The organism is Candidatus Cardinium hertigii, from assembly GCF_003788695.1.
Map to the genome: position 1 here is coordinate 101,271 of NZ_RARA01000025.1, position 57,671 is coordinate 158,941.

Genomic DNA, 57,671 nt, shown 5'->3' on the forward strand with positions numbered 1-57,671 from the left:
GAGAAAATAAATGAGTATCGTTTGAATTTTTCAGTTTTGTTTGGTGTGATGTGTCAAAAAATGCATCAAGTGCTGATTGGGAAGTGCTCAACTAAAAGCTTTCAGAAACTCTTTGATAGAGTGTGCATACGAGCTAAAGTGAAAATCCGACCCGGGCGATTATATAGTCGTGACAAGGTGGATAAGCCTAAACGGCATCATGTCTTTAGGAGGGTGTGCTAATCATGAATTCCCTTAAGTTGACGCCATTGACTGAACGGATACCGGGGAAATAGATTTTTGGAAAGGATAATTTCTCTCTATCTATCCTGGAAGCAACAAAAGCTAAATCCTTTCCATAATCTTTCCCAGATTATAGAGGCTTAGGCCACTCCACTGAACGGATACAAGTAAGTTTCCTTCTGCGCGTGAACATATGGCCGCCTTTGGAATGGATAGTCTGAAATATTGCTGAATACAATTTATCTTTAATTTCCGAAATAAAATTTTCCCCTAAAAACTCTTGCATAAAAAAATGTATCATACACTTTTTTATGAAATAATAAAAAAAGAATTTATTCGCTAAATAAGAAGCAATGTAGAAAATGTAAAAAAAATATCCTATTCTACTTGGTTATCAATAATACTTAAACCTTAAGTTGACGCCATTGACTGAACGGATACATATAAAAACTGTATCAAATGTTTCTGTCTTGATTATGCTCATTATCCATTTCTTCATCTATTTCTTGAATAATAGGTGTGGATATATTTTGTTGTATGTTAGTAGTAGCTCGATAGTATAATGCTCGATCCATATCGTGATGATACATAGCTTTATGGTACCATGCAGCTTGTGCTATTAGCGTAACTTCATCTCTTTTTTCCGGTCGCATTTCCATTAATATAGGGAATAAATCTTGGCTACCCTGAAAAGTATTTGAATTTGAATAAGAAACCGAAGGTAATGCAGTGGTTGCATCCATAGCAGATTGTATGGACACTAACTCCACTTGAGCTGAATCTGGCGTAAGTGAACTATTTGTAGCACGATCTACAGGTAACGCCGAAGATAAAGGAATTGAAATGGAATCAACTACTGGACAAGATGATGTTGACGGAAGGGAAACAGTAGGCAATGTCTGAGCACTACTTTTCTTATTATGGTATTGGCTCCCCTTAGCAACTTGTTGTGCCAACTGCTTTAATACGGCATATGCTTCTTGCTGCTGAGCTAATTGGTCGTTCAAATTTAGTACAGGTTGCTGGCTTAATGCCTTATTCATAGCCCTCAACAAAGGACGTAATTGTGTGCTTATGATTACGCTAAGTTGATTTACAAATGGTTGAAAATCTGTATATAACTTATTGTATTTATTTTTTTCCTTTTTATTACTCTGCTCGCTTTTTCGCTTTCTCATACGATCGGACTGAAGCTTAACAAGGTAATGTACTTCTTCCTGTTGTTTCTCTAACAGAGCTAATTGTTCTTTACTTAAGGAACATTTTTTGCTAATTATTTGATATAATCCTTTCTGAAGTAACACTATTTTATCGATAAGCTCCAATTCTGCTGCAAATCGACTGATACACTGGTTACTTTTGGGATCAATCTTTAGTGTGTTTGTCAACTGTAAGTGTTTATTTTGCTCTACTTTCCATTGCTCCTTTAACGTATGGATGCTAGCTAAGGTAGTGGTAATGTTATCCATCATATCAGAAGTTACAGTTTCTCTAGAAGGCACTTGTACAACGGTAGCACTGTTAGAAAGCGTATTTACGATCGGGGTACCACTATTCATATTTAACTTGACATTATTACATCCAGCTAATGTTAAAGTAGAAAGGTACAAGCAAGGAATTATCAATTTATTTTGTATATGATATTTCATGTTACATTACGTTTAAAATACTTGTACATATATGTTCTTTTACTTGTAAACAGATATTCTTTATAATTAAGCATAAAAAAAGCTGTTTAGCCTCTGTGGAGGCTAAAAGCTATATAACCTTCTCCTTTCAAAAATTTCTAGTTAGGAAATTTTTATTTGTTGCTATTCTTTATGCGTGTTCTCTTGGAAAAAATGAGGTGGGTAAAAAGTTTGGAACCCTCTGTCCATTTACAACTACCCACTGTGGTGCTGATCCATTAGAAGTTGAACCATTCCTACTTGCTATGGGAGTTGAAGTCTCCAACGGCTTTGTTAAATGACGCATTAGTTCAGGCTGATTTTGTGAACTTTGATTATATCCAAAGGGCCTTGCTACTTGAAGAGGTAAAACTGGTCCATTCTGCAACATTGAATGGTCCTTCGCAGGAAGTTGTGCTGGTACAAACGCATTTCCCAACGTATTTGTCACAAACAAACGCGCTACTGGATCATTTAATATTTTTTTTTGTTTTGTAGGCGTACCTGCTTGAAGTGCCACAGACATTGCTTTTGTTTTTAAAGCCTCCGATTTCATAAAGTGAGCAGCTCCCTGTTGAAAGTGAGCAGCTCCCTGTTGAATATGGCCTAGTGATTTTTGCATTTTACTTTCTGATACCAAACTAAGAACCTCTGCTATAGCATTTGGGTTGTCTGGATCCATATTTTGCAATAGACAGCTTCCGAATTGGTTTACTTCGTTTGGTCCAGCATGATTAGTTGAATGACTGGAAAATAAAGATACACCAGAGGGTGGGCTTTTAACATGTGGAATAGCTGTAGCTGTATTGGATATATTTGACGAATATGCCTCTGTGAGAGGAGCTTTTTCTGTTAACAGTTTCAAAATTAACTTAGCGTTACTCAATACGGATTCCTTGCACTCATTAACGTTTAATATATGCCCATTTATCTTATTTTTAACATCTTTTACTTTACTACGGCTTTCAGATTGAATCTGAAAATCTTCTACTGCTTTAATATTATTATTAATATTATTATTAATATTATTAAGATAATCTTTATCTAGGTCATTTAACTGAGATAACCTAAATCTTATTTGATTCAACATAATATTAAGATTGGAAACTGCATTATTAAATTTTTTTAGATGAGATACCCATCTATTCCATGTATTCAAAGTATTCAAAAGCTGTTTTTTATTCTGGTCAGTATTCTGGTCAGTATTCTGGTCAGTATTCTGGTCAGTATTCTGGTCAGTATTCTGGTCAGTATTTTTTTTCTCCTTAGTAGCATCTTCTATTAGCTGTTCTATTCGTATCCTAATATTATCTATAATTTTTAGGCATAACTCAATTCTTTTCTTATAATCCCTTTCTTCTAAAGCANAATATGTTATTCATTTTTCTGCTATTCTACTATAAATACTACTTTTAATTTTTAATTGATGTACTTTAGTTTATTCCTGTAAACCTGATAAAAATAAATTTACCCCTCTTCCATTAATTTACTCATAACCAGTTATAAACTAGGATGTACAAGGGCTTATCGCCTATTGTACTTTACTTAAAAGCACAAAAGATAAGATCAAGTATGTAGTACCTAAAGTACCTAACCTTACATTTCATTCCCAAATATAACCTATTAAAAAGAACTTTGCAAGTTTATGTGTATCCGTTCAGTGATATGGCCTATGCGTATCCGTTCACTCAATGGCGTCAACTTAAGGGAATTCATGATTAGCACACCCTCCTAAAGACATGATGCCGTTTAGGTTTATCCACCTTGTCACGACTATATAATCGCCCGGGTCGGATTTTCACTTTAGCTCGTATGCACACTCTATCAAAGAGAGGCCGTTGCAACAGACCGACAGTGTAATTTTTTCTATTTTTCCAGTATTATTTTTTGTTATTTTTTGCCATTTTTGACGTTATGGCAGTAAGAATATCATTATTTATTGATTTTTAGATGCTTTTAGTTCATTTTGGATAGACCATTTCCCTAGCAACCTCTTAAAATGATATTTGGGGACCTATATAAGTTATAAGCTATTGCTTCCATAAGATGTTGTGTATGCATTTTATCAATACCTATATAGCGGGCTCCCGAACTGCGGAACCAATTTTTTATACTACCAAATACACGTTCTACCTTATAACGAGTCTTAGCTATTAATTTATTAAACCGCTTAGCGGTAACTGATAAGGGATTATTCTTAGTAGCCTTCTTCTGAATAGCTGATTTTAACTTTTTTTTCTTTAATAATATTTCATTAGGTGAGCCGCTATAGCCCTTATCTGCATATACCCTACTACCTGGTGGTAAGTTTACTTTATCTAATAAGCCCTCTAAATGACCACTATCATGACTAGATGCCTTTGTAGTACTGACGGCTAGCACTAATCCTTCTTTACTTTCTACAAGTATATGCCGTTTATAGCCATAATATAGCTTAGGACCTTTTTTAGACCAACTTGCTTCTGGATCTACTCCTTTTTGATAACTTTCAGATACGGTTATACTGCCATCTGCATGTAGATCATAGCTTTTTTTCCCTTTAGGACATCTAGGAGTAGGTGTAATAGAGGCATCGATAATTGCACCATGTTGCACTAATACACCATGATTAGATAGTTGATTATTAATGTTTTTCAATAACCTCTCTAGTGCCTTCTTCTTTGTAAGGACAGTCCTAAATCTGCTTAATACACTATGGTCGGGAACCGAACTGTCCATCGAAATACCACAAAATCTGCTAAAAGTTATACGGTCGTTTACTTCTTCTTCTACTTGATAGTCACTCAGTCCATACCATGTCTGAAGTAAGAGCATTTTAAATAAAAGTAAGGGACTATAGGCGGGTTTGCCAGATAAACGTAAACCTTTAGGATAATAAAGGCGAAGTTCTTTTTCAACCGATAACCAATCAATTATATTGGTGATTTGATCAAAAAAGGTATGTTTACATTTACGTTTACTTGCTGAAATATCTGCTAAACCTAATTGACCACTTGATTGGATTGCCATAATTATACACTAATAATAATGCTAAAAAAATAAACACTTAAAAGCTTAAGTTAACGATTTTCTGAATAAGGGGAAAATGGACTATTCATGAATAAGTTTAATTGTCTATTGCAACGGCCTCGATATGATTTCGGGTGAAGCAGGTAAACGAAGGGAAGAACCATCTGCTGCAATAAGTCTGTACCCCTTCCATGTGCCATAGGTAGGATCATTTTGGTAAGCTATGCGGATGCTGTCTTCCAATAATTCTTTAAATCCAGTNNCTATGCCTAAACTTCGCTTAACTAGCTTTAAAATAGTGGAAAATACTATTGAAAAAGTAAGTTTCCTTCTGGGTGTGAACATATGGCCGCCTTTGGAATGGATAGTCTGAAATATGGCTCAATACAATTTATCTTTAATTTCCGAAATAAAATTTTCCCCTAAAAACTCTTGCATAAAAAAATGTATCATACACTTTTTTATGAAATAATAAAAAAAGAATTTACTCGCTAAATAAGAAGCCATGTAGCAAATGTAAAAAAAAATATCCTATTCTACTTGGTTATCAATAATAGTTAAACCTTAAGTTGACGCCATTGAGTGAACGGATACATATAGGGTCTACATCAAATTGTTATATAGGGTCTACATCAAATAAAATTTGAATTTTCTTGTAAAGACTTTTACCTAATACCTCTTTACAAACTGCCCTTAACTGCTCTTTTCTTATTTGCAAGGTATGGAGGTTGCTGCTTGGTATTTTTAAAAATATATCTAATAAAAAGTAATGCCTAATTTTCCCAATCAATGGTTCTTGTGGACCTATGACCATTCCTTTAAAATTTTTTTCTAATGTTTTTTTAAGTTCAATGGCTCCTGATTTTAATGTAGTTTCTGTTATACAGCTTAAGGTTAGTTTAATAAGTTTAACATAGGGAGGATATGAAAATTTTCTTCTTTCTTCCAATTCAGATTTGTACATAGCTTGATAGTCATTATTAGATATATGCTGAAATAAGGGATAATGAGGCTGTGCCGTTTGAATAAATACGCTTCCTTGGTGATTGCGTCTGCCTGCCCTGCCTGCCAATTGCGTAATGAGTTGAAAGCATTTCTCGTTTGATCTAAAATCGGGAAAGTAAAGTAATCCATCTATATCTAATACGCCTACCAGATGGATATTAGCAAAATCTAGTCCTTTTGCAATCATCTGGGTACCAACTAAAATATCTATTGATCCAAAGTTGACCTCGTTTAAAATAGATCGATAAGCATCTTTTTTTTGTGTGCTATCGAAATCCATTCGGCCAATTTTTTGTTCTGGAAAAATAAATTTTAGTGTTTCTTCTAATTTTTCTGTACCAAAACCTATATTATGCAGCTGGGTAGATCCACAACTATTACATGCTCTAAAAGGAAGCGCTACATAGCCACAATAATGGCAAAGCAGATGATTTGCCTTTTGGTGATAGGTTAGCCTCACAGCACAAGAGCGGCAACAGGGTACCCATCCACAAGATTCACATAAAAGATATCGAGCATATCCTCTTCTGTTTTGAAAAATCATGGCTTGACCACCTTCTTTAATATTTTTTTGGAGGGCAGATAGTAGGGTAAAAGAGAAATTTTCCCGCATGGCCTTTCGTTTTTTCTCTATTTTGAGATCAATAAAAAATAATTTTGGACTGCTATTTTCTCCAAATCTTTTCATTAAGGTTACGAGTCCATATTTTCCAGATTGGGCATTATAATAGCTTTCTATAGAAGGCGTACCGGAACCTAGTAAAACTTTTGCTTGATATTGTTTAGCCAATAAGATACTGCTATCTCGTGCATGATAGGCGGGTCTAACATCTGTCTGTTTATAAGCATTATCGTGTTCTTCGTCTATAATAATGAGTTGCAGCTGCTTAAAAGGGAGGAAGAGGGCGGAACGTGTGCCTACTACAACCAACGTGGGTTGATTAAGCACAGAAGTCCATGTTTTTAAACGATCTGTAGGAGATTGCTTAGAGTGGTAAACCACCAACCATTCCTTCCAGAAAGGTTTTATACGTTCTACCATATGGGTCAATAAACTTATTTCTGGTATTAAGAGCAATACTTGTTTTTGTTCCAGTAATGCCATATGTATCAGATGCATATACAATTCTGTTTTGCCACTTCCTATGGCTCCATGCAGTAGGACTACCGCTTTTTCTGTAAATTGTGTTTGAATTTCAATAAGTGCTTTTTGTTGTACTGCTGTTAAAATGGCTAAAGGATGTCTAGGGGTAGTAAAAAAAGACAAAGGTGTATACTCAATTAAAATCCCTTTCTTTAATAGCGAGTATAAAGCCAATTTGGAGTACCCTAAGGCTATAAGCTCTTTTTTAGAAGCATATACCTTTGCTGTAGCAGTAACTTCAGTTGGTACAAAATAGGATACAAGCGTTTGTTGTTTTAATGATCGGGAACAAAGCTTGGCTATTTGATCTGGATGGATGGTAGGAGAGAGGGTAAGGTACGTTATGCTATGATCAATTTGATGTATGTTTATGGCTGGCATTGCTTTTACCAGCCCTTTTTTTAGGAGTTCCATCAATATTTTATTGGCTTCCTTTTGACCTACTACATGCATAATGGATCGATACGATAGAGGCCTAGCTTGTAGAGAAGTGAGGATAAATTGTTCAGTTTCTGTTTCTGCGTTTGTATCACTAGAAGGGCTTATTTGAAAAACTATATTATTAGGCGAGTCTAATGCCTTAGGTAATCCAACTGACAAGGCCTCACCAAGATGGGATAAGTAATAATTAGCTATCCACGTTAGAAAGGTTAATTGTTGAGGGGGATATAGTGGCTCTTGGTAAATTACGGCTAGTAGATCTTTTGTAGGGTAAGCAGGGACTTCACTATGCAATTTAATCACAATAGCAAGGAAGAGTTTTCCTGTGCGTAATGGTACTAAAACACCACTGCCTACATCTATCCTATTTTGATATAGATAGGGGACACAATAGGTTAATGTTTTAAGGGGAAGTGGTAAGAGGACATCTGCAAATTTTTTCAAAGGCAATATAAAATTTTATTAGGTCATTACACCTATTTTAATTTGTGTCAGTTTACGTTTGGTATCTAGAGGAAAGTCTCCTTGGAGGATCCAATTATAATACGTAGGCTCTAGCTTTAGCACTTCTGCTACTGCTTTGCCTTTATGTTTGCCAAAATTAAAGACGGGTAAACGTTGCTCGTTATACACTATTCTACCTGCAAAATCGATCATATTGGTAGTCGTTAAGTTGTGTAATGTTTTTATATCATCTTTTACTACGCCTAATACATTGCCTAAAGGATCCACTACAGATTGATTTTTATATTTTTTTATTTGTTCTATCAATATTTCTAAAGTAGCTTCTGTATCTATCATGGCACTATGGGCATTTGTTAGGTCCTTCTGACAATAAAATAGATAGGCTGCTTTTAAAGTTCTTTTTTCCATCAAATGGAAAAGTTTTTGCACATCTACAATTTTGCGATGTTCTACCTTAAAATCTAATTCTGCCCGCAGAAAGCTTTCCACCAGTACGGGCACATCAAAACGAAGTAGATTAAAACCAGCTAAGTCTGCTCCTTTTAAAAATGTAATCAGTTCCTTTGCTATTTGTTTAAAGGTCGGCTTATTTTTTACATCTTCAGTCTTAATTCCATGAATTAAGCTAGCCTCTATAGGAATATCTCTTTCTGGATTAATTCTTTTGTTAAGCGTTAAACGATCACCATTGGGCATAAGTTTGATAATCGCGATTTCTACTATACGATCATTCACCACATCCGTACCGGTAGTCTCTAAATCTAAAAAAGCAAGTGGATTGGTTAATTTTAAATTCATGGTATACTATATGTTTTTCAATTTTGTACCTGTTAGCTGTATTTTTTTTCTATACCAACAAAATGTTCAGTAACTATCTACAACTAACTTCTTTTTGTATTTTCGATTATTTAACTGCATTTGATGCATCAAACACACGATCTTACGCTTTCCCACACTTTTTATAAGGTCAGATGGTGGGTGCATGTAAGCATTATGCCTTCAAATATTCAAATATATTAAAATAAATTACGTTTTCAGCTTTTTATTCATTATGCTACCTACTACTATAGACCACACGCTTTTTCGTAAAGTATTATGCGCTTGGTACAAAGTACATCAACGTTATTTACCTTGGCGTACTACTAAAGATCCCTATAAAATATGGTTATCAGAAATTATACTACAGCAGACAAGAGTTGTGCAGGGATTGCCCTATTATGAACGTTTCATAGCGCACTATCCTTCTATTGTAGCATTAGCTAATGCTACAGAACAAGAAATTCTACGTTTATGGCAAGGTTTGGGCTACTATAGTAGAGCACGTAATTTACACCATTGTGCGCAAACCATTGTGGAAAAATACAAAGGCGTTTTTCCTGCCAGTTATCGAGATTTACTTGCCCTTAAAGGGATTGGACCCTATACAGCTGCAGTAATAGCTGCGGTTTCTTTTAAAGAAGTAGTGGCTGCAGTAGATGGAAATGTCTACCGGGTATTAGCCCGTTTGTTTGGCTTAACAAACGACATAGGCACTGCGCAGGGAAGAAAATACATTCATCAGTTGGCATCGATATTAGTGGATCGGCTACAACCCGATACCTATAGCCAAGCGATTATGGATTTTGGAGCCTTGCAATGCAGGCCCGTATTTCCTTTGTGCTCTACTTGCGTTTTTAAGGATTATTGTATTGCTTTTCAGACAAATAAGCAAAAAATATTGCCTATTAAAACCAATACATTAAATAAAAGAAAACGTTATTTTGATTATGTAATTGTGCAGCACAAAGATGGGTTATATATGAAAAAACGTACAAAAAGTGATATTTGGCANTTTGCCTAGATCAAATGGATGATCCTTTGCTTGTTTTAGCTAAAAATCATCATATAGCTATTGTCACTTTTGAAAAAGAAGAAAGGCATTTACTAACCCACCAGGAGCTATTTGTAAAATTTCATAAAATACAAGCGACTTTAGATTTCCTAAAAGAAGGCCAAGCCCTATTCAATATATTTAATTTAGCCTTATTTAATAGTACAGCAATTGAAAAACTGCCGAAACCTATATTGATTCAGAATTTTTACAATAAATATTTTTAGTTGCCTCCCATCAAGTATCCGTTCAGTAAGGCGCATTTTTTACGATCTAGTATTATTGCGCTATTTCTAATTGGTGTGAACACAGATACGTATAGGCCACATAACTGAACGGAAACTAACTTATTAACTAGAATATTCCTTCTTCTTCTTCTTCTAAGTTTGTCAAATCTAAGCATTCCTTGGTGGTCCAATAATCTTTACCATAATCTAGTAAGAATTCATCTCCAGCTTGGATATCTTTATTGGTATATAACAATACAAACGGCAAATAACCATCATGAATTTGATTAGAACGTACACAGTGTGATTCTACATTTATCTTCTTTTTGAGCTCTTCCTCGAGTTGAGGATCACCCCTATAATCATAATATGCGTTGATTTTTATCAAAGGATTTCCCCGTCCATAGCCACTTACCATCATAGATGATGTTCCCGGCATGGGAACATTAAATCCATAATTGTTTAGCTTCCCAGAAAGGTTACTACACTTCTTAAATGATACACCACGCTCTCGCATATAATCCATTTCCTTCTCTATATCTTTAGAAAGCGTAATGCTATTAGTCTCGTCATCTGTGAACAAATATTTTCCTACGTAAATACCCAATACAGTATATGCTGGAATGGATTTTGTTGCTACCAGCTTATCTTGATTACGTAATGACACACGTGAATCTTCACGGTCTATTTTTTGAATTTCTACCAAATCATCTTTATAGGTTTTCTCTTTTGAGAAAAACTCATTATAAAAATCATCAAATTTTTCATCTAACCAAGCGCTCTCCTTTTTTAATTTTTGATAACTACCCTTAGACGTATCATTTGGACAGTAATAATAACGCAGCTTATTATCCTCAAAAGCATTTTTTCTCATTTTTCTTTTTCTTTTTAGAGCAGCTAGTTTTTCTTGTGCGTTATCCCCTAACTCAATACGGGCTTCTGGATCTACTATATTCGGTGATTTTGGTTCCGGTTTTATTTCACTTATTGTTTCATCCACATCCATTGCTTCATCCGCATTGCTATTTCTTTCTGCTATAGCGGCATCATTTAACAGCTCTATGCACTCTTTTTCCCCACTAATGATAGCATAATCTAGAGCAGTTTTACCATTATGATCTTTTGCGTTTATTATAAGAAGTTTTGGATTCAACCTCAACAAAGTCCACAAAGCATCAATATGACCATCTTGAGCAGCCAAATGCAAAGCCGTTCGACCCATACGATCTTTTACATTTATACAAGATGGATTAGCCTTTAATAAAATTCTCAAATAATCAAATTGATGCCCTGAGCGTTTTTTATAAACATCTTCATAGGATCCATAACAATAACTGTTATTATTATCACCCTTAGCAGCGAAATACAAAGCAAAAGGTGTTATATTGGCCCTTTTACTTAGTAATAGTTCCACGTACACTTTTTTCCCAAAACTGATAACATAATCCAGAGCAGTTTTACCCTGATCATCTGTTTCATTTATCCATATGCAGGCTTGAGGATGCTCTAGCAAAACTCTTACAAAATCCATAGAATCACCCCTGACAGCATAACGCAAAGCAGTGTAACCATATTTATTTTTTTTATTTATAAGTGCTGGTGGTGTCTTGTTAACTAAGATCTCCAGGCATTTTAAACGGTTTAAACCGCTAAATTGATTAGCGAAAGGAAATATAGGTTCTGCTCGCCTCTTAATTAAGATTTCCTGGAAATCGACAATGACATCCCCCCTAATAGCACAACACAAAGCAGTGTCATCTGAACGATCTCTTTCATTTATAAGTGCTGGTGCCCTGTCAACTAAAATCTCCAAGGATTTTAAACGACCAAACTGAGCAGCCAAATGCAAAGCAGTTTCATCACATCTATTTTTTTCATTTATCAGTGCTGGTGCTCTTTCTAGTAAGATCTTCAGACACTCCAAACCGCCATACGCTAACGCCTCAATCATTCGATCCCTAGTTGTTTCTCTGTTACGATCTGTGTGTTCGTTTAAACACTGGTATTTTTCAAAATTACTATAGCGCATAGCAGCATGCAAAGCGGTCTCATGATGATGATTTTTTTCATTTATAAGATCTGGCTTTAGATTCAAAAAAAATTTTAAACAATCAATACGATCATTACGGGCAGCCAAATGCAAAACAGTATACCCCTCCACGTCTTTTTCATTTATAAGTGCTGGGTTTTGTTTCAACAAACACTTAGCGCATGATACATGGCCTTTTTCTGCTGCTGTAAATAAAGCGTAACAACAGCTAGCAACCTCCGTACCTGCTACTGGTTGCTGAACAGCTTGATATGTCTGCTGGAAAGGAAACATCATTTGATATTGATTGGCACAACTGCATATACAATGCGCCATATAACACAAAAAAATAAATTTATAAGCTTTGACTATTTTTGTTACATATTGATTAAGCATGGTTATACAACATTTAATGAATGGGAAATTTTCTTTACGTTCTTTTAATATAATAGGGTGAATAATATTTTACAAGTAAGTCATATGCATTTTTATGCAGCTAAAGTTATAAAAAATAATGCATCATTTGCAACCAATACTGCATGGTAAGCTTTAAGGTGCATTTTTTTTCTCTACGCCAAAGATGGGTTTGCAAACTGAGACATGCGTACCATTATGCAAACCATACCAGAACTATAGCGTATAGAGGAATTGGGCCTTCTTACTGCAAAAAAAGAGGTTAATCAAACATATAAAGATGTTATGCCTGTTTTACGTTGGTAATTCCCTAATTAAAAAATAAAAACTAACTTAAACAATGCTGTAACTATTTTGTATTTAACATCTAATGCATAAATTATGCATGTTTAATATCGCATATCCCCATTTATAGCCAAAATCATGCACGAGCAAACCAATAAAAACATCAACCACATCTTACGTATATTGCTTTTGCTCTATAGCTGGATGGTTGGGGTCGGTAATTTTCAGCTATTAGCTATTGATAATAGCTTATTTCAAGCTATTTCACAGGGTAATCTAAAAGAGGTAGCAGCAGCTGTTGCTACAGGGGTTTCTCTAAATCAATTGGATGCATATGGAGGTACCCCTTTGCATTGGGCAGTCTACAAAGGAGAGCTAGCAATGGCTAAATGGCTCCTTGAAGGGGGGGGCGATATGAATGCCATGGTCAATCCCCATTTCCCTCTTGAAAACAAAGAAGCGTTAGAAAGCCTAAAACAACATTACATTAAAATAGGCGCCGATATAAGTGATTTGGCGCATTGCCAATTCCTTCCAAGGAAGGAAAAACTTCTTTTATATAACTATTACGGAACTCCCTTACATATTGCTGTCGCTAAGGGAAATAGGCAAATGGCTACCTTATTGCTAGCGCATGGAGCTGTATTGAATAGCCATTTATGGGATGGTCCTCTCTTGCAAAGTTATGCAACCCCTTTGGAAATTGCCGTAAGACATGGAGATATAGCATTGGTAAAGTGGCTTTTAAAACAAGGCGCTCCTGTTAATGATAGCGATCCTATAGAAGGCTTAACGATACTGGATGCTGCACTTTCATCTGATTATAATATGTTTAAACTTTTAATAGACCATGGAGCGCGTGTCAATGCTAAAACAGCATATGGTTATCTGATGGATTTTGCTAGGCATAATATGCTTCAAGAAATAAGGGAGCTGCTGATTGAGCAGGGAGCCCATTTCGATCTTTTTCCCTTAGATCATGCTAAAAATACCGACACCTGCCAAAATACCGTAACTTGTTTGCTTGAAAATGGAGCTTCGCTGCACACTAAGGACAAAGAAAACCATACACTCTTGCATGCTGCTGTACGAAAGAAGCCCAGGTGTGGATGTGAACATAATCTAGATGATGATTTATGGGAAAATAATTATACGAAAAACAATGCTTGCGTTCCTGTAGACCATACGGTACAGCGCAATAGGGCATGGTTACATGCTATTTGTAAGGGGGATCTTAAGAAAGTAGAGGAAGGTATTGCTGCAGGCATTTCTGTTAATCAACTCACCCAAAAGGGTACTGTTCCTTTGCATATAGAGGTTTACATGGGATATATCAAGAATCCTTATGCAAAACTCCGTATTACATATGGCTATACACCTTTACATTTAGCAGCTTATCAAGGGAATACAGCTTTAGTCAAGTTACTGCTTCAAAAAGGGGCCAATAGCAATGCCAAAGACACACAACATGGTTATACACCATTGCATCTGGCTGCCTGTCAAGGGCATGCGCAAGCTGTAGAACGGTTGCTAGCACATAATGCCCTGATTAACGTAAAGGAAAAACGACTTGAACGAACACCTTTACATTTAGCCGCTGCTACAGGCAACAGCGCTACTGTACGCCATTTAATCAATCATGGGGCATTGCATAGTATAGATAAACATAACTGGACTCCTTTGCATGTAGCTATAGCTTCCCGTAATGCAACGGCGGTAATTAAGCTGCTTATTGACAAAGGAGACGTGTTAGATAAAACAGAATTAGATAAAACAGAAGATACCCTCTTACACTTTGCAACTAAAGAGAAGGCCATAGCTGCTATGCGCTACCTTATTCAAAAAGGTGCTAACGTCAATGCTACCAATGCAGCAGGCAACACAGCATTACATTTCGCAGCTAAAAGTCATATGCTAGAAGGATGTAAGCTGTTGATAGCAGCCGGTGCCGAGGTAGATCATGCCAATAAAAAAGGTAAAACGCCATTGTATATGGCTTGCGGTGATAATTATAATGGCGTATTAGTTGAATTTTTAATTCAAAAAGGCATAAATGTAAACCACAAAAATAAAAATGGAAAAACAGCTTTGCAGCTGGCTATACAAAATAATTTACATAGTGACATTATTACACTATTAGGCAGTAAAGCAGACAGGGGCAGACAGCCGTTAGAGGTCCAGCCATTTACATTTTTTAATACTTCTTTTTTTAAAGCGCTTGTGAAAAAAAATACTGAAAAGGAAGACAAAAAAACAAAAAAATCAAATATCGCTCCTACGGTTACTCAATAGATTTGGGAAGCTGGCAAGGCGCGCGATCCCGAAACGGAACAGGGATCCCCGCCAGATACATCTGGTGGGGTAAAGCACAGCCAGCTTTTCAAAGACGAAGAGACGGTTATGAAAAAAGCTGCTTAGGCTATTTACAAACCGTTATATTGCATTTTGAAACCAGTAATGGCTGTTTACCAGGTCTTTGTATTTTTATAATCAATAAAAATATGCCTGCTGTCTTGATTTTAGGACATAAATGTATACATTTTGAAAATGTTGTTTCTTTAAGATGATCTAAGCCAAATGCTTGTTTATAAGAAGATTTTTGATTGCCTTGTTTAATGATTTGTACACTTTTTATTTTGTAATCCATTTGATTATCTTCTATATAGTAAGGAATAGTAATACTTTCTCCTATTTTAATACATACCGCATTTATATTTATATTTGGTTCATCTTCTTTGAAAAAGTGGCAGAGAGGTGCATGACATTTGTCAGTAGGTTGGGTTAATGCCATGGTAGATTCAATTGGATTTGAATTTTGGGTAGGTATTGCGGGATCTATTATGGGCTCTTTTTCTTCTTTGTGATCTTTTATTACCTCATTATTAATTGATATTTCTGGTTCTATTGTTTGCGTTGAACAGTGCTGAAGGGTGGGAGGGGAGGATTTGGGTTGTGGTACAGTAGCATCTGTTTTGCAGTCATGGTTATTAGGGATAGTAATGGTGCAGCTTACCAATTGTACGGTTGCTTTACTACCCACTCCTACCTTCCCTAGGGTAAGGGTTAATAAGTACGCACCAGGTTTTAGATTTTGATTTGCTATTAAGGTAAATGTCAATCCAGAAGAGGGTACTGGTTGATTTTTAATATTATTCAATCCGAATTGCTTTACATAAGAGGTAGTTGCATTTTTTGTTATAGAAACAGATTTGACGATATAGTCTTCTGCCATGCCTGCTACCGATAAGGTCATGGATTGTACAGTTCCACTTTCTATCGTAAGATCTTTTAGCGTAAAACTTGGTTTAACATGTGGTTTATGCTTTTTTTCTAGGTTATCTTTTAAAATCTCATACGTATGGTTTTCGGATAATAGTTCATTTGTTACGTCTTCTTGATCTTCCTTTTGGTCGTTAGGGTGCTGGCTATCTCCTTTTTTATTTTTAAACGTAGTGCCAATTTCCCTAGAAGCTGCTGCATTTTTACAAGATCCAGCATAGATAGCGGTGTACAAAAGTAGTATGAACGCAGCATAACAATGTAACCCCAAAAGACCATTCAAAACAATACGCATAGCAAAACCTATTTATAACCATGTCCGTAAGCTTAAAATAAAAGCTTATAGGAAGAAACTGATTCTATCGGAACGGATGCGAAAGTATGCTAGGTAATAGTGGCACTTGTTTTAGTTATGATTGCATCGTTCTCTGACGTACTAAAAAGATAAAAAATAAAACACTAATCCAAATAGTCCTATAGACTATAGGTCTGCCCTAATCTAACGCGTTTCTGGATGAACATTATATTAAATATAAATGATTTACTGGTTTCTATATACTAAAATGACTACATGTAAAAAATAATTTTAAGTTAAGTAATAGTTGACTTTCAGTTTTTTTATAAAATACATTATAAAAATGCGTATCACAGTTTTTCAAGGTCGCTGCTATTTAAGTATATGGCTATTTAAACGACTTAGTACATTACCAGGTCCTAATTCAATAAATGTATCTACGGCAAGTGTCTGAAGATATAGAATAGACTGAACCCATTTTACTGACTTTACTAATTGAAAACCGAGCGTTTCTAGTATATATTTTTCTTCTAAAAGTGAAACAGTAGTGGTAGAAATAACAGGGATTTTAGGAGCATTAAATTTAAAATGCATTAAAAAACGCATAAATTCGACACGGGCTGGCTCCATTTGCTTAGAATGAAAAGCGCCACTTACTTTAAGTGTTATACATCTATAATTATGGCGTTCTAAAATGGTTTTAGCCTGTATGATATCGTGATTATTCCCACTTAGTACAATTTGTTCAAAACTATTAAAATTAGCTATCCCTATATTAGGCAAATCATTGTCTTCTAATAATTGATGTATGGTCAAAACATTTGGTCCTATTATAGCCATCATGGACCCATTATTTATCTTGGACATTAATGCCCCTCTTTTTTGTAGAAGATTAAGACCGGTATACAGATCAAATACTCCAGACGCAAATAAAGCGGCGTATTCTCCTAAACTATGGCCAAGCACAAAATCAGGATAATTTTTAGTTTGCTGTTCAGTTTTCTTGAGATAAGATAGGCAACTTATAAAGTAAATAGCTGGTTGCGTATATGCTGTATTATGCAAATGATCATTTGGGTTATGTACACATACCTCTACAAGGTCATACCCTAACAACTGGCTGGCCTTTTGTGTTTCATTAGGGAAAAGTGCAAATAATTCTTTTCCCATTCCTTTATATTGTGATCCCTGGCCTGGGAACATATAAGCAGTATTACCCATGTATCCACTTTTTTATAAAAAATAACCCTTGATTTTTAAATGTATATATTTTGATACGCATAGTATTACAAAAGTATTATCAGAATGATTACCAGTACTATTAGTAAATATTCAGCTATATATCAGAAATTATTTTTAATAGGCCTATTTTTATATTATTCGTATGAGGCCGCTGCAATAGGAAATTGCTGGCAAGGCGCGCGAGGGTGAAGCGCACGCAGCATAGTACTTACTATGCGAGTTCGCCCCATGATGTATGTACATACATCATGGGGACCCCAAGTACGCTGAATCCCGAAGCGGAACATAGCCAGTTTTCAAAGACGAAGAGTAGGCTCAAACAGGCTGATTTTCTATTACCTCTCAGACTGAATTTTTCTAATCACAGCTTTGTTCAAGGCGCATTTTTATGATATGGAGTTTGCTTATCATCCATCACGCTATTCCGTCCTACATTAGTTTCCTGAAGCTGCCTATCTGTCCTTTTATTTAGAGCAGCATCAAGATTAGCTAACTTGACTTGAATTGCTTAATTATACTTTCAAATTGATCTTGCGTAATTTTATCAGCTTTAATTTTATTAAGTTCATCATGAATAAAACGCATACTCCTTCTATAAACAAGAAACTTGGACTTAAATTGACAAGAAAAAAGCATATCCACATTAACCTGAGCCAGTAGCCCAGCCTCTTGCAATATTTTCAATATACTCCGTGCAGCTGACCATTGAGTTGCATTCTTTAAATCTAAAAATGCCTTAAGGTTACCCTCGGACAATAAGCCAGTATCTGAAAATAAGTTCACAACCCGAGTAACAACATTTTTATGATATTGATCAAGGTGCAGCATAACCTTAAGCATATCTGGCGTACATATATCTATGAGGCCTTTCATCCATTCCAATTCAGATAATCTTCCCCCACTAGCTAGGTTTATAACCTTTCGAAAATTAGCTTCCTCCTGTAATAACTGCTTATTAGTAGTAAATAGCTTTCTTATAATAGATGGCAGCTCTATAAAACTATCTCGCATATCAAAACTGCTTGGATCGTTCCGGGGATCATAAAGCACCATGCTCCTTTTACTTGAACCACAAGTTACTGTTACTTTTTCTTGAGGAATAGCTCTTCCTCCTATAACAGGACGACCTAGTTTAACGCTCTTTAAAACGTCCGAAAATGCATTTATTAAAGTAGTAAAAGTACTTTCTGTTAACAAATATTGAAAATCAGATAATACCTCATTTAAAGCCTCATAAACACCATCCTTATGATAAGGATAACCATTCCACACCTGCCATGCTGCAAAAAGTGCTTTAAAAGCCCTTTCTGTAAAAATTTTTCTTTCATGCAATATGCCAAGTACAGACAATAATGCACTGAACATGACCCTTCTTTCCCCATACAGATTCTTCATTTTATACACATCATCTATTTTATGCAAATAAGTTTCTACTCCGCTTGGCCAATTAACCGCATTAAAACAAGCAGAAGAAGGTATCACTTGATCAAAAACTGCTTGATTCAGAGATTCATGAATAAACATAATGCACTCACATAATGCAATCAAGTCGCCCTTATACGCTAGGATTTTATGAAGATTATTTTGATTCAGTATATTGTTTTGGACCATCTTATCAAGGGTCAATTGAAACATTGCTAAATCACATTTAGCAGGCATAAACTCCATCAGCATGGTAAAATTATCCTGTGTTAGGAGTGGCACATTATCCAATGTCTCAAAAATAAAATCGAAAATCATAAAATCGCCATTGCTATTGCTATTGCTAAAGCTTTCCAGCTGCTCAAAATTTTTCGGATTTAAAAGCTGTGCCTTATGGAGCCGCTGCAGCATATTGCCGATAGATGTCGAACCCCACTGCTTACACATTTCCTCTAAATCATTATAATGCTGTGGTGTAAAACCGCCTATCTGCTCAAAAAGATGCTTCATATCGCCTAAACTTAAAGAAGAAAGCTGAGTTGTAACCTGCTCCACTAACGCAATTGCAGCCGATGTGCTGGGCTGTTGCGCCTGATCTATTTGTAGAGTATGCTTTTGGCATCCCCCTATCATTAAGCATGATGCAAATAGCATAATAATTATTAAAACCATATAATCAATATTTAAAGTTTATGTTATTTTTAATGTTACTTTTCCTGATGAACCAATAGTTTCATGTTCATGTATTACATCATTTAGAAGTACAATCTTCTAATTTTTTCTATAAAAAGCAAATCTTTTGTATCTATTCGACATTCCGCACAAAAAAATAAATTTTTTATTGTTGATTAATAGCTTATTATGTAATTTGGAATTATTATAAACATTTTGATATAAATTTTTACGTTGTGCAATAAAAATTATTATAATTGACATTCAGGTATATAAATATATTGTATATATTACATACACTTTATTACGCTATTGCTAGGTACGAACGTGAACAAAAATAATACATTACGTATAGGATACACGATTGAACGGGTGCCAATTTCTAATTGGTACGAATACGGATACGCATAGGCCACACCACTGAACGGATACAGAAGTATAGAGTTAAAAATTTAGTATAAATTGTATCGTTCCTGCATGCTTATTTGCAGTAGAAACGTTAGGGTGCTTTTTCTTTGTCATTTTCTTTTGCATGGTTAATGGTAATGCATTGAACAAATGCATAAAGATATATTGTAATTCCAAGCGAATGAATCGAATGGGTTTCCAGCATACTAACCCATTAACAGCTATGCCATTTCCGCAATAAGCCTGAAAGCGTGTTCCATGATAGAGCGGAGCTGGCTTATAGAAGTAGAGGCGAGCAGCATAATCTTGGACATTGAAATAGATGATTTTACAGGAAAACTGAAATATGCTGCTTTTCCATTTCTGGGTGTTAGCTAGTGCATATCCATGATGGGTATGTTCTAAAAAATTATGATGCGTATATTGCGTTTCTATATTTGTCCACCAATAATGGGAAAGTTTGCGATCTATTTTAAGCTTGATACTGTTTTTATAAGCTGCGCTAATTTCTTCTTCACCTATTGCTATGGTATCTTGCCCTTTTTTTAACTTATCTTTTGGAGTTTTATTAAATCTATGTTGTATCAACAATATCGTTTCACGATTTAATGCATAGCTGGAGCGCGTCGTAAAAATATGTCCATAACCCGCTGTTGCCAACTGGGTCCTAGGGCGTAAAGTGGAAAAAAAGTGGCCACTGGTTGATATTTGCCAACGGGCCAAAGGCGTTAGCTTAACCCCTCCATAAAACCCTCTTTCATTTGCATTGTCTGTGGTATAGCGTTTAAAGGCATTTTCATAGGGACTGTAAAACCCTTCTCCATAATAGTATAGCGCAGAGGTAAGATCCAAATAAGAAGAGAGGCTTATAATTGACCCTATAATCAGTGCTTTTTCATTGTGCTTATTTGCAATAGTAGCATCAGGAAAAGTAATGCCCCCTTCTCCAAATAATAATACATTTTTCCATAGCAAGCGATAAAATAAACTAGTTGCTACAGCGCGTTGTCCATAAAACAAATGATCGCTAAAAATACTTTCTTTTGGAATAATGGGCGTGTCGTAATGATTATACAATAGTATAATGCCCACTTCGTTTTGATTTTTATTTTGGTTTTTATTACCGTGTGTTAGTAACGTACAACCAATAACTTGTTCATTAACGGTTCCCTTTTTGTTTAGGTTATGGATCGTGTCATATTTACCTATTTGATCTATGCTGTGGGTATAGCGTATATTTCCTTGCTCCTCTTCTATTTTAGCATCTAGATTATGCGTTGCATAAAATCCTGTTAATTCAAAAGGCCCTAAAGCTGATGTGATGGCTATACCACGTAATCCAATGCGTCTGATGCTTTTATAGGGGCAAATACCCATATTATTAGAACGAATGATAGAGGTTATATCAGCCCCTTTTTCCATAGAGTAGCCTGCGCTTAATAGAAGCCCTTGTCCATATCCAACTTGATAATCACCTATTATTACTCGTTTAAAATATTTTTTTGATTCTATTGCAAGAAAAACAGACCATAGGTTAAATCCATAAAGATGTTTAGCATGGTCCCAGCAGAATGCTTCTCCTGCTTGCTTTCTAGCAGTAATACCTAGTGCCAAGTCATTATTATTTTGTAGAGAAAGTTGAGTGGTGCATTGGTCCAGATTTCCCAAATGTTTTTTAGAAATATTTGCGTTGAATGCAGGCGCATAGCGAAAAAGAAAATAATTAGTTTCACTTTTGGCAATACGCTCCCATATGCTGTCTGATGGAATACTATAGCTTTCTAAAACGAAAATAAAGGGTAATAGTAATGCGATGGTAGTTAAATCAAAATCAGGAATAGCTTGCAATTCGTATTTAGAATAAAGAGGACCTGTAGTGGCTATATGATTGAAGTAATTATTTAACTGATTTTTAGATAAAATACCTAATGCTGCCAATGCTTCTTTGCTTACCTGATTGAGGTCTAATGGTGTAGCATATGCTTCTTGAAGTGCTTCTTTAATGGATTCAAAATCTTCTTCCTCTGTAAAATTTTGTCTTTGGTAGATTTGTTCTATATAATCGTAAAAAGAAAGTGGATGGGATATATGGGATATACAAGGGAAAACAAGTAAAAATGGTTGCCCTAATAAGATAAAAAAAATAAGATATGATAACCACCTTTTCGTAACTTTTTGCATTAGCGTTGAGGTTTTTTCACCAGCGCTTGATTTTTTTTGGCTACTTTTTTTGATCAAGCAAAAAAAGTAGCTTTAAAAGTCACATATTTGTTCAAGGCGCGTTTTTATGATCTTGTATTATTGTACTATTTCTAATGGGTACGAACACGCATACGCATACGCATACGCATACGCATAGGCCACTCCATTGAAGGGATATTAAAATTTAGCCTATTGTATTGAGATAATTTGTACTAAACCACTTATCTTTGCATCAGTTACTTCGCAACCTCAGTAGGGTAATAGCATTTCTATTCCTACGGTTGTAGCGTAAAATTAATATACCTTCTATCCAAATCACAGCTTTTTACCTTAACCTTTAGCACATCTCCCAAGCGGTAACATTTTTTAGAATGTTTCCCAATAACTTGGAAATTTTTTTCTTCAAAAATGTAGTCATCATCGGTAAGATCTGACAACCGTACCATGCCCTCACATGCATTAGATATAATTTCTATATAAATATTCCATTCGGTGATGCCACTAATTATTCCTTCAAATATTTTATCCTTAAAATTTTGTATAAACTCTACTTGCTTATACTTTATGGAAGCTCTTTCTGCATTTGCAGCAATCGATTCTCGTTCTATTGCGTATTGACATTTTTTTTCATAAGTGTCTACATCATATATGCGTTCACCTTTTAAGTATTGCTTTAAAAGCCGATGTACTAACAAATCTGAGTATCTCCTGATCGGTGAAGTAAAATGACTATAATGCGCAAAGGCCAATGCAAAGTGTGGATTAGGTTTTGTGGTATAAAGCGCTTTGGCCATAGAACGGATGGCAAGTGATCTGATAATATTTTCTTCTTTTGTGCCCTGAATAGCCTGTTCTAAATGATGCATAGCCTTACTTATTGGACCAGCATTTAAATCTATTTTATATCCTAGTTGTTTTACGAACAAAAAAAATTCATTTAATTTATCTGGGTCTGGATTATCATGGGTTCTATATATAAAAGTAGGTCCTACTTTTTCATTTTTTTGCTTCATTTTAGCTACATAGGATGCGACATTTTGGTTAGCTAGTAGCATAAATTCCTCAATTAGTTTATGGGTATCTGTACGGACTTTGGTCACCACTTGTAGTGGTTTTCCATGGGAATCAAGTTCAAATGCTAGTTCTCTGGTTTCAAAATTAATGGCTCCTTTTTTAAAACGTTTTGCTCGAAACCGTTTAGCTAGCTTATGTAATTGACTAAGCGCGTGGTACAGATCCCCTTTTTGTGCATCTATTGTGGCTTGGGCTTCTTGGTAAGAGAATTTTTTATTGGAATAGATAACTGTTTCTCCAAACCATTTATTATGAATTTTCCCCCGGTCATCCACTTCAAAAATAGCTGAAAAAGTTAGCCTGTCTTTTTGTGGAAGTAAAGAACATAATCCATTAGAAAGCAGTTCTGGTAACATGGGAACGCAACGATCTATTAGATATACGGAGGTATTGCGTGTGTAGGCCTCTATATCTAATAAACTATCGGGCAAGACATAATGGCTTACATCTGCAATATGGATACCTACCTGGTGATGGCCATTGGCTAGCTTTTGGTAGGAGAGGGCATCGTCTAGATCTTTAGCATCTTCCGGGTCTATCGTAAAAGTAGGTATAGGTCGTAGATCTAGCCGTTTGGCTATTTCTTGTGCTGAGATGGCTGTAGGGGTATGCTTGATACTTTCTAAAATATTTACTGGAAAAACATCCTTTAAACCAAATTCTGCCATAATGGCTTGCATCTCCACTTCATGTATACCAGCCTGTCCAAGGTGTTTCACAACCCTACCGGTTAGTTGGTTGTTTTCTCCAGGAAAAGAGGTTAATGCAATAACAACTTTATCATTTTCTTTTAGTAGAGCTATATGGTCCCCTTGTAGCAAAACTACGTAAGAGGCACGTTTTTGTTCAATCGTAGCTTTAGGTTGATCGCCTGATAATAGTATGCGTCCGATTACGGGTGTAGTATTGCGTTCAATAATTTCTACTACCACTCCTTCTGGACGTTTACGGCGTTCTTCCGAAAACAACCGAACTTTAACTAAATCTTTATCTAATGCAGATAATAAGTTTTTATGGAATACTAATATATCTTTTTGTTGATCAGGAACTACAATATAGGCATATTCAGTCCGGACATAATCTACTCGGCCTATTAAATAGGTAGGCTCCTTGAGACATAGATAGCGCCCCTTGCTTATTTTTTTAATTTTACCGTTATGCAAAAGATCCGATAAAGCTTTTTTCACTTGTTCTTTACCTGATTTGTCTTTAACTCCTAAGCTTGTACAGAGTTGATGTAGGCTCTTGTGCGTTCCACTAGGATCTTTCTGGAAAGTTTTTAAGATAAGGGTAGTATAATCTAACACGTCTTTTTTGTTTTTAGCGCTAGGAGGCATTTCGAATACGGGCATACATTTTAGAAATAATGGGGCTTAACGGTGTATCCGTTCACTTGCGTGGAAGCCATATTTTATAGATTAAAGCTACTTTTTTTGCTTGATCAAAAAAAGTAGCCAAAAAAAATCAAGCGCTGATGAACAAAGCTGTTGAAAAGTTCAGGCTGCAAGCTGAAAATCAGAACTCGCCCTCTGGTTACTCAATGGATTTGGAAAGCTGGCAAGGCGCGCGAGGGTGAAACGCACGCAGCATAGTACTTACTATGCGAGTTCGCCCCATGATGTATGTACATACATCATGGGGACCCCAAGTACGCTGAATCCCGAAGCGGAACACAGCCAGCTTTTCAAAGACGAAGAGTAGGCTCAAACAGGCTGATTTTCTACTACCTTGCAGCCTTTCTTTTCTAGTCACAGCTTTGTTCAAGGCGCGTTTTTTATAAACTTACATTATTGCGCTATTTCTAAATACGAATATGAAAAAATACGCATAGGCCACACCACTGAACAGATACCTTACCTTAACGGTTTACCGAGCTAAGTTACGATAAATAGATAATAAAACAGCAGTGTTTGTGTTTAGCCAAGGCTCCATTTTTTTGACGAGTAGATGGCCAACCATTTAATGGTAGAAAATAAAAAATTATTGCGTGTTAGCTATGAAATGATGGAAAGTATTATAGAAATGTATGATGTATTTGTTTTTGCAAGGTGTGTATATAACAACCTGCATGTTCATAAATTATGACAAGCGGTAGCTAAAAAATAAAAATAGGAAGTTCGGAACAGGCCAAAATTAGGATAAAATTGGCAGCAACTGATTTAGATAAAAATTTTCTTTCTCCCTCATAATGATCTTTTCTTGCATTGTTTGATCATCATAGGATAATAGATGCAATAGACCATGCACCATTACCGTATAGAGCTCTTCTTCAATTTTTCGTTTATAATATTTTGAATTTTCTCTCACACGATCAATGCTTATGTAAATATCTCCTAAAATGGTTTTTGCATTTGTGGAAAAATCAAATGTAATAACATCTGTTAAAGTATTATGGCCCAAATAGGCTTTGTTTTTGGTATATAAATAGGGATCAGAGCAAAAAATAAAATTGAGATGATCTAATGTGTAACCTTCTTTTTGAATAACAATTTGTAACCACACAGAAATCTTATTTTTGTGCTTTAACCTAAAGTAGGTTTCTTCTAAAAAATAATCAATATCCATTTGGATCTTATATCTTGTAATATCATAAAAATATTAGATAGTCTTTCTATCTATCTAGATAATTTGGCCGTAATGTACGGCTTATTTCGTTAAATATATACTAGATGACCCATCAGCAGTTTGCGCCTATTGAATCTAAGGCTGAAAATTGGCCTATTACTAGGCTCCATAAAAATCAAAAAAGTTTTTTGGAAGAAGTTGTTTATAGAAGTTTTACATCCTTGCGTTTACGTTATCCAATAGATGCAGATCTTTACCGCATGCTGGCCCAAACTGCTTCTAGAGAACTGGCTAGAATTACATCTGATCCATGGGCCTGTGATCCTAAAGATGATAGTGCATTTTGGGAAGCCATGGAATGTGCTATTAAAAATAAGATGGGAGCAAATGAGCTCTTAAAAAATGTAATAGAGCGTTATGTAGGGGAGATGCGTAGCCACTTTAGTGTGAGCCATTACCAGATAATGGCTAAAAGCGTTCACCATATATTTATAAATCTACTTAAACCCAATTGTTTTGGATTTGGTCCTAAAGAAAAACGTTGGACACTTAGGTGTAAAAGATTACAAGAAAAATTTCATATAGCTGGTGAAATAGACATAGTGCGGGCATTAGCTAAAAAAGGAACGATTGTTATAGTGCCTACGCATACCAGCCATTGGGATTCCGTTATTATAGGATTGGCTATGAAACGGTTAGGCCTGTCTCCTTTGAGTTGGGGAGCTGGATTAAATCTCTTTAATAATAGGTTTTTTCGCTACCTTTTTAGCCAATTGGGCACCTATAAAATAGATCGACGCAAAAAAAACATTCCCTACCTGTTAACACAGAAATATTATACATGTCTCACGCTAGAATGGGGTTGTCATACCTTATTTTATCCTAGCGGAACGCGTAGCCGTTCAGGCGCTATAGAATCCGATTTAAAATTAGGATTGCTAGGAACTCCTTTTGAGGCACAGGAAAATAACTTTCAAAAACAAGGTGCATATGCTAGAAAGCTTTTTATTATTCCTGTAGTACTAAATTACCATTGCGTATTAGAAGCGCAGCAATTAATTCGTACATTAGCCGACAAGGAAACAGCTATGGATTCGGAATCCAAGCCATGTTGTTGCGTTACGAAGCTTCTATTGGGTAGAAATATATTATGTAAGGGCTCAGAAATATTCATTAACATTGGGACTCCCTTAGATGTAATGGGCAATAGGGTAGACATAGAGGCACGTAGTTACGATGCCCAAGGAAAAGAGGTAAACTTATACGAGCAGTTTTTAAAGCTTAATACTACGATCAGTAAGAGGCCAGATAGCTATATTAAGCCGCTAAGTCATAAAATTGTTGAAATCTATTACCGTATTAACAGTGTACTGAGTAGTCATCTAGTAGCATTTGTAGCTTATGAATTGGCTAAAACAATAGAAGGATTTTCAATGCAGTTAGAAAAAATAACGCTAAAGCGTGAAGACTTTATGGTTGCGCTTTCTAAGGCTTACAAAGCATTTTATATTCTTTATAAGGAGAAAAAAATAAACTTTACTGCTGTGCTGCTAAATGGTCAGTTATCTACTATTGCTACAGATGGGCTTGCAAAGTTGGGGATATATCATGCTAAACCACCATTGGTATCTGTAAAAGAGGGAAATCTTTTAATTCAGGATCTCTGGACTTTATGGTATTACCATAATAGACTTATTGGTTATGAGGTCGAAAAAATATTTAATATTGCGTTCCGGGATTAGAAATATGTTAAAAAGCTGCTAAGTTAGAAAATACAACGGTTAAAGACATCTCGTTGTTTTGTTTTTTAATTTGGATAGGGCACATCCGAAAAATATGAAGATGAAGGTAAAAAAAAGATTAAGGATGGCTTGTGTAGCATGCATGATACTCAATAATTATTCAGCATTTGCTTTGATTAATAATTTAAAAACAAATATTACTATTGCACAATTACCATCAAGGGGTGTAAAAGTTCAACAGTTATTAACTGAATATAAAGATGGCGCTGATGCGATAGGTCATTCGCAATGCATTGTTACCCTAGCTATGGGTACGGTTGTCAATGAGGGAGGTATATTAACAGAAGATGGATATATATTAGAAGATACGCAAACGAGTTTACAGGATCAGCATAAGCTAAAAAATCAGAATCGTAATATTAACAATGAAAATCCAATGTTTTTTTCAGGCAAGCTTGCAGTTATAGCTTCTGCAGGCTCTGAGAATTGGTATCATTGGTTATTACAAGTTTTACCGAGATTAATTATGCTTGATCTCTCTAAAATAGATTATGATCGGATATATATAAATAATCTCAAATATGAATGGCAAAATCGATCTCTTGATGCTGTATTGGATTATCTAAAAATACCAAGAGAGAAATTATGCATTATAAATGGGAATGCTATTATCCAAGCTGAAACACTTATTGTACCATGCATTCCATTTATTCCCCTTAAGATAAAGGACTATTTACCCAGTTGGATGCAGCACAAACTCCGAGAGATTTTTTTGAATAACTATGTGGTTAACACCAAACACAATACTTTTGAAAAAATATATATATCTAGAAAAAATGCATCTATTCGGCGCATAACCAATGAAGCAACATTAACCCATACATTAAAAACGTTTGGCTTTAAAATTTTACATTTGGAAACGTTATCTCCTCAAGAACAGGCTAAGTTTTTTAATAAAGCAAAGATTATAGTAGGGCCGCATGGTTCAGGATTTGCAAACTTGATATTCGCAAATCCTGGGTATAAACTCATAGAAATAGATCATGGTATGGTTGGCGCTGCTCAAAGAAGCTTTTATAAAAAATTTACATCCCTAACAAGGGGGCATTATATTCCTTTTTATGTTGATAGGACAACGGAAGAACATCTTGAAGATGATATTATCGTTAACATTGAAAAATTTATTTCTTTCCTTAAAGATAATGGGGCACTTTAGATACTAGGCATAGGTTGCATCCGTTCACTTGCGTGGCAGCCATGTTTTATAGATTACAGAAAATTGCTAATAATTAAAGCTACTTTTTTTGCTTGATCAAAAAAAGTAGCCAAAAAAAATCAAGCGCTGATGAACAAAGCTGTTGAAAAGCTCAGTCTGCAAGCTGAAAATCAGAACTCGCCCAGGCCTGCAGCCTTGGGCTCAAACAGGCTGATTTTCTCCTGCCTTTCAGACTGAACTTTTCTAGTTACAGCTTTGTTCAAGGCGCATTTTTTATAATCTTATATTATTGCGCTATTTTTAGGTACGAACGTAAACAAATACGCATAAGCCATACCACTGAACGGATACTATAGTTTTAAGGCTTGTAAATGTATATCCATATGCAATAGTGGTTAGCTACTTTACCACTGTTTTGGGAAGCCGTTCATAGAACGAAAAACATCCAGCTTCTTTTATGCAATGGATATCCTTATAATTTTCCAATAGCACAGCATCATTTTTGTATACAATGAAAAAGCAGGGCTTATCAATAGGCCCTGTTAAAATCCATGCTACATTTTTTTCTTTTATACTTTTTTCGGCGGTCTTATTTGTATAGAAAAGTGGTGCTGCTGCTTTAAAACCAATAGTAGTAAGGTATACATCCTGCTCTTTGCATTTTTTGCAAAAGTCTACTACCGCTTTTTGTGTATAACTTTCAATTTTAGGAGCTATTCGGCTTAAAAACAGTGTAAGTGTCAACATATTGATAAATATTGATATGCAAATAAAAGAAGCCATACGATGCTGGGATAAATAATAAAAGGCTATCCCAACCCCTATTATATACATTATGCCCGGTAGACTATCCCAATGGTTCCATCTTACCGGTATATGCAATGCAGCCATGATTTGTGGATTTGTAATAAAAGGAATACATAATTCTTTATGTAACATAATCCAGGGTATAATAGCCAAACAGCTGCCTATTACCATTCCTACTATTATAAATAAAAATGCTATCCATCGATTGGTTTTAATATTTTCCTTGCTGGAAATCAGACGGTATAAAAAATCTGCTGCAAAAAAAGTTATAGGGAAATAAGCCATAGAGCTATAATGTACAATTTTGGTACCAACCCATGTAAAAATAAGCAGGACTATTATCAATACGGCTTGCATATTAGCAGCAAAATAATGTTCTTTCATCCATCCTTGTTGTTTACAGAAGGCAATGGTAAAAAGTGAGCTGGGAAAGCATCCGAAAAAAAGTACCAAATAGTGGTAATACCAAGGTTGATTATGCGTGTCGACGGGTTGATGATAAAGCAACCAGTGGTATTCCCAAAATTTTTGAATAAATTTTTGGATAAAAATGCAATCGTTATACCAAATGACTGGAATAAGCCAACATGATACGATAAGAGCTGCTACTAAAACAGTTAAAATGAGTTGCTTCAATATGATTATGCGTCCCATAACCCAGGTGGAAGATAAGGCTAAGGCAGCAAACGGTATTATTGCGCCTATAGGGCCTTTGGCTAGTAGTGCTAAACCTATACATAAGCCAGCACTTGCAGCATAATAAAGCGATGTATGGCTAGTATTTTCAGTAGCTGCACGTGATAAAAAGTAGATAGCCAATAGTAAGAAGTAATTTAAAAAAGGATCTATAATGCCTGATTTAAAATAAAAATGGGGTAAAAAAGCAGTTGCATGTAAGCACATCCACAAGAGGCCAAACCATTTCCCTTTGTATGCTTTACCTATATAATATAACGTTATAATGGTCAACAAGCCGCATACTACATTCGGAAAACGGGCTCCTATTTCATTAATGCCCCAAAGATGCATACTGGCAGCTTGTATCCAAAAGAAAAGAGGCGGTTTTTCATAAAGCTGTTCAAAATTAAAGGTTATTTGCCCATAGTTACGAGTGAGCATCATTTCTCTGGTAATTTCAGCAAAATAGAGTTCATCTAAATCAAAAAGATGTATGCTTCCTATGCCTATTGAAAAAATTAATCCAAAGATAATCGCAAGAAAGGCAGCGGCTCTATTTCTGAGGCAATTTGTTAAGCGACCATCTTGCTCCATATTTTACAATAAAAAAGTAAACAGAACGATTGAACCAATGGGGTCCTTTGAAATGCATACATACGAGATAGACTACTATAGTCGATAGGGTACCGATGAGTGCACCTACGTAGATATCAGTGTAAAAATGTTGGCAAAGATACATTCTTGAGTAGGCGATCATAAGCGCTAGTAGTACCAGCATTAAGCTATAAATTTCTTTTTTGCTTTTAGACAATAGCTGTATAACAGATACTAGCGTAAAGATGCTGGCTGAATGACCAGAAGGAAAGCTTAAGTGGGTTAATACCTTAACGCCATTTACTAGGTGCAGGTTTGCATCTAATGGAACGGCTGCTATAGGTCTTACCATATGGGCAAAAACAAGATGTTTTAATAATTGCACCACAAGAGACATACAGACAAAACTACTCCCCATAATGAGTATCTTTCTGCAACTGGTACGAAGCACTGCACTAATCAATATAAAACAGCCATAGGTAAGCCCGTCGCCTGCCCAAGTAAGATAGGGAGCTATATAATCTGCAATAGGATGATGCCACTGATTGGCAAGCATAAAAAAAGAAACTTTATCGAATAAAAGCAAGGGGGAAATGCCGATGATAAATAGCGTGGTAATAAGATAAAAAAACAGATAATTCTCACGCCAAATCATTATGAAAAAATTTTTTATTCTGTACAAAATGGGTCTGTAACAAAGTGTAGATAAAGTAATGCTTGCTAATGATTCATTTTTATTAATTGCTCATGGACACTAAGAATTCTTCGTTATTATAGGTCCCTCTCATTTTCTTGAGCAGAAAATCCATAGCTTCTATAGAACTCATATCCGCCATTATGTTACGGAGTATCCAGATACGTGCCAGTTCGTCTTTAATAATCAATAATTCCTCGCGTCTTGTTCCCGAAGCAGGCACATCAATAGCTGGATATATACGTTTATTTGCCAGTTTTCTATCTAACTGTAATTCCATATTGCCCGTACCTTTGAATTCTTCAAATATTACTTCATCCATTTTAGAACCCGTATCAATAAGTGCCGTAGCTAAGATGGTAAGCGATCCTCCATTCTCTATATTACGTGCGGCACCAAAAAAACGCTGTGGTTTATGCAACGCATGGGCATCAATACCTCCAGAAAGTATTTTCCCAGAAGAAGGGCTAATCGTATTGTGTGCCCGAGCCAATCGCGTAATAGAGTCCAATAAAATAACGACATCACGACCGCATTCTACCATTCTTTTTGCTTTTTCCAAAACAATATTAGAAACTTTTACATGCCGCTCAGCTTGTTCATCAAATGTAGAAGCAATCACTTCTGCTTTTACATTTCTAGCCATATCGGTAACCTCTTCTGGACGTTCTCCAATTAAAAGCACGATCAAATAAACTTCCGGATGGTTGGCGGCAATGGCATTTGCAATCTCTTTTAAAAGTATGGTTTTACCAGTCTTAGGTTGTGCCACAATCATACCACGTTGTCCTTTGCCAATAGGAGAAAATAAATCCATAATACGAGTCGAATATTGATTAGATCCATTGGAAATATTCAATTTTTCATGTGGGAAAAGTGGTGTGAGATGCTCAAAAGGAATACGATTGCGCCCTTCTTCTGTGGTTACACCATTCATAAAGTTTACCTTTAACAGGGCGAAGTATTTTTCTCCCTCTTTGGGAGGACGTATTTTTCCACAAATGGTATCACCCGTTTTTAAGTTAAATAATTTGATTTGAGAGGATGAGACATATACATCATCTGGGCTTGCTAAGTAGTGATAGTCAGATGAACGCAAAAATCCATAGCCGTCTTGCATAATTTCTAATACGCCTTCTCCTTCAATAGTCGTATCAAAATTATTCAGTAACATAGCTTCCTTCTTATGGTTATGCCTGCCCTGATTCCTTTCAGACGTTGACTCCTTTGATTCCTTGGTAACAGAAGGTACCGGTGCAGGTCGTTTGGTGTCAATCTTTTTTTCTACCACTTGAACGGGCGCTACAGTGGAAGCCTCTTTTTCTTTACCCTGTGGGACGGCGTGCAATTCAGTTTGTGTTTCTACCGCTTTAGATCGTACATGACTTCTCCTGGGTGGTGCAAATGGGAGAGGCTCTTTGGGTTGCGGTGTTAAACCCGTTTCTTTATTATTCTGTTTTTGATCAGCATCATCTGTATCTGTAGGAAATATGGCTTGTTGATCTAATATTTTATAAATAAGCTCTTCTTTTGAAAGTGTTTTATAGCTTTTAATTTTAAATTTTTCTGCTATGTCTCGTAACTCAGAAATAAGTTTTTGGTTAAGCTCTCTGATATTGTACATGATTGGGTATGTGTAATTAAATAGGGCTCATAACCTAATAGATCGTTTGATCTTTTGTGCTATGAGCAATAGTTTATTGTATATGAACGCTGTATGTGAACGCGTGTAAACCAAGAGTATTAATTATAATATACTGCTTTTTTCTGTTCTAATTTCGATTTTGCAATGAGCAATCCAATAAGAATGATCACAATTTTTTAATGCATCCAAACAGGATAGAGCAACAGCTATGACAAGGAATGAATATCAATGTAGAACCGTTGAATACGATGCTACGGTAAATCTAATTATGAGCAAGTATACAACCATAATTTTAAAAAATCAAATTTTTTATCACTTTCAGTAAAAAAATATTAAAATAAACCAAAAGCTCGTAACTTAGAGTGGAGATGCCAGTATCATACATTCAATAAAATGATTACCTTACACCAGATTAGAACAGATAAAAAAGCAGTTATAGATCGCTTATATAAAAGAGGCTTATTTGCTGCACAAGCGTTAATAGAAACCATATCTACATTAGATGTAGAAAAAAGGGGCATACAAACGCAACTGGACCGTTTAACTGCTCGCCTCAATAAGGTTAATAAAAAAATAGGAACCCAGATTCATAAAGACGGGAAATTAGAAGCGCTTCATGATCACAAAAAGGAAATCAGCACATTAAAAGAAGAAGAAAAGTGCTTACAACAAAAGCTTAAGGAATATGAAACGTTCCTTTTAGAAAAGCTCTATCAGTTACCAAACGTACCACATGAAAGTGTCCCATTTGGTACTAGTGCTGACGATAACCAAGTTATATATCAAACATGTGATGTACCCCATGCCAAGCCAGAGCAGTTGGCTCATTGGGATTTAGTTAAAAAATATGACCTGGTTGATTTTAAACTGGGCAATAAAATTACGGGCGCTGGCTTTCCGGTATACAAAGGCAAAGGAGCTAAGTTACAACGTGCTTTAATTAATTTTTTTCTAGACCAAGCATCGGAAGCGGGCTATATAGAAACCCAGCCCCCTATTTTAGTAAATGCATCATCTGCCTATGCAACGGGTCAGTTACCTGATAAGGAAGGACAGATGTATCACATAATGGCAGACGATTTGTATTTAATTCCTACTGCAGAAGTGGCTATCACCAATATCTATCGTGATTGTATTATAGCAGAAACTGAATTACCCATTAAGCATGCTGGGTATACGCCTTGTTTTAGGAGAGAAGCAGGTTCTTGGGGAGCGCATGTACGTGGACTCAATAGATTACATCAATTTGATAAGGTAGAACTGGTCCAGATTTGTCATCCCCACCATTCCTATGCAAATCTAGAAGCGTTATTGTCCTATGCACAAGGACTAGTAGCACAATTAGGATTACCCTATCGTATTCTTAAGCTTTGTAGTGGAGATTTAGGTTTTTGTGCTTCTATGACCTATGATATAGAAGTGCGTTCTGTAGTACAAAATAGATGGTTAGAAGTAAGTTCGATTAGTAACTTTGAAACCTTTCAATCCAATAGATTATCTCTACGATATAAGGATAAAAAAAATAAAAGCTGTCTTTTACATACCGTAAATGGCAGTGCCTTGGCGCTACCACGTATCCTAGCGGCACTACTGGAATGGTATCAAACCCCAACGGGCATCCATATTCCCCAAGTTTTACAGCCTTATACAGGATTCGAAAAAATTAATTAAAGCGCTTGCAAATGTAATCCCCAATAGCATCTCGTTTATATGTGATCCTATACTTTATAATTATAAAATTAATAATAAACGCAAATGATTCATTTCGAAAAATTTACTTTAACCAATGGCCTACAAGTTATTGTACATGAAGATGCAGCTAGTCATATTGCTGTAGTAAACGTAATATATAATGTAGGTTCTCGAGATGAGCATGCCTCAAAAACAGGTTTTGCCCATTTATTTGAGCATTTAATGTTTGGAGGTTCCTGTAATATTCCCTCTTACGATACGCCTCTCCAGCAAGTAGGGGGGTATAATAACGCTTATACGACTACAGATTTTACCAATTATTATTGTGCACTTCCTGCTGTTAATCTAGAAACTTCCTTTTGGCTTGAGTCTGATCGTATGCTGGGATTGGCATTTGATGAAAAATCATTTGCAGTACAACAAAAGGTTGTGATAGAAGAATTTAAAGAACATTGTCTTAATAAGCCCTATGGCGATGCATGGCACCATTTAACAGATATGGCTTACACTACACATCCCTATCGATGGCCCACTATTGGCAAAATGGTAAGCCATATAGAGAACGCTACTATGGAGGATGTAAAGAGCTTTTTTTACCAATTTTATAGATCTAATAATGCTATTTTAGTGGTAGCTGGAAAAGTGAAGCAGCAAGAAGTAGCGCAATTATGTAAAAAGTGGTTTGAACCTATTCCAGCTGGTGTACCCTACTATAGATCATTGCCTCAAGAGCCAGATCAGTTGATAAATAGGCGAAAAGTAGTTGAGGGTGATGTACCGTTCAATATGCTTTACAAAGCCTATCATATGCCAGGGCAAGGTATGCCAGGTTATTATCCGGCAGAAGTATTGAGTAATATATTGAGCGAAGGAAAGTCCGCTTTATTGCACGCCCATCTTGTAGAAGATCAAGAGCTATATACCAGGATAGACAGCTATAGTACGGAATCGTTCGACCCTGGTTTATTGGTAATTAGCGGCAGTTTAACCAATGGAGTGCAATTTGAAGAAGCTGAAAATGCCTTATTAGAAGTATTACAAAAAATAGCTACTACTACAGCTATTGAATTAGAAAAGGCTAAAAATCAGATAGAGGCACAGTTAGTATTTGCGCAAATACATTTAATAAATCGTGCGCAAGATTTAGCAATAGCTACTTTATTGGGAGATACCGATTTAGTAAACAAAAAAATTGCGTATATTCGACAAGTTACACTGGAAGAAGTCAAAGCAATAGCTCAAATGATTTTAAAGGAGCAAAACTGTGTTACGCTTCATTACCAGGCAAAAGAGCTAAAACACAAACCAACTGGGTTGCAAATTTAATTTCATATGTTTCAAAGCCTTAGTAAGAATCTAGAAAAAGCCATTAAGTCCTTAAAAGGGCAGGGCCGTATTACAGAAATAAACATTGCTTCTACTATAAAGGAAATTCGTAGAAGTTTGGTTCAGGCAGATGTGCATTATAAAGTAGCCAAACAGGTTACGGATGCTATTAAACAAAAAGCCATAGGTACCCATGTTATTACAGCGGTTTCACCAGGACAGCTCTTTACCAAGTTGGTACAAAGTGAGTTGACCCATTTAATGGGAGATACGCATGTTGAGGTGTGCCTTACTGGTAATCCAGCTATTATTTTGGTAGCCGGATTGCAAGGTGCCGGTAAAACAACCTTAGTGGGTAAGTTGGCTTACTACTACAAAAAGAAAAACAAAACACCTCTTTTAGTTTCTTGTGATGTCTATAGGCCTGCAGCAGTTGATCAACTTAAAAAACTGGGAGAACAATTGGGTGTAGCTGTTTATACAGATTCAGAAGAAAAAAACCCCCATACTATTGCTAAAAATTCCATTCAAGAGGCTAAAAATCAAGCAGCAGATCTTATTATTGTAGATACCGCAGGGCGTTTAGCTATTGATGAAATGATGATGCGCGAGATTCGTATGCTTAAAGAAAGTTTAAAGCCTTCGGAAACGCTCTTTGTAGTGGATGCTATGGTAGGCCAAGATGCGGTTACCACAGCACAGGCCTTCAATGAGCAAATCGCATTTGATGGGGTAGTGCTTACGAAGCTAGATGGAGATGCCCGCGGTGGCGCAGCGCTTTCTATTCGTAGTGTAGTAAATAAACCGATTAAGTTTATTAGTACGGGTGAAAAGATGCAGGATTTAGATCTCTTTCATCCAGACCGTATGGCTAGTCGTATTTTAGGTATGGGAGATGTTATTTCGTTTGTAGAGCGAGCAGAACAGATTTACACCGAAGAACAACAACGTACATTAAATCAGAGAATAAAAAGCAATCAGTTTAATTTAGAAGATTTAGCTAAGCAAATTCAACAGATTAAAAAAATAGGTAATATAAAAGAAATGATTACTATGCTGCCAGGGGCAGACAAACTGCTACAAGATGTACCGCTAGGTAACGATTTTTTTAATGACTGTGAGGTAATTATCAACTCTATGACGCCTAAAGAAAGGAGACAACCTCATATTATTGATCGCAATCGCCGTGAACGTATTGCTATGGGTAGCGGAACGACTATACAAGAGGTAAATCAATTACTAAAACAGTTCGATATGGCTTGTAAAATGATGAAAAAAGTACACAAAGGCAAATTTAAATTTTGATCTAACGGATCTGAATGATCTAAACGGGTATCCGTTCAGTGATGTGGTCTATGTGTATCCGTGTTCGTACCAATTAGAAATAGTACAATAATACAAGATCATAAAAACGCGCCTTGAACAAAGGTGTGACTAGAAAAGTTCAGTCTGAAAGGTATTAGAAAATCAGCCTGTTTGAGCCCTAGGCTGTAGGCCTGGGCGAGTTCTGATTTTCAGCTTTCAGATTGAACTTTTCAACAGCTTTGTTCACCAGCGCTTGATTTTTTTTGGCTACTTTTTTTGATCAAGCAAAAAAAGTAGCTTTAAAAGAAATAGTTTTAAAATAAAATTAATAAAATAATCAATTATTAAATATTAGCAAATAGAATATGGCTGTCAAGCATGTAAACAAATACAATAAAAACATTGCTGCCACGCAAGTGAACGAATACTTTGCAGATTTGCTAAAACATGATTTTATTATTAAATTTACTTAGGGAGCGTTGCATTATTAATTATTTTAGAATGGGCATAGCGGGCATAAAGATTATTGTTTCAATTTAATTTATTGTTAAATATACATATTAATTAATATACATATGAAGTTGGTGCATCAAAACAAAGCAGATCTTTTTAAAACTTTTGGGCTCAAGCGGTCTGAAAAAGATAGTGGTTCTGCTGAATCACAAATTGCCCTATTTACCTATAGAATTAAACATTTAACGGAACATTTAAGTGTTAAAAAAAAGGATTATGCTGCAAAATTAGGCCTTATAAAATTAGTTGGTAAACGCAAACGGTTATTAGCCTATCTTAAAAAAGACAATCTAAATCGTTATAGAGGTATCGTTGCAACACTTGGTTTAAGAAAATAATCCATAATTATTTTTTAGGTTCAGTATGCGTTGGGTTTCGAGTGCTTTTTATAATTCTTCATCTATTCTTCTAAAGAGTCCATAGGGAAAATTCTATTTTTTTTATTTTCCTGCTATTTTTAAAAATTTAATATTTTTATATAGTGGTTGTATTATACGTTTCTATGTTTCATTATACGCCTTAATATGTTTTAAACATGCTCAGAAAATTCATATGCTCAGAAAAATAATTTCAAAAACCATAAAGTTGCCGGATAGTCGTGTAATGACTATAGAAACGGGCAAATTAGCTACCCAAGCTGATGGTGCAGTGGTTGTTCGGATAGGTAACACCATTCTGCTGGCTACTGTGGTGGCCAAAGAAGGTTCAGTAGAAAGTCCTTTTAGTTTTTTTCCTCTTTATGTAGACTATCAAGAAAAGTTTGCTGCTTCTGGTAAAATACCTGGAGGATTTTTAAAGCGAGAGGGTAGGTTAGGGGATCATGAAATTATCATTGCCAGGTTAGTAGATCGTGCCATTCGCCCCCTTTTCCCCAAAGGATTTAACAGTGAAGTTCAAATAAACATATCATTGATATCTGCTGATGATGAAGTTTTACCAGATGCACTAGCTGCTTTAGCAGCCTCTTGCGCTTTGGCTGTTTCTTCTATTCCATTTAATGGACCTATTTCTGAGGTTCGTGTAGTACGTATAGACGGCGCTTTTTTAATAAATCCAGTGTCTAGTCTTATTGAAAAGGCTGATATTAACCTTATTGTAGCTGCTACTGAGGATAGTGTACTTATGGTAGAAGGAGCCATGCATGAGGTACAAGAAGCCGAGATGGTAGAGGCTATCCGTTATGCGCATGAAGCTATTAAGTTACACTGTCAAGTGCAAAGAGCACTTATGGAGGCGGTGGGTGTCGAGAAAAGCGTATTTAAACCCATTGATTTTCTCGCTACAGTAGATTATCATTCTGCCTTACGTGAAGCGATTTACCTCGATATGTATGCAGTAGTCAAACAAGGTATCCCTTCTAAAATTTTGCGTAAAGAGGCTTTTCTAGCTGTAGAACATCGTTATAGAGAACAGTTGGCTCAGAATCAAAAAGGTGAGGAAGTAACCCATACACAACAGAAAGAATTTATATATTCCATAGAAACGCAAGTTATTCGAGATCTTATCTTACACGAAGCACTTCGTTTAGATGGCCGTCAATTACATGAGATTAGGCCTATTGAAGCCGAGGTAGATTATCTGCCCTCTGCACATGGCTCTGCCCTTTTTACAAGAGGGGAGACACAATCCCTTACTACGGTTACGCTTGGCAGCAAATTTGATGAGCAAATAATCGATAGAGCTATGGAGGATGGATATAGCCGTTTTATACTGCATTATAATTTTCCTGCCTTTTCCACCAAGGAAATTAAACCCAATAGAGGTCCTTCTCGTCGAGAAATAGGTCATGGTAACTTAGCTATGAGGGCACTGCAAGCTGTTTTACCTCCTGATAAAGAAAATTTGTATACCATACGCGTGGTGTCTGATATCCTCGAGTCAAATGGTTCTTCTTCTATGGCGACCGTTTGTGCTGGCTCTTTGGCGCTTATGGATTCCGGAATTCCTATTAAGGCGCATGTATCAGGTATTGCTATGGGGCTGGTGATAGATCCTATTACCGGTCGGTTTGCTGTTTTATCTGATATCCTTGGTGATGAAGATCGTGTAGGTGATATGGACTTTAAGGTAACCGGTACCCATCAGGGCATTACAGCATGTCAGATGGATATGAAGGTGGCTGGTATTTCTTATGCGATGCTTGAACAAGCGCTTCTGCAAGCTAAAGAAGGTAGGTTCCATATTGCTCAAAAAATGGCTGAAGCGATGGCTACGCCTCGTCCAGAAAGCAAACCACATGCTCCAAAAATTGCCAATATAGAGATTGAAAAAGAGATGATTGGGGCTATTATTGGCCCTGGAGGTAAGGTCATACAAGAGATTCAAAAAGATACAGGCACCCGTATCGATATTATGGAGCAGCATAATAATGGTATGGTTACCATATTTGCTTCTAATCAAGCGTGTCTACAAAAGGCCCTTAGTAGAATACATACTATTGTAGCTAAACCGATTATTGGTGAAATTTACATGGGTAAAGTTAAGTCTGTACTTAATTATGGCGCATTCATAGAGTTTATGCCTGGTAAAGATGGCTTATTACATGTATCGGAAGTGTGTTGGGAACGCATTGAAGATCTTGAAAAAGTATTAGAAATTGGGGAAACATTACAAGTAAAACTAATTGGTATAGACCCTAAAACAGGTAAATATCGATTGTCCCGTAAGGCGTTGCTCCCTGCTCAGAAAGATGCTGCAGTTGTCAACGTAGCTGTTTAACTGATGTTACGTACCATCAAGATGCAGTAATACAAAAGATATACAAGTAATCTAAATTTAATTTTATTATGAGACAGCTGAAGATAAGCAAACAGATCACTAATCGTGAAAGCCAATCTTTGGATAAATACCTTCAGGAAATTGGTAGAATTCCGCTTCTTAACGTTGATGAGGAAGTTGAGCTTTCTAAAAAAATCAGAATGGGAGATAGGGCCGCTTTTGAAAGATTGACCAAGGCAAATCTTCGTTTTGTGGTTTCTGTAGCTAAGCAATACCAGAACCAAGGATTATCTTTGAGTGACTTGATTAATGAAGGTAATCTAGGTTTAATTAAATCTGCGCAACGGTTCGATGAGAAGAGAGGCTTTAAGTTTATTTCTTATGCGGTTTGGTGGATTAGGCAATCTATATTGCAGGCCCTAGCTGAACAAGCTAGGATTGTACGTTTACCATTGAATAGGATTGGTTCTCTTAGTAAAATTTCTAGAACTTTTTCCCGTTTGGAGCAAAAGTATGAGCGTGAGCCGACTGTAGAGGAATTGGCTGAGTTTTTAGAGGTTGATCCGGAAGAAGTGAGAAGTGCTTTAAAAGTTGCGGGGCGCCATATTTCTGTAGACGCTCCTTTTGTACAAGGGGAAGAAAATAGCCTTTTAGATGTATTGGAGAGCGATGTAGAAAAAAAACCAGATAGTGAGTTGATGAATGATTCTTTGTGTAAAGAAATTCAACGTTCATTAACTGTACTGACGCCTAGAGAGCGTGATGTGCTCTGTTATTATTTTGGACTTAACAATATCGAAATATTGACGCTAGAAGAAATAGGAGGCCGTTTTGGATTAACACGGGAGCGTGTGCGCCAAGTAAAAGAAAAGGCCATTAAAAAACTAAAAACAGCGGTTAGTAGTGAAACGCTAAAATACTATTTGGGATAAATTGTGTCCAATCAGCCTGTACAACTCGTTATTATTGGAGGAGGTCCAGCTGGTTATACTGCTGCGCTCTATGCTGCCCGTGCAGGTCTACATCCTATTCTATATCAAGGTCCGCAACCAGGTGGCCAATTAACTATTACGGGGGATGTGGAGAACTATCCTGGTTATAGGAATGGCGTAATGGGAGCTGTTATGATGGAGGACTTTCAAGCACAAGCAGAGCGCTTTGGTACGATTATCAAAGAGGGGAGTATAACGAAAGTGGATTTTTCTATTTATCCACGTCTATTAATAGTAGATAGCGGGGAGCATGTGTTAGCTCGATCCGTTATTATTGCCACTGGCGCTTCTGCAAAATGGCTAGGTTTACCTTCAGAAAAAAGATTTTATGGGAAAGGCGTATCTGCTTGTGCGGTCTGTGATGGGTTCTTTTTTAAAAATGAAACCGTTGTAGTGGTTGGCGGAGGAGATACTGCTGCCCAGGAATCATTGTATTTAGCTAAACTGTGTAAAACCGTTCATCTTCTTGTTCGTAAAGGACAGATGCGTGCTTCCAAAATTATGCAAGAACGCGTTTTTAAACGATCGAACATTGAAATTTGGTTTCATACGGAAGTTAAAGAGGTGTTAGGTCAAACGGTTGTAGAGGCCATAGAAGTCATCCATACCCTATCTAAAAAAATTACCACTATACCCGCTACTGGATTTTTTGTTGCTATAGGTCATCAACCCAACTCTTTGCCATTTTTTCCCTATATGGCAGTAGATAGCCAAGGCTATATTCAAATACAACCAGGAACCACTAAAACAAATATTTCTGGAATTTTTGCAGCTGGGGATGTTCAAGACGCCCACTATCGCCAAGCGGTAACAGCTGCTGGCACAGGTTGTATGGCTGCCCTAGATGCAGAACATTTTCTTCAAAATTATGAAGATATTATATAGGTAGCTATCTACTGATAGATAGCTTAAATCGATTAAAAAAAGATGTATCCTCAGAAAAACGCTTACCTGCAATCATTGTTTTGGTTATTGCTTGGTATTCTTTCTAGTTGTTTTAATGATGTGGTCACCAAGTATGTAACAACAGGCCTTACTATCTGTCAAGTCTGTTTCTTCCGTTTTATATTTGGTAGTTTGGTTTTAGTGCCTATTATTATGTATTCCAGCAATGACCATCTTTTTAGAACCAAACGGCTTCCTTTGCATTTTTTGAGGGGACTATTTTTAGCTATAGCCATGAGCTTATATTCCTATGGATTAACCCAAGTGAAGATGAGTACCGTAACTATCATTGGCTTTGCTAATCCTATTTTTGTACTTATTTTAGCTAGTATTTTCCTTAAAGAGCAGGTTGCTTGGCCCATATGGGTAGCTACCTGCTTAGCTTTTATGGGCATTGCTTTCATCGTTCGTCCTGCTATAGTAAACTATAATACCCCTCTCTTAGCTTGTGTATTGGCAACAGTTGTTTTTGCCTTATTAGATATTATCAATAAAAAATATATTACACATGAACCTATTCTTTCTGTAATCTTTTTTTCTAATTTGTTCGCCTCCCTTTGTATATTCCCAGTAGCATGGTATGATTGGCAAATACCTACCTTACCACAGCTATGCGTGTTGGGCGTGCTGGGAATTGGCAGTAATCTGATCCTCTATTTCTTATTAAGAGCCTTTGCCCTATCAGACATTTCTGTTTTGGCGCCTTTGAGGTATATAGAATTGGTAGTGTCTATGGTATTTGGCTATTTATTTTTTGATGAATGGCCAACGCTTGATACTTGTTTAGGTGCTATGGTGATTATTGCCTGCAGTTGTTTTGTTACTTATTATCAAAATCGTTAAAAATCGTTAATACATATTAAAAAATTGCTTGCAAATCTCTTCTTTTTATTGCGAAAATAATCTAAATTAAGATCCTAAGATCTTGTAACTTTTTATATCATAATATATAATTATATGCTTTCATTAAATGCTTATATACCATTCTTAATGGTAGGAGGATTTTTATTATTGACCTTAGTGGTAGGGCTGCGCTTTAAAAGTAAAACAACCCTATTACGGGAATATGCAATTGGTAATAAGCAATTTCCTACGGCTACGTTGGCAACTACCATATTGGCTGTTGTGTGTGGAGGAGGGATGCTGAAGTACAACGTAGAACTGATCCATCAAGAGGGGCTTTTCTGGGTAATAATGTTACTTTTTAGTTCTGTAGGTATTTTGATTATAAGTCCGTTAGCGCTTTGTATGGGGCCATTTATGCAACACCTTTCTATGTCAGAAACAATAGGGAGTGTATATGGGAAGTATCCAAGAATTATTGCCGCTATAACCACTATTGGTTTTTCTATTGTCCTAATTGCTATTCAAATTAGTGTAATGGCTAAGGCAATTAATATGTGTATGGATACAGTTGATTCTAAAATAATCACTATCGTAGCTACCTTAGTGCTTATTTGCTATTCTGCCATTGGGGGTATTCGTTCTGTTACCTTTACCGACGTATTGCAGTTTGTAACCTTTACCATCATTATTCCCCTGTTGGCTGTAAATTTATTTCATAAAATAGATAACCCAATAGAGACCATTGTACCTTTTTTACAGCGTCAAGAAAAGTTTCAGTTTGGTAGCATATTCCATTTGAATATTAATTTAGTAGCTATACTTTCAATAATTTTAAGTTCGTTGTTGTCCTATACACACCCTATAGTGGTACAAAGGGTATACATGTCTGCTAGCCCCATTCAAGCCAGTAAGGCTTTTTTGTATGCTGCTCCTTTTGGCGTTCTTATATATTTTTTTATTATTTTAATTGGTCTATTTATTTTTGTATCTGCCCCAACGTTATCTACAGAACAGATTTGGCCTCATATAATGAGCCAACTTTCGCCTGTTTTTAAAGGATGGGTTTCCATAAGTTTATTGGCTATGGGTATGTCCACAGCTGATTCTTGCTTACATGTTTGTTCTGTTATGGTTAGCCATGATATGGTAGAAAGTGTGCGAGGGAACAAGGTGGTTTCTTATGTTTATCAGTTTGGGTTGAGTAGGCTGACTTCTATAGTTGTGGGTTTATTAGCTATGATATTAGCTTTTAAAGATAATAATGTAATGGAATTAAGAATTTTAGCTTGTGAATTTCCTGTAGTTATCATAACTGCCCCTTTTATTTTAGCCGTTTTAGGCTTTCGGGGTACTGCGTCTACTGCTTTAATCGGTATGACCACAGGTTTGCTAACCCTTTTGGCTTGGAATAAATGGATTGAACCAGTAACAGAGATAATGGGTGCTTTTCCTTGTATGGTAGCCAATGGCCTGGCTATGATGGCTGCACACTATTTACTTCCACAACCAGCCGGTTCCGGATGGGTAGCAAATGGTGCCTTAAAGCAAACTAGGTAAATGCATATCCGACAAAAAGCATGTAGAGAGGCCAAAATGACTTCTGCCCTACATTTTATGAGATCTCGTTAGTAGAAATATTTTTCTTTACTGTAAGCCTTTATCTTCTATACCATGAGCTCTATACCAAATGATTTTATCAAGTATTCCATAAAAATAGGTTCTAAAACGTTAGATGCAAATTACCCCATACAGTCTATAATGGTTGATAAAAGAATCAATACAATCCCTTATGTAAAAATAGTTTTGCATGATGGAAACATTCAATCACAAACCTTTTCTATAGCAAATGATAAGACTTTTGTTATAGGAGCTGCTGTTACCATACAAGCCGGCTATGGAAATGCACTAGAGCAGATATTTCAAGGGGTAGTGGCAAAATTGGCTATTCAGTCTAGATCAAAAGGATCATCTAACCTTACTGTAACTTGTAGAGATCTCTTCTATAAGACAACACTTACCCCAAAAACCATGCATTTTGAAAAATGTAAGGATAGTGATCTCATAAAAAAGATTTTGGGTACATATAGTGGATTAAAGCATAAACTTGAAGCTACTGACATTATGCATGAAAGTATTTCGCAGCATGAAATATCAGATTGGGATTTCTTAAATATTCGTGCAGAAGCAAATGGACAAATTGTGGTGGTGAATGATGGACAAATTGCAATTAAGCAGCCTAAAACTAGAGGTAAGGGGGCTTTTACCTATACGTATGGAGTGGATTTTATTGAATTTGATGCTGAAATAGATGCAAAAAGTCAATGGGCAGGCGCTAATGCTATTGCCTGGGATAGTAATAAACAAATTACAGTTTCTGTAAAAGCGCATGAGCCAGGGGAGCAATCTATGGGAGATCTTTCCTATAAAAAACTTATTTCTGCTACTAGCCAAATGCCTGTTTCTATATCCCATGGCGGTATACCAGATCCTTCGGAAATAAAAACGTTAGCAACTGGCTTATTAGGTCGCAGTAGAATAGCTAAAATAAAAGGAGTGGTTACCGTTGCGGGCAATGCTAAATTACTGCATGATTGTCTTGTGACCATTGTAAAAGGCGCTACGCACTTTTCAGGCGATGTCTATGTATCTGGCATTCGACACCTTATAGAAGCAGGAAACTGGCAAACAGAGCTCACCTTAGGATTAGATACCCAACGTTATATGCGGAAATATGATGATATTGGTACACTTCCAGCAGCAGGAATGATGCCGCCTATACATGGGCTGCAACTTGGTATTGTAAAAAAAATTACTGAAGATCCTCAAAAAAACAATCGGATTTTGGTTCATCTGCCTTTAGTGCAAGATAAGCCCAAAGAAGGCATTTGGTGCCGTTTAGCCTCTTTTTATGCGACGCAACAATCAGGTGTTTTTTTTATTCCAGAATTAGAGGATGAGGTAGTGGTAGGCTTTGTTAATGATGATATTCGATGTCCTATTATTCTAGGTTCTCTTTATAGCGGTAAACATTTACCGCCTAAGATGGCTGACGATAAAAATCTTTTTAAATCTTTTGTTTCCCGAGAAAAATTAGAGTTGACCTTTCATGACGATAAAGAAGGGCCTGAAATTATCATTAAAACCGCTACAGGGGGGCTTATTCAGATATCAGATAAGAAAAAAAGTATTGAAATTGTAGACCAGAATAGTAATAAAATTATTTTAAGTAAAGATGGTATTGACCTAACCAGTAGTAAAGATATTAATTTGAGTGCACAGGCAAGTATAACCATACAATCAGGAAAAGATATTGTGGTAAATGGGACCAAAGATATAAATTTAAAGAGTATGAATATCAATGCACAAGCTTCTATGAAGGCGACCTTAAGTGGAAACGCTAGTACAGAAGTAAAGTCTGGAATGGCCACTATTATAAAAGGTACAACTGTACTTATTAACTGATATTTTAGATACTTATCTATTGCATTTTTATTCAAATGGTTAAACCAGCTTTTGATATGATGCAAGCATAACGCTTCCGTAATCTATCAAACGGTTGACCAGCTGCGTAATATTAGTTATAAATGGATAGTATGTTATGGTTAGATCTATCGAAATAAGTTGGTATGGATTTATTATTAAAAATTTGGAAAGATGTGGGTGATGTTTAATTTTTTGTTTACCTTCCTTAAAAGTATTCGTTCAGTAGTGTGGCCTATGCGTGTTTTTTCACGTTCGTATTTAGAAATAGCGCAATAATGTAAGTTTATAAAAAACGCGCCTTGAACAAAGCTGTGACTAGAAAAGAAAGGCTGAAAGGTATTAGAAAATCAGCCTGTTTGAGCCCAAGGCTGTAGGCCTGGGCGAGTTCTGATTTTCAGCTTGCAGCCTGAACTTTTCAACAGCTTTGTTCACCAGCGCTTGATTTTTTTTGGCTACTTTTTTTGATCAAGCAAAAAAAGTAGCTTTAAATAATCTATAAAATATGGCTGCCATTGGGTGAACGGATACCAAACAATACAGCATATATCATTTTTAGTTTAGCTATCTGATTTTTAAAGTTATTAGCGTAGCAATAGCAAATAGAAGGCTAAGGATCAAAAACCGGGTTACAATCTTTGATTCATGCCATCCTAATTTTTGATAGTGATGATGTAGCGGAGCCATTCTAAAAATTCTCCTGCCTGTTCCATATCTTCTTTTAGAATATTTAAAATAACTAGTTTGCAGTATAACAGATACATTTTCTAGTAAGAATATGCCACATAGGATTGGAATCAATAATTCTTTTCGTATACAAATAGCAAGTACTGCAATAATAGCTCCAATGGTCAAGCTACCCGTGTCTCCCATAAAAACTTGTGCAGGATAAGCGTTATACCAAAGGAACCCCATACAAGCTCCTACAAATGCACAACAAAATATGGTAAGCTCTCCCAAATTTGGGATATACATAATATTCAAATATTTAGCGAATATTATATGACCAGATAGATACGCAAGGATTGCCAAAGTAGCGCTGACAATCATAGACGTACTGGCAGCTAACCCATCTAAGCCATCCGTCAGATTGGTGCCATTCGAAACAGCAGCAATAATAAAAGTTACAATGGCTATATAAAGTAGCCATGTATAGCTTTCACTCCCCCATAAGATGGTACTTATTTTAGTATAATCAAGTTCATTTCCTTTAAAAAAAGGGATCGTCGTTTTAGTAGACTTTATGTCGTTATAGGTAGTAGCAGCTACTTTATCTTCTGAAACTGTAAATCTTTCGTAGGATGGGGTCGATAGCTCACGTATTACTACATCTTTGTGAAAATACAGTGTACTACCCACCATACAACCTAAAGTGATTTGGCCTAATAATTTTATCCATCCGCTGAGTCCATTTTTTTGTTTTTTAAAAACCTTGATATAGTCATCAAAACAACCCACTAGACCCATCCAAACAGTAGTGATTAATAATAAGATAATGTATATGTTGTGCAATTGCGCAAAGAGTAGCGTGGGTATCACCGTTGCTAGTATAATCAAAAAACCTCCCATCGTAGGCGTATTTGCTTTAACCGCTTCCTTTTCTTCTTTGAACCCTAGTGCCCGATTGGATTCGATGATTTGTCTCCTTTTTAAAAAATCTATAAAGAGTTCTCCCAATAAAAAAGTAATTGCAAAAGAGCTAAGGGTAGCCATAGCTGCTCGAAAGGAAATATACTTAAAAAGGCCTGTACCAGGCAGGTGAAATGCGGTGTGTAGGAATTTGAATAGATAGTATAACATGGTAATAGATAATTATAGCAAAAGCAAATTATCGGTAGGCCTTTATAAAAGGATTATAAACTTTTTAAAACTACTTCTTTTAAAGCTACTTTTTTTGCTTGATCAAAAAAAGTAGCCAAAAAAAATCAAGCGCTGGTGAAAAAACTGCTGAAAAGAAAGGAAAAAAACCGAAAATCAAATCTCGCTCCTACGGAGCTCAGACAAAGTGATTTCCTTTTGATTTTTTTCCTTTCTTTTCTTTCCACAGTTTTTTCAAGGCGCATTTTTTATAAATTTACATTATTGCGCTATTTCTAAATACGAACGTGAAAAAATACGCATAGGCGACACCGCTGAACGGATACTATTTCTTTAATAATTTTCTTAGCACTTTCCCTATAGGCGATTTGGGTAAACTATTACAGAATTCCACATATTTAGGCACTTTATAGCGAACCAGTTTTTGCCTGCAGTAGGCTATAATTTCTTCAGCGGTAAGCGTTGCATCCTTTTTCACAATAAAAACCTTAATAGCTTCTTTAAGTGTAATGTCTTTTACCCCAATAGCGCCCACTTCTAGTACTTTGGGATGACCTATTAAGACGTGTTCTATTTCATTCGGGTATACATTAAAGCCAGAAATATTAATCATATCTTTTTTTCGGTCCACAATAGCCATACATCCATTTGCATCCATGATCGCAATGTCTCCTGTTTTAAACCAGCCATTTACAAAGGCCTGTTCTGTTTCCAAAGGCTTTTGCCAATACGCTCGGATTACCTGGGGTCCTTTAATTAATAGTTCTCCAGCTGTTCCATAAGGGACCACTTTACCTTGTTCGTTAACTATAATTACCCATGTACTGGGCAACGGCATTTGATGCCTTCTATCGACCACATCAGTGGAAACGGCTGGAGAACTTTCTGTAAGTCCGTAACCTTCCATAGGTTTTCTACCAGTTAAGCATTCCCACTGGTTTTTAATATGTTCTTGTGTTTTCATTCCACCTGAAAAAGTAAGTTTTAAGGCAGAAAAATCTAAATTTCTGAATTGTGCATTGGCTAATAGCTTTTCAAGCAGTGTATTAATCCCTATTAAACAAGTAGGTTTATTTTTATGTAATGCTTTTACCAATCTTGGAATATCCCTAGGATTCGTAATAAGCGAACATTTTGCGCCCATTTTAAACATTGCAAATAGACTACTCAATCCGAAAATATGGTAAAGGGGTAGTGGAATAATGGTTCGTTCTATCCCTTCCTTTAATATAAGCTGCATACTAGATTCTAATTGTTGTAAATTAGCCGTAATGTTGCCATGAGATATCAAAGCTCCTTTTGGTATACCCGTAGTTCCGCCAGTATACTGTAAAAAAGCGGTATCAGAAGATTGTAAAGCAACTGGACGGAAAAGAGCTTGTTGCCCTTTTGTTAAGACCTCCTTAAAAGCGATAGCCTGTGGTAAGTTGTAAGCAGGAACCAGCTTTTTAATATGTTTAATGGTAAAATTAAGCAATCTTCCTTTTATGGAGCCGATCATATCACCTACCTTGGTGATAATAATGGTTTGAATAGATGTATTTGGTAATATTTCAACTAATTTGTGGGCAAAATTTTCTAATACAATGATGGCGCGTACGTTGGCGTCCTTAAACTGGTAAGACATTTCATCAGGGGTGTACTGTGGATTAATGTTAACCACTATGCATCCAGCACGTAACAGCCCCAGTATGGCAATCGGATATTGCAATAGATTGGGTAGTTGAATGGCAACATGTGACCCTGCTATTAAATTTGTGTGTTGCTGAATATAAGCTGCAAAATATTTAGATAATTTATCGACTGTATCGTAAGTAAGCACTTTACCCATATTCTCACACATGGGTAAATTTTGATATTTGGCAAAAGCCTCTTCCATAAAATGGATCAATGAGCTGTACCTAGAAGGATCAATTGTACAAGGCATTGAGGCAGGATAATGATACAGCCAAGGTGTCTCTGTCATACGTATTAAAGCCATTTGTTAAATTAACCAAACAATATGAAACCGTTGCAATAGAAAATTGCAGCGATTGTATTATATAAATTCAGAGGTTTTTAATAAGTTTACAGCGCTAAAATAGGTTTATGTCCTTTTTTAGGTTTTTAAGTAACGCTTGGGTATAGATTTTCCTCTTTTATAAATTTTTTGGTTTCTATTGCAACAGCCTTAATATAGCATAAATTTCCTTAAATAACTGATGTTACGCAAATAGCTTACTATAGCACTCAACTAGTTCAGCTCTAGGAATGTAATGGGTATTTGTTCAAGTTGTGTTTTTATGATCTTACATTATTGCGCTATTGCTAGGTACAAATATGAACAAATACGCATAGGTCACTTCACTGAACGGACACCCTAATTTAGCTATTTAGATGAAAATACAATAACAGTATGTAACATCTGTTAGGTTATAAAAGGTATTTTCTATAAATTTATTTTTGATTATTTTTAATGAGATGATCTAAAAAGTATTTTGTATCGTTTAAAAGTATTTTTGTAATGCCTTGTAATGCCCGGAAAATGCCCTGTATTATCAAAAATATTATTAAGAATATGAACAAAAAATCGCAAGTACGGTACTACCATTATGCACGCTTTTGCTAACCTTGATAGGGATACAAACAAAGAGATGAAGAAGAGCTATGTGCATGGATGCACCTCCACTGCGCTTCTCTTCGAAACCATTGGGCAAAGAATGCGGATGGCAGCTACAAAGTTTCCCGATCGTACATTTGTAATCTTCAAGAGAGAAGGCATACAAAAGACTTATAAAGAGGTGCTGGAAGACAGTGAAAAACTCGCCTTAGGTCTTATCCATTTGGGTATGAAACAGGGCGATCGAGTGGGCATTTGGGCGCCTAATACATACGAATGGATAACCACTCAGTTTGGGGCTGCCTTGGCTGGACTTATTTTGGTGAATGTAAATCCAATGTATCAATTGGAGGATCTTTCCTATGCATTGGCAAATGTAGGTATCAAAGTGCTTATTGCTCCGCCAGCATTCAAGCGATCTGAATACTATAAGATATTATGTACCTTAATCCCCGGGCTAGAACATGCGCCCAGAGGAGAAGGTCAGGTGAAAACCGCTATTTTCCCTCAACTACAACATTTGATCCTATTCGATGCAGAAAATAGGGTATTCAATGGAACGTGGTCATACAGCCACGTGATGCAAATGGGGACCGATAGCAATCGAATGCAACTGGCCCAAATCGAGCAAAATATCCTTTTTGACGCCCCAGCTAATATCCAATATACCAGCGGAACTACTGGAAAGCCTAAAGGTGCCATTCTAACCCATCATAATATTGTGAACAATGCCTATTTTGTTGGGCTTCGTAGTGGATATCATGAGAAACGCAGCATTATCTGTATTCCTAACCCGCTCTATCACTGTTTCGGATGTGTAATGGGCAGTTTAAGTGCATTGATCCACTTTCAAACCTGTGTTTTCCCAGCACCTTCATTTGAGCCTTTAGCTGCTCTTCAAGCCATTGATGAGGAAAAATGTACAGCCGTATATGGTACACCAACCATGTTCATTGATATGATGAATCATGCGGAATATCCTACTTATGACTATAGTTCCATTATTTCTGGTATTATTGCTGGTGCCCCATGCCCCGTTACGCTTTGTACAAAGCTGGTCAATGAATTCGGCATGAGAGACCTTCAAGTATGTTATGGAACAACGGAGACCAGCCCTGTTTCTTTCATGTCTATACGTGAAGATCCTCCAGAAGAGCGTATTCGAAATGTCGGCCATATAATGGACCACCTTGAGGCTGCTATAGTGGACAAAGCGGGAAAGATTGTGCAACGAGGAGAAAAAGGCCAAGTTTTGGTGCGTGGCTATTCAGTAATGCAGGGTTACTGGGGTGATATAGAACAAAGTGCAATCACAGAAGACCGATGGTATCATACAGGAGACATTGGCGTGATGCATGCGCAGGGGACTGTATCGATTGTGGGTAGGTCAAAGGATATGATCGTTCGGGGCGGTGAGAATATTTATCCTACTGAGGTAGAGCAATTTCTAGATAAACATCCTGATATAGACGATGTCCAAATCATTGGTGTACCGGATGAACGCTTTGGTGAAGTGGTATGTGCGTGGATCAGATTGAAACAGGGCACAACCACAACCGAAGAGGATATCCGAGCATATTGCCAGGGAAAGATTGCGCACTTCAAAATTCCCAAATACATCTTTTTCAAGGAAGCTAATGAATTCCCCATGACAGCGACTGGCAAAATCAAGAAATATAAAATGCGTGAAACTTCTAAACAAGCCCTTCAACTCTATTCCATTGCTTTAAATAAAATAGTTACGTAATATAACCTATTATATCCTCAATTATTATAATTATAGGATAGTAGGTAAGGCGCTGTTGTTTGCATCATTATTTATTGGATATCTTACATTTAATATAAACTGGTCTATGGTTTTAAAAAATAAAAATATGGCTATACATTTCATGTTATGCCTATGGATATCAACTGTTACACAAGCATGTAGTAAGCAGCAAAGGTTAGCTATGTCTGAAGACGAAGTCATCGATACCAATTCAAATCTAGGTATGGGAGTACAGATCAGGGTCAAACAATTGGCTATAAGAGGTAGCCAGGATAAACAAAAAAATATTATTACGCAATATATTAATGAGCAACATGATGACGAAACGCATCAAACATTCACCAACAAGCTCCTTGAAAAGGTTAAAATATATGTATCAATTAGTCAAAAAATAAAAGAATGCATAAAAAATGTTTCGGTTGGTGAGATAGGATACCCTATAAAATTCAATAAAACAGCTGTACAGCTTGAGAAGCTCAGTGCATGGCTAGAGCAGCAAAAATGTGCAGGAGACTTAGACAGATTGATAGGTCGTATCATGCAAGGATTTTTCTACAAAAAATTACGCAATGACATTGATTCAGATGCATTACCAATTTTAGGTGTATCCATTGAACAGGCATTTTATGGTAATGAAGTTTCTTCAGTTAGTTCTATGTTACTTGCTACTCTTGCTACTATGTGTGGAAAAGAACCCATTAGCATGCCAGGAGCTGCTACATTTTATCCCTTTCTCAAGAGTACTTTTAAACTGCCCATTGAACTAGTAGATGAAATTCACCAGTATTCCTATCCTTTTGCTTCTGAAAAAGGCATGTTTCTCTTTGGAGATTACCAATATGGGGGCCATCGTGATTTGCCCGATCAGTTTTTATTTGCCGCTGAGGAGTGTTCTACTAGTGTAGCAAAAGCAATTAATCTTAGTTTTAAGGATAAATCAGGAATAGGGCGTGAGCTTGATACAGCTATAATGGTGGAATCGTTTTATAATAAGGAACTACAAAATAAATTTGGATATCAAGCAATTGATTACTTAAGCTCAGAAAGAGAAACTAGTGAAAACCAAAAAGCATGGGAGGCCATTGAGCCAGGAGATATTTTCCTTGTAGAAGGACATACAGCCACATTTGAAACTAAGTATAATAATAGCGGCATCACTTCTACTTTTCAATTTGGTCGAGAGATAGAAGATGCTAAGGTTGATAATCGATTAGGAGGTGGCACATATTCATATAACTTATTTACAAAAATAAAAGATAAAACTGTTTATATTTTACGTCCTAATAAAAATAAATTAAGCGAATCCATTTCTTTAACAAACCTGCTCCATACAATTGACCAAAAGTACGGCAACAAATGGCCCAATGGCCCAGCAGATAATGTGATAATTACTTGGCAGGAGTTTTTTGGAGGGAGGTAACGAATGGTCAGGAACATACTTTTGGATAAAATAATTAATTATTGAACGCTAGCCATGGTGTCCGTTCACTTGCCTGGCAAGGGTGTTTTTAATGAGGTAGGCCTTTTGCAAAAGCAAATTGAACGAGATTGCTTTTCGTAAAGTCCTCAGAAGTAGACAAAGTAAAGATGTTTTGATGCATTGCATTGTAAAATTAAATTTTCTAAACTACCCTTCGCTAAGGTTAGCGTGCAGGGTGTACGTTGAAATAAATCTTCAATTTTAAATTATAAAATACAATGTGTTATATAAGTAAATACCGCAAAAAAAATTTTATTTTGCCAGTTATCATCACTACCGTTACAGCTGCTTTAGTATTTATGGGTTGCACAAAAAGCAGCCTGTCTATGCAATCCAATAAACCAGACAGCTGTTTTAAACCAGGTAGTTCATCACAAATGGTGCAACAAAGCAAGCATGTAAAGCGTGAATATGCAGAGACAAGCAACGATGCTGTTGGCGGCATCATATGGTTGCATGGGTTAAATGGCACTGCAGATGCATTTGATCCTATTGAACAAAAACTTTTAAGGGATTTTAAGGCAAAAAAACTACTCATTATAAAGCCCACCTGCAGAGAAGAATTCCGCTCTATAAAAGAAAAAATAGGTACCCAGGCAAAAAACGTATTCGATGAAATAAAAGATTGCTTAACTAAGCATGGTAAAGATCTAGAAAAATTTCCGTTAATAGTCATCGCCAATAGCCAAGGAGCGCTTGTTGCTTGTAATCTATACGATAATTTTGGTAAAAAATTAAATATTAAAGGAATGGTGCTACTTGGTTCGCCTTTAACGGGGACTTCTGTATTTGAGCGTACATATGGAGATGTGCACACATTCATTAATAATGGTGCTGAGGGCTTGGGACTTATGGGTATAGATCCTGCTACACTTCGAATTAGTATGGATGCCATGGTTACAGTATTAAACTTTGGTAAAAAGATTGCAAAATTCCTTGATGTAAACAAAACAGCCGGCTTAGATGCTATGCATCCCACTAGCCCTGATATACAAACTTGCAGGAAAGTCTTACGTGATGATGCGCACAATAGGCATGATGTAATTGTTGCAAGTCATCAAGATGATTTTGTAAAGGTAGCTGAGCTTGATGAACAAACGTTATCTCCGGAAGATCGTCAAGCCATGAGAAGATTAAATCGCAGTTATGCACAGTTTTTGACTGGCGATGCAAATGAATTACACGATGGTTTGATACCTACAAGGAGCCAATTGCATAGAGGCAGTAGCTTAGAAGACCTTACTGGCCTTGTAGATGGTCAAAGCGAAGAAGAAGTCTTGCTGATACCGCTACCTGGTCAGAGTAAGACTGAAATGCATTTGTATAAAGATGTAATCCATGCAGACAATTATATTGTACTTGGAAACGTAATGGTTAAAAATTACTGGTCCGTACCCATTCCTAAAAAAAGGTATATACTTTATTCTGAAAAAGTCTATGAAAAAAGCATAAAACCAGCTATAGAGAAAATGCTAAATGCATCCAATCCGCTATCCGTAGATGAGCTAAACATGGGTGGATTGTCATTAGGTTAATGTGAATTCGAGCGTAAATTGCCCGTATACGTTCACTTTCGTAGCAGAAATGTTTTTAATTTAATTATTTAGATGTAAATTTATATAATCTTTTAATCTATAAAATTAAGTATAGCTATGAAAAATAAATTCAAATTCTCCTTGAAGGAGAATAATAAAAATCTTTATGGTTCCTTGGTATTACATGGTTCCTTGGTATTACTTTGTACAGCATTAACTGGATGTGGCAAATCTACCAATACGTTAAATATGGATTTGAAACGAGGTTTCTTATCTGGTAAAGACGGCTTATCTAAAAAAGAAGAAATCAAACAAGAGCCTAAAGATGAAGCTTCATCTTCGGGAATAAACTTGCAAAGTAATAATAACACGACCTCATCTTTAGAGGTTAACCAGGTTGTACAAGCTGTAAAAACGATGGAAATTTCTATTTCTTCTCCTGGTATAAGACCAATGATACAGGATTTATTAACCCTACAAAAGAAAGTTGCTGCTGATGCTGATCTTAAGTTATTTATAGCAGAATTATTGATCACACAAAATGACCTCATGCGTGAAGTTGATGAGAAGATTACGAAATTTGGGAGAAGTGACCTATTACAAAAATATAAGGAGTATGTTTTAAATGCTTTACGAGTTAATATGGATCAGGGAGTGAACATTACGTCAATACCGTTAACAGAGCTAATTACCGTACCTAGTACTAGTTTCGAAGCAGACGCAATGCAAAAATGGATACAAAACCCGGACAATATACTGTATATTAATAATCCTCAAACTTTTGAAAAAATAGCAAAAATACGTAAAAAGATGCACCAACATAAGGCAATGTTAGACACCATTGGTAAGTGCTACTCTAGTCATATCCATAATCAATGTATAGAAAGGCCATCAACGTTATTATTGATATTGCTTATACAGGTTATGCTTTCTAATCCTAATAATCAGATCAAAATTGATGATTTGATAAAAAAATTAAAGTATAATCCTGCTTCAGGCATAATTAGTAAAGATCAAGGCATGATTATAGAAGCTATAGAAGCTGTAGAAGTATTACAACTAATACAAAACATGTTCATGCCATCTCACTCTTTCCGTTATGACCGCATCCATGCAAAACATATTGATGACATAAAAAGGAGATGTAAGGAATTGATGCCATTAATATTTTTAAACGATACTAATGAAACAAAAAAATAATATCTAGGGGAGTTTATATCATTAGGAGGCCGTTGCAACAGACCGACAGTATATTTTTGTATCCGTTCAGTGGTGTGGCCTATACGTATTACGTATTCGTATTTTTAAAGTATCCGTTCAGTAGTATGGCCTGCATATCCC

The 57,671-nt window shown here is 36.1% G+C and carries 37 protein-coding genes and 3 pseudogenes (1 of these 40 only partly in view); 19 read left to right on the top strand and 21 right to left on the bottom strand.

The window, feature by feature from the left end; genetic code table 11:
• A pseudogene (locus EDM02_RS03625) lies at window positions 1–4 on the bottom strand (IS4-like element ISWosp8 family transposase) (its annotated part extends 543 nt beyond the left edge of the window); the annotation flags it as partial.
• Here EDM02_RS03625 and EDM02_RS03630 point away from each other — a divergent pair.
• Window positions 1–222: pseudogene (locus EDM02_RS03630) on the top strand (IS4-like element ISWosp8 family transposase); the annotation flags it as partial. The pseudogenes EDM02_RS03625 and EDM02_RS03630 overlap by 4 nt on opposite strands.
• 130 nt (window positions 223–352) lie before the next feature.
• On the opposite strand, the gene EDM02_RS05690 reads toward EDM02_RS03630, so the two are convergent.
• The 8 genes and pseudogenes from EDM02_RS05690 to EDM02_RS03660 all read right to left on the bottom strand — a co-directional run bounded on the left by EDM02_RS05690 (window position 353) and on the right by EDM02_RS03660 (window position 8,751).
• A complete protein-coding gene (locus EDM02_RS05690) occupies window positions 353–523 on the bottom strand; it encodes a hypothetical protein (protein WP_221179587.1) in 171 nt (56 codons plus the stop codon).
• A 154-nt stretch (window positions 524–677) separates the two neighbouring features.
• Complete coding sequence (locus EDM02_RS03635) at window positions 678–1,871, bottom strand: hypothetical protein (RefSeq protein ID WP_148053553.1); 1,194 nt, start codon at window positions 1,869–1,871, stop codon at window positions 678–680.
• A 169-nt stretch (window positions 1,872–2,040) separates the two neighbouring features.
• A complete protein-coding gene (locus EDM02_RS03640) occupies window positions 2,041–3,057 on the bottom strand; it encodes a hypothetical protein (protein ID WP_148053561.1) in 1,017 nt (338 codons plus the stop codon).
• A gap of 550 nt (window positions 3,058–3,607) precedes the next feature.
• On the bottom strand, window positions 3,608–3,733 hold the full coding sequence (locus tag EDM02_RS06015) for a hypothetical protein (RefSeq protein ID WP_260214974.1): 126 nt from the start codon (window positions 3,731–3,733) through the stop codon (window positions 3,608–3,610).
• A 139-nt stretch (window positions 3,734–3,872) separates the two neighbouring features.
• Window positions 3,873–4,898, bottom strand: a complete 1,026-nt coding sequence (locus EDM02_RS03645; protein WP_123663161.1) for an IS5 family transposase — start codon at window positions 4,896–4,898, stop codon at window positions 3,873–3,875.
• Window positions 4,899–5,015: 117 nt separating this feature from the next.
• Window positions 5,016–5,276 (bottom strand): annotated as a pseudogene (locus EDM02_RS06020) (IS4-like element ISWosp8 family transposase); the annotation flags it as partial.
• Window positions 5,277–5,514: 238 nt separating this feature from the next.
• Window positions 5,515–7,932: a replication restart helicase PriA gene (priA, locus tag EDM02_RS03655; protein WP_123662520.1), complete on the bottom strand. Its 2,418-nt coding sequence runs from the start codon at window positions 7,930–7,932 to the stop codon at window positions 5,515–5,517.
• Between the two features lie 18 nt (window positions 7,933–7,950).
• A complete protein-coding gene (locus EDM02_RS03660; protein ID WP_123663165.1) occupies window positions 7,951–8,751 on the bottom strand; it encodes a 3'-5' exonuclease in 801 nt (266 codons plus the stop codon).
• A gap of 253 nt (window positions 8,752–9,004) precedes the next feature.
• Between EDM02_RS03660 and EDM02_RS03665 the strand changes: the two genes are divergently transcribed.
• The gene (locus tag EDM02_RS03665; RefSeq protein WP_123663167.1) at window positions 9,005–9,793 is read left to right on the top strand and encodes an A/G-specific adenine glycosylase; all 789 of its coding nucleotides are present in this window, start codon (window positions 9,005–9,007) and stop codon (window positions 9,791–9,793) included.
• 384 nt (window positions 9,794–10,177) lie between these two features.
• On the opposite strand, the gene EDM02_RS03675 is transcribed toward EDM02_RS03665, so the two are convergent.
• On the bottom strand, window positions 10,178–12,415 hold the full coding sequence (locus tag EDM02_RS03675) for an ankyrin repeat domain-containing protein (RefSeq protein WP_184891131.1): 2,238 nt from the start codon (window positions 12,413–12,415) through the stop codon (window positions 10,178–10,180).
• Window positions 12,416–12,916: 501 nt separating this feature from the next.
• On the opposite strand from EDM02_RS03675, the gene EDM02_RS03680 reads away from it, so the two are divergent.
• Complete coding sequence (locus EDM02_RS03680) at window positions 12,917–15,070, top strand: ankyrin repeat domain-containing protein (protein WP_123663173.1); 2,154 nt, start codon at window positions 12,917–12,919, stop codon at window positions 15,068–15,070.
• Between the two features lie 127 nt (window positions 15,071–15,197).
• Here the strand turns inward: EDM02_RS03680 and EDM02_RS03685 are convergent, their stop codons facing one another.
• The 6 genes from EDM02_RS03685 to ybeY all read right to left on the bottom strand — a co-directional run bounded on the left by EDM02_RS03685 (window position 15,198) and on the right by ybeY (window position 25,937).
• Window positions 15,198–16,352, bottom strand: coding sequence for a hypothetical protein (locus EDM02_RS03685; RefSeq protein ID WP_123663175.1), 1,155 nt, complete (start codon window positions 16,350–16,352; stop codon window positions 15,198–15,200).
• A gap of 372 nt (window positions 16,353–16,724) precedes the next feature.
• Window positions 16,725–17,573 carry an ACP S-malonyltransferase gene (gene fabD, locus EDM02_RS03690; protein ID WP_123663177.1) on the bottom strand — a complete coding sequence of 283 codons (849 nt, stop codon included), beginning with the start codon at window positions 17,571–17,573 and terminating at the stop codon, window positions 16,725–16,727.
• A 510-nt stretch (window positions 17,574–18,083) separates the two neighbouring features.
• Window positions 18,084–19,688, bottom strand: coding sequence for a hypothetical protein (locus tag EDM02_RS03695; protein WP_148053562.1), 1,605 nt, complete (start codon window positions 19,686–19,688; stop codon window positions 18,084–18,086).
• A 444-nt stretch (window positions 19,689–20,132) separates the two neighbouring features.
• Window positions 20,133–22,277, bottom strand: a complete 2,145-nt coding sequence (locus EDM02_RS03700) for a hypothetical protein (protein WP_123663180.1) — start codon at window positions 22,275–22,277, stop codon at window positions 20,133–20,135.
• Window positions 22,278–22,573: 296 nt separating this feature from the next.
• Window positions 22,574–24,724 carry a ribonuclease R gene (gene rnr / locus EDM02_RS03705; protein WP_123663182.1) on the bottom strand — a complete coding sequence of 717 codons (2,151 nt, stop codon included), beginning with the start codon at window positions 24,722–24,724 and terminating at the stop codon, window positions 22,574–22,576.
• A gap of 781 nt (window positions 24,725–25,505) precedes the next feature.
• A complete protein-coding gene (gene ybeY, locus EDM02_RS03710) occupies window positions 25,506–25,937 on the bottom strand; it encodes an rRNA maturation RNase YbeY (RefSeq protein ID WP_123663185.1) in 432 nt (143 codons plus the stop codon).
• A 104-nt stretch (window positions 25,938–26,041) separates the two neighbouring features.
• On the opposite strand from ybeY, the gene EDM02_RS03715 reads away from it, so the two are divergent.
• Complete coding sequence (locus tag EDM02_RS03715; RefSeq protein WP_123663187.1) at window positions 26,042–27,679, top strand: 1-acyl-sn-glycerol-3-phosphate acyltransferase; 1,638 nt, start codon at window positions 26,042–26,044, stop codon at window positions 27,677–27,679.
• A gap of 94 nt (window positions 27,680–27,773) precedes the next feature.
• Window positions 27,774–28,895: a glycosyltransferase family 61 protein gene (locus EDM02_RS03720; RefSeq protein ID WP_221179603.1), complete on the top strand. Its 1,122-nt coding sequence runs from the start codon at window positions 27,774–27,776 to the stop codon at window positions 28,893–28,895.
• Between the two features lie 399 nt (window positions 28,896–29,294).
• On the opposite strand, the gene EDM02_RS03725 is transcribed toward EDM02_RS03720, so the two are convergent.
• From EDM02_RS03725 to rho, 3 genes are all read right to left on the bottom strand, one after another.
• Window positions 29,295–30,974, bottom strand: a complete 1,680-nt coding sequence (locus tag EDM02_RS03725; RefSeq protein WP_123663189.1) for an ArnT family glycosyltransferase — start codon at window positions 30,972–30,974, stop codon at window positions 29,295–29,297.
• Window positions 30,934–31,530: a phosphatase PAP2 family protein gene (locus EDM02_RS03730; RefSeq protein ID WP_184891133.1), complete on the bottom strand. Its 597-nt coding sequence runs from the start codon at window positions 31,528–31,530 to the stop codon at window positions 30,934–30,936. Before EDM02_RS03730 ends, EDM02_RS03725 begins: the two co-directional genes overlap by 41 nt.
• 181 nt (window positions 31,531–31,711) lie before the next feature.
• Window positions 31,712–33,292, bottom strand: a complete 1,581-nt coding sequence (rho, locus tag EDM02_RS03735) for a transcription termination factor Rho (RefSeq protein ID WP_123663193.1) — start codon at window positions 33,290–33,292, stop codon at window positions 31,712–31,714.
• A 414-nt stretch (window positions 33,293–33,706) separates the two neighbouring features.
• Here rho and serS point away from each other — a divergent pair, with 414 nt between their 5' ends.
• The 10 genes from serS (at window position 33,707) to vgrG (ending at window position 47,112) form a co-directional block, all read left to right on the top strand.
• Window positions 33,707–34,984, top strand: coding sequence for a serine--tRNA ligase (gene serS / locus EDM02_RS03740; RefSeq protein WP_123663195.1), 1,278 nt, complete (start codon window positions 33,707–33,709; stop codon window positions 34,982–34,984).
• A gap of 84 nt (window positions 34,985–35,068) precedes the next feature.
• A complete protein-coding gene (locus EDM02_RS03745; RefSeq protein WP_123663197.1) occupies window positions 35,069–36,331 on the top strand; it encodes a M16 family metallopeptidase in 1,263 nt (420 codons plus the stop codon).
• 6 nt (window positions 36,332–36,337) lie between these two features.
• Window positions 36,338–37,636 carry a signal recognition particle protein gene (gene ffh / locus EDM02_RS03750; protein WP_123663199.1) on the top strand — a complete coding sequence of 433 codons (1,299 nt, stop codon included), beginning with the start codon at window positions 36,338–36,340 and terminating at the stop codon, window positions 37,634–37,636.
• 575 nt (window positions 37,637–38,211) lie between these two features.
• Window positions 38,212–38,487 carry a 30S ribosomal protein S15 gene (rpsO, locus tag EDM02_RS03755; RefSeq protein ID WP_123663201.1) on the top strand — a complete coding sequence of 92 codons (276 nt, stop codon included), beginning with the start codon at window positions 38,212–38,214 and terminating at the stop codon, window positions 38,485–38,487.
• 214 nt (window positions 38,488–38,701) lie between these two features.
• Window positions 38,702–40,867: a polyribonucleotide nucleotidyltransferase gene (gene pnp / locus EDM02_RS03760; RefSeq protein WP_123663204.1), complete on the top strand. Its 2,166-nt coding sequence runs from the start codon at window positions 38,702–38,704 to the stop codon at window positions 40,865–40,867.
• Between the two features lie 68 nt (window positions 40,868–40,935).
• Complete coding sequence (locus tag EDM02_RS03765; RefSeq protein ID WP_123663206.1) at window positions 40,936–41,799, top strand: sigma-70 family RNA polymerase sigma factor; 864 nt, start codon at window positions 40,936–40,938, stop codon at window positions 41,797–41,799.
• Between the two features lie 3 nt (window positions 41,800–41,802).
• Entirely contained in the window at window positions 41,803–42,744 is a 942-nt protein-coding gene (gene trxB / locus EDM02_RS03770; protein ID WP_123663208.1) for a thioredoxin-disulfide reductase, read from the top strand.
• A gap of 42 nt (window positions 42,745–42,786) precedes the next feature.
• Window positions 42,787–43,647 carry a DMT family transporter gene (locus EDM02_RS03775; RefSeq protein WP_123663210.1) on the top strand — a complete coding sequence of 287 codons (861 nt, stop codon included), beginning with the start codon at window positions 42,787–42,789 and terminating at the stop codon, window positions 43,645–43,647.
• Between the two features lie 114 nt (window positions 43,648–43,761).
• Window positions 43,762–45,207 carry a sodium:solute symporter family protein gene (locus EDM02_RS03780; protein ID WP_123663212.1) on the top strand — a complete coding sequence of 482 codons (1,446 nt, stop codon included), beginning with the start codon at window positions 43,762–43,764 and terminating at the stop codon, window positions 45,205–45,207.
• Window positions 45,208–45,321: 114 nt separating this feature from the next.
• The gene (vgrG, locus tag EDM02_RS03785; protein ID WP_123663214.1) at window positions 45,322–47,112 is read left to right on the top strand and encodes a type VI secretion system tip protein VgrG; all 1,791 of its coding nucleotides are present in this window, start codon (window positions 45,322–45,324) and stop codon (window positions 47,110–47,112) included.
• A 582-nt stretch (window positions 47,113–47,694) separates the two neighbouring features.
• Here vgrG and mraY read toward each other — a convergent pair.
• Window positions 47,695–48,930: a phospho-N-acetylmuramoyl-pentapeptide-transferase gene (gene mraY, locus EDM02_RS03790; RefSeq protein ID WP_123663216.1), complete on the bottom strand. Its 1,236-nt coding sequence runs from the start codon at window positions 48,928–48,930 to the stop codon at window positions 47,695–47,697.
• A 343-nt stretch (window positions 48,931–49,273) separates the two neighbouring features.
• A complete protein-coding gene (locus EDM02_RS03795) occupies window positions 49,274–50,914 on the bottom strand; it encodes an AMP-binding protein (protein ID WP_123663218.1) in 1,641 nt (546 codons plus the stop codon).
• A 625-nt stretch (window positions 50,915–51,539) separates the two neighbouring features.
• Here EDM02_RS03795 and EDM02_RS03800 point away from each other — a divergent pair.
• The 4 genes from EDM02_RS03800 (at window position 51,540) to EDM02_RS03815 (ending at window position 57,530) form a co-directional block, all read left to right on the top strand.
• Window positions 51,540–53,294 (top strand): AMP-binding protein, encoded by a 1,755-nt coding sequence (locus tag EDM02_RS03800; RefSeq protein WP_123663220.1) that lies wholly within the window; start codon window positions 51,540–51,542, stop codon window positions 53,292–53,294.
• 127 nt (window positions 53,295–53,421) lie between these two features.
• A complete protein-coding gene (locus EDM02_RS03805; RefSeq protein ID WP_123663222.1) occupies window positions 53,422–54,735 on the top strand; it encodes an RP439 family protein in 1,314 nt (437 codons plus the stop codon).
• Window positions 54,736–55,121: 386 nt separating this feature from the next.
• On the top strand, window positions 55,122–56,330 hold the full coding sequence (locus EDM02_RS03810) for a lipase family protein (RefSeq protein WP_123663224.1): 1,209 nt from the start codon (window positions 55,122–55,124) through the stop codon (window positions 56,328–56,330).
• A 117-nt stretch (window positions 56,331–56,447) separates the two neighbouring features.
• Window positions 56,448–57,530, top strand: a complete 1,083-nt coding sequence (locus EDM02_RS03815; RefSeq protein ID WP_123663226.1) for a hypothetical protein — start codon at window positions 56,448–56,450, stop codon at window positions 57,528–57,530.
• The last annotated feature ends 141 nt before the right edge of the window (window positions 57,531–57,671 follow it).

Bases quoted from the DNA above. Each gene is read 5' to 3' on its own strand.
- EDM02_RS05690 (WP_221179587.1), bottom strand. From the start codon at position 523: ATGATACATTTTTTTATGCAAGAGTTTTTAGGGGAAAATTTTATTTCG.
- EDM02_RS03695 (WP_148053562.1), bottom strand. From the start codon at position 19,688: ATGGTTTTAATAATTATTATGCTATTTGCATCATGCTTAATGATAGGG.
- EDM02_RS03730 (WP_184891133.1), bottom strand. From the start codon at position 31,530: ATGCTTGCCAATCAGTGGCATCATCCTATTGCAGATTATATAGCTCCC.
- EDM02_RS03795 (WP_123663218.1), bottom strand. From the start codon at position 50,914: ATGACAGAGACACCTTGGCTGTATCATTATCCTGCCTCAATGCCTTGT.
- EDM02_RS03675 (WP_184891131.1), bottom strand. From the start codon at position 12,415: ATGGCGCATTGTATATGCAGTTGTGCCAATCAATATCAAATGATGTTT.
- EDM02_RS03805 (WP_123663222.1), top strand. From the start codon at position 53,422: ATGGCTATACATTTCATGTTATGCCTATGGATATCAACTGTTACACAA.
- rpsO (WP_123663201.1), top strand. From the start codon at position 38,212: ATGAAGTTGGTGCATCAAAACAAAGCAGATCTTTTTAAAACTTTTGGG.
- EDM02_RS03680 (WP_123663173.1), top strand. From the start codon at position 12,917: ATGCACGAGCAAACCAATAAAAACATCAACCACATCTTACGTATATTG.
- EDM02_RS03720 (WP_221179603.1), top strand. From the start codon at position 27,774: ATGAAGATGAAGGTAAAAAAAAGATTAAGGATGGCTTGTGTAGCATGC.
- EDM02_RS03765 (WP_123663206.1), top strand. From the start codon at position 40,936: ATGAGACAGCTGAAGATAAGCAAACAGATCACTAATCGTGAAAGCCAA.
- EDM02_RS03725 (WP_123663189.1), bottom strand. From the start codon at position 30,974: ATGGAGCAAGATGGTCGCTTAACAAATTGCCTCAGAAATAGAGCCGCT.
- serS (WP_123663195.1), top strand. From the start codon at position 33,707: ATGATTACCTTACACCAGATTAGAACAGATAAAAAAGCAGTTATAGAT.
- EDM02_RS03635 (WP_148053553.1), bottom strand. From the start codon at position 1,871: ATGAAATATCATATACAAAATAAATTGATAATTCCTTGCTTGTACCTT.
- fabD (WP_123663177.1), bottom strand. From the start codon at position 17,573: ATGGGTAATACTGCTTATATGTTCCCAGGCCAGGGATCACAATATAAA.
- ffh (WP_123663199.1), top strand. From the start codon at position 36,338: ATGTTTCAAAGCCTTAGTAAGAATCTAGAAAAAGCCATTAAGTCCTTA.
- EDM02_RS03700 (WP_123663180.1), bottom strand. From the start codon at position 22,277: ATGCAAAAAGTTACGAAAAGGTGGTTATCATATCTTATTTTTTTTATC.
- EDM02_RS03780 (WP_123663212.1), top strand. From the start codon at position 43,762: ATGCTTTCATTAAATGCTTATATACCATTCTTAATGGTAGGAGGATTT.
- EDM02_RS03815 (WP_123663226.1), top strand. From the start codon at position 56,448: ATGAAAAATAAATTCAAATTCTCCTTGAAGGAGAATAATAAAAATCTT.
- EDM02_RS03800 (WP_123663220.1), top strand. From the start codon at position 51,540: ATGCACGCTTTTGCTAACCTTGATAGGGATACAAACAAAGAGATGAAG.
- EDM02_RS03775 (WP_123663210.1), top strand. From the start codon at position 42,787: ATGTATCCTCAGAAAAACGCTTACCTGCAATCATTGTTTTGGTTATTG.
- rho (WP_123663193.1), bottom strand. From the start codon at position 33,292: ATGTACAATATCAGAGAGCTTAACCAAAAACTTATTTCTGAGTTACGA.
- ybeY (WP_123663185.1), bottom strand. From the start codon at position 25,937: ATGGATATTGATTATTTTTTAGAAGAAACCTACTTTAGGTTAAAGCAC.
- rnr (WP_123663182.1), bottom strand. From the start codon at position 24,724: ATGCCCGTATTCGAAATGCCTCCTAGCGCTAAAAACAAAAAAGACGTG.
- EDM02_RS03645 (WP_123663161.1), bottom strand. From the start codon at position 4,898: ATGGCAATCCAATCAAGTGGTCAATTAGGTTTAGCAGATATTTCAGCA.
- EDM02_RS03715 (WP_123663187.1), top strand. From the start codon at position 26,042: ATGACCCATCAGCAGTTTGCGCCTATTGAATCTAAGGCTGAAAATTGG.
- EDM02_RS03660 (WP_123663165.1), bottom strand. From the start codon at position 8,751: ATGAATTTAAAATTAACCAATCCACTTGCTTTTTTAGATTTAGAGACT.
- EDM02_RS03685 (WP_123663175.1), bottom strand. From the start codon at position 16,352: ATGCGTATTGTTTTGAATGGTCTTTTGGGGTTACATTGTTATGCTGCG.
- pnp (WP_123663204.1), top strand. From the start codon at position 38,702: ATGCTCAGAAAAATAATTTCAAAAACCATAAAGTTGCCGGATAGTCGT.
- EDM02_RS03745 (WP_123663197.1), top strand. From the start codon at position 35,069: ATGATTCATTTCGAAAAATTTACTTTAACCAATGGCCTACAAGTTATT.
- vgrG (WP_123663214.1), top strand. From the start codon at position 45,322: ATGAGCTCTATACCAAATGATTTTATCAAGTATTCCATAAAAATAGGT.
- mraY (WP_123663216.1), bottom strand. From the start codon at position 48,930: ATGTTATACTATCTATTCAAATTCCTACACACCGCATTTCACCTGCCT.
- EDM02_RS03810 (WP_123663224.1), top strand. From the start codon at position 55,122: ATGCAATCCAATAAACCAGACAGCTGTTTTAAACCAGGTAGTTCATCA.